54 protein-coding genes (1 of these 54 only partly in view) are annotated in these 57,012 nt (G+C 60.3%); 37 read left to right on the forward strand and 17 right to left on the reverse strand.

Going from position 1 to position 57,012, the window contains the following annotated elements; all coding sequences use genetic code 11:
• A protein-coding gene (locus tag B7Y89_RS02335) for a GntR family transcriptional regulator (protein WP_292935373.1) crosses the window boundary here: on the reverse strand, nt 1-27 show its 5' portion. Its footprint begins 672 nt before the window's first position; 27 of the gene's 699 nt are visible here — the first part of the coding sequence; the start codon lies at nt 25-27; its stop codon lies beyond the left edge, outside the window.
• 243 nt (nt 28-270) lie between these two features.
• Here B7Y89_RS02335 and B7Y89_RS02340 point away from each other — a divergent pair, with 243 nt between their 5' ends.
• From B7Y89_RS02340 to B7Y89_RS02365, 6 genes are all read left to right on the forward strand, one after another.
• Nucleotides 271-1,539 (forward strand): alkyl sulfatase dimerization domain-containing protein, encoded by a 1,269-nt coding sequence (locus tag B7Y89_RS02340; protein ID WP_292935375.1) that lies wholly within the window; start codon nt 271-273, stop codon nt 1,537-1,539.
• A 15-nt stretch (nt 1,540-1,554) separates the two neighbouring features.
• On the forward strand, nt 1,555-2,811 hold the full coding sequence (locus B7Y89_RS02345) for a sulfotransferase (RefSeq protein ID WP_292935377.1): 1,257 nt from the start codon (nt 1,555-1,557) through the stop codon (nt 2,809-2,811).
• 109 nt (nt 2,812-2,920) lie between these two features.
• On the forward strand, nt 2,921-3,685 hold the full coding sequence (locus B7Y89_RS02350; RefSeq protein WP_292935379.1) for an SDR family oxidoreductase: 765 nt from the start codon (nt 2,921-2,923) through the stop codon (nt 3,683-3,685).
• A 16-nt stretch (nt 3,686-3,701) separates the two neighbouring features.
• Nucleotides 3,702-4,883, forward strand: coding sequence for an epoxide hydrolase family protein (locus B7Y89_RS02355; protein ID WP_292935380.1), 1,182 nt, complete (start codon nt 3,702-3,704; stop codon nt 4,881-4,883).
• Between the two features lie 20 nt (nt 4,884-4,903).
• Nucleotides 4,904-5,848, forward strand: coding sequence for a VOC family protein (locus tag B7Y89_RS02360; protein WP_292935382.1), 945 nt, complete (start codon nt 4,904-4,906; stop codon nt 5,846-5,848).
• A gap of 39 nt (nt 5,849-5,887) precedes the next feature.
• Nucleotides 5,888-6,619, forward strand: coding sequence for an alpha/beta hydrolase (locus B7Y89_RS02365; protein ID WP_292935384.1), 732 nt, complete (start codon nt 5,888-5,890; stop codon nt 6,617-6,619).
• A gap of 68 nt (nt 6,620-6,687) precedes the next feature.
• Here B7Y89_RS02365 and B7Y89_RS02370 read toward each other — a convergent pair whose 3' ends face one another.
• The gene (locus B7Y89_RS02370) at nt 6,688-7,041 is read right to left on the reverse strand and encodes a helix-turn-helix domain-containing protein (RefSeq protein WP_292935386.1); all 354 of its coding nucleotides are present in this window, start codon (nt 7,039-7,041) and stop codon (nt 6,688-6,690) included.
• Between the two features lie 188 nt (nt 7,042-7,229).
• On the opposite strand from B7Y89_RS02370, the gene B7Y89_RS02375 reads away from it, so the two are divergent.
• The 4 genes from B7Y89_RS02375 (at nt 7,230) to B7Y89_RS02390 (ending at nt 12,335) form a co-directional block, all read left to right on the forward strand.
• On the forward strand, nt 7,230-8,447 hold the full coding sequence (locus B7Y89_RS02375; protein WP_292935387.1) for a cytochrome P450: 1,218 nt from the start codon (nt 7,230-7,232) through the stop codon (nt 8,445-8,447).
• A gap of 4 nt (nt 8,448-8,451) precedes the next feature.
• Entirely contained in the window at nt 8,452-8,802 is a 351-nt protein-coding gene (locus B7Y89_RS02380) for a DUF4286 family protein (protein ID WP_292935388.1), read from the forward strand.
• Nucleotide 8,803: 1 nt separating this feature from the next.
• On the forward strand, nt 8,804-9,562 hold the full coding sequence (locus tag B7Y89_RS02385; RefSeq protein ID WP_292935390.1) for an SDR family oxidoreductase: 759 nt from the start codon (nt 8,804-8,806) through the stop codon (nt 9,560-9,562).
• Between the two features lie 325 nt (nt 9,563-9,887).
• Entirely contained in the window at nt 9,888-12,335 is a 2,448-nt protein-coding gene (locus B7Y89_RS02390) for a TonB-dependent receptor (RefSeq protein ID WP_292935391.1), read from the forward strand.
• Between the two features lie 80 nt (nt 12,336-12,415).
• On the opposite strand, the gene B7Y89_RS02395 is transcribed toward B7Y89_RS02390, so the two are convergent.
• From B7Y89_RS02395 to B7Y89_RS02410, 4 genes are all read right to left on the reverse strand, one after another.
• A complete protein-coding gene (locus B7Y89_RS02395; protein WP_292935392.1) occupies nt 12,416-13,705 on the reverse strand; it encodes a cytochrome P450 in 1,290 nt (429 codons plus the stop codon).
• A 115-nt stretch (nt 13,706-13,820) separates the two neighbouring features.
• Nucleotides 13,821-14,390 carry a 3-phenylpropionate/cinnamic acid dioxygenase subunit beta gene (locus B7Y89_RS02400; RefSeq protein WP_292935394.1) on the reverse strand — a complete coding sequence of 190 codons (570 nt, stop codon included), beginning with the start codon at nt 14,388-14,390 and terminating at the stop codon, nt 13,821-13,823.
• A 47-nt stretch (nt 14,391-14,437) separates the two neighbouring features.
• Complete coding sequence (locus B7Y89_RS02405) at nt 14,438-15,814, reverse strand: Rieske 2Fe-2S domain-containing protein (protein ID WP_292935396.1); 1,377 nt, start codon at nt 15,812-15,814, stop codon at nt 14,438-14,440.
• A gap of 39 nt (nt 15,815-15,853) precedes the next feature.
• Nucleotides 15,854-17,098, reverse strand: a complete 1,245-nt coding sequence (locus B7Y89_RS02410; protein WP_292935398.1) for an acyl-CoA dehydrogenase family protein — start codon at nt 17,096-17,098, stop codon at nt 15,854-15,856.
• Between the two features lie 397 nt (nt 17,099-17,495).
• On the opposite strand from B7Y89_RS02410, the gene cofH reads away from it, so the two are divergent.
• The 16 genes from cofH (at nt 17,496) to B7Y89_RS02490 (ending at nt 33,114) form a co-directional block, all read left to right on the forward strand.
• Entirely contained in the window at nt 17,496-19,817 is a 2,322-nt protein-coding gene (gene cofH, locus B7Y89_RS02415; protein ID WP_292935400.1) for a 5-amino-6-(D-ribitylamino)uracil--L-tyrosine 4-hydroxyphenyl transferase CofH, read from the forward strand.
• Nucleotides 19,818-19,821: 4 nt separating this feature from the next.
• The gene (locus tag B7Y89_RS02420; RefSeq protein WP_292935402.1) at nt 19,822-20,652 is read left to right on the forward strand and encodes an SDR family oxidoreductase; all 831 of its coding nucleotides are present in this window, start codon (nt 19,822-19,824) and stop codon (nt 20,650-20,652) included.
• Entirely contained in the window at nt 20,649-21,305 is a 657-nt protein-coding gene (gene npdG / locus B7Y89_RS02425) for an NADPH-dependent F420 reductase (RefSeq protein ID WP_292935404.1), read from the forward strand. Before B7Y89_RS02420 ends, npdG begins: the two co-directional genes overlap by 4 nt.
• Before the next feature lie 36 nt (nt 21,306-21,341).
• Nucleotides 21,342-22,085, forward strand: coding sequence for a coenzyme F420-0:L-glutamate ligase (gene cofE, locus B7Y89_RS02430; RefSeq protein WP_292935405.1), 744 nt, complete (start codon nt 21,342-21,344; stop codon nt 22,083-22,085).
• Nucleotides 22,082-23,005, forward strand: a complete 924-nt coding sequence (gene cofD / locus B7Y89_RS02435; protein ID WP_292935407.1) for a 2-phospho-L-lactate transferase — start codon at nt 22,082-22,084, stop codon at nt 23,003-23,005. The genes cofE and cofD overlap by 4 nt, the downstream gene beginning before the upstream one ends.
• Nucleotides 23,002-23,571: a 2-phospho-L-lactate guanylyltransferase gene (gene cofC, locus B7Y89_RS02440; protein ID WP_292935409.1), complete on the forward strand. Its 570-nt coding sequence runs from the start codon at nt 23,002-23,004 to the stop codon at nt 23,569-23,571. The genes cofD and cofC overlap by 4 nt, the downstream gene beginning before the upstream one ends.
• Before the next feature lie 81 nt (nt 23,572-23,652).
• Nucleotides 23,653-24,573, forward strand: coding sequence for a TIGR03619 family F420-dependent LLM class oxidoreductase (locus B7Y89_RS02445; protein WP_292935411.1), 921 nt, complete (start codon nt 23,653-23,655; stop codon nt 24,571-24,573).
• A 73-nt stretch (nt 24,574-24,646) separates the two neighbouring features.
• Complete coding sequence (locus B7Y89_RS02450) at nt 24,647-25,450, forward strand: SDR family NAD(P)-dependent oxidoreductase (protein ID WP_292935413.1); 804 nt, start codon at nt 24,647-24,649, stop codon at nt 25,448-25,450.
• A 4-nt stretch (nt 25,451-25,454) separates the two neighbouring features.
• The gene (locus tag B7Y89_RS02455) at nt 25,455-26,552 is read left to right on the forward strand and encodes a phosphotransferase (protein WP_292935415.1); all 1,098 of its coding nucleotides are present in this window, start codon (nt 25,455-25,457) and stop codon (nt 26,550-26,552) included.
• Nucleotides 26,553-26,567: 15 nt separating this feature from the next.
• Complete coding sequence (locus B7Y89_RS02460; protein ID WP_292935417.1) at nt 26,568-27,602, forward strand: LLM class flavin-dependent oxidoreductase; 1,035 nt, start codon at nt 26,568-26,570, stop codon at nt 27,600-27,602.
• Nucleotides 27,603-27,604: 2 nt separating this feature from the next.
• A complete protein-coding gene (locus tag B7Y89_RS02465) occupies nt 27,605-28,000 on the forward strand; it encodes a nuclear transport factor 2 family protein (protein ID WP_292935419.1) in 396 nt (131 codons plus the stop codon).
• Complete coding sequence (locus B7Y89_RS02470) at nt 28,000-29,370, forward strand: phosphotransferase (protein ID WP_292935421.1); 1,371 nt, start codon at nt 28,000-28,002, stop codon at nt 29,368-29,370. Before B7Y89_RS02465 ends, B7Y89_RS02470 begins: the two co-directional genes overlap by 1 nt.
• A 4-nt stretch (nt 29,371-29,374) precedes the next feature.
• Entirely contained in the window at nt 29,375-30,649 is a 1,275-nt protein-coding gene (locus B7Y89_RS02475) for a cytochrome P450 (protein ID WP_292935422.1), read from the forward strand.
• Nucleotides 30,646-31,422 (forward strand): SDR family oxidoreductase, encoded by a 777-nt coding sequence (locus tag B7Y89_RS02480; protein WP_292935424.1) that lies wholly within the window; start codon nt 30,646-30,648, stop codon nt 31,420-31,422. The genes B7Y89_RS02475 and B7Y89_RS02480 overlap by 4 nt, the downstream gene beginning before the upstream one ends.
• A gap of 145 nt (nt 31,423-31,567) precedes the next feature.
• A complete protein-coding gene (locus B7Y89_RS02485) occupies nt 31,568-32,638 on the forward strand; it encodes a hypothetical protein (protein WP_292935425.1) in 1,071 nt (356 codons plus the stop codon).
• On the forward strand, nt 32,635-33,114 hold the full coding sequence (locus B7Y89_RS02490) for a nuclear transport factor 2 family protein (protein WP_292935427.1): 480 nt from the start codon (nt 32,635-32,637) through the stop codon (nt 33,112-33,114). The genes B7Y89_RS02485 and B7Y89_RS02490 overlap by 4 nt, the downstream gene beginning before the upstream one ends.
• Here the strand turns inward: B7Y89_RS02490 and B7Y89_RS02495 are convergent.
• From B7Y89_RS02495 to B7Y89_RS02510, 4 genes are read right to left on the reverse strand one after another with little or no spacing between them, the layout of a single operon-like run.
• Complete coding sequence (locus B7Y89_RS02495; RefSeq protein ID WP_292935429.1) at nt 33,102-33,728, reverse strand: glutathione S-transferase family protein; 627 nt, start codon at nt 33,726-33,728, stop codon at nt 33,102-33,104. The genes B7Y89_RS02490 and B7Y89_RS02495 overlap by 13 nt on opposite strands.
• 13 nt (nt 33,729-33,741) lie before the next feature.
• Nucleotides 33,742-35,130, reverse strand: a complete 1,389-nt coding sequence (locus B7Y89_RS02500; RefSeq protein WP_292935431.1) for a phosphotransferase — start codon at nt 35,128-35,130, stop codon at nt 33,742-33,744.
• The gene (locus B7Y89_RS02505; RefSeq protein ID WP_292935432.1) at nt 35,127-35,759 is read right to left on the reverse strand and encodes a glutathione S-transferase; all 633 of its coding nucleotides are present in this window, start codon (nt 35,757-35,759) and stop codon (nt 35,127-35,129) included. The genes B7Y89_RS02500 and B7Y89_RS02505 overlap by 4 nt, the downstream gene beginning before the upstream one ends.
• A 3-nt stretch (nt 35,760-35,762) precedes the next feature.
• Nucleotides 35,763-37,427, reverse strand: a complete 1,665-nt coding sequence (locus tag B7Y89_RS02510) for an FAD-dependent oxidoreductase (protein ID WP_292935434.1) — start codon at nt 37,425-37,427, stop codon at nt 35,763-35,765.
• Between the two features lie 196 nt (nt 37,428-37,623).
• Here B7Y89_RS02510 and B7Y89_RS02515 point away from each other — a divergent pair, with 196 nt between their 5' ends.
• The 4 genes from B7Y89_RS02515 to B7Y89_RS02530 all read left to right on the forward strand — a co-directional run bounded on the left by B7Y89_RS02515 (nt 37,624) and on the right by B7Y89_RS02530 (nt 42,778).
• Nucleotides 37,624-38,844, forward strand: a complete 1,221-nt coding sequence (locus B7Y89_RS02515; protein WP_292935436.1) for a cytochrome P450 — start codon at nt 37,624-37,626, stop codon at nt 38,842-38,844.
• A 103-nt stretch (nt 38,845-38,947) separates the two neighbouring features.
• Nucleotides 38,948-39,538 carry a TetR/AcrR family transcriptional regulator gene (locus tag B7Y89_RS02520; protein WP_292935438.1) on the forward strand — a complete coding sequence of 197 codons (591 nt, stop codon included), beginning with the start codon at nt 38,948-38,950 and terminating at the stop codon, nt 39,536-39,538.
• A gap of 133 nt (nt 39,539-39,671) precedes the next feature.
• A complete protein-coding gene (locus tag B7Y89_RS02525; protein WP_292935439.1) occupies nt 39,672-41,282 on the forward strand; it encodes a GMC family oxidoreductase N-terminal domain-containing protein in 1,611 nt (536 codons plus the stop codon).
• 8 nt (nt 41,283-41,290) lie between these two features.
• Nucleotides 41,291-42,778, forward strand: a complete 1,488-nt coding sequence (locus tag B7Y89_RS02530) for an aldehyde dehydrogenase family protein (protein ID WP_292935441.1) — start codon at nt 41,291-41,293, stop codon at nt 42,776-42,778.
• A gap of 1 nt (nt 42,779) precedes the next feature.
• Here the strand turns inward: B7Y89_RS02530 and B7Y89_RS02535 are convergent, their stop codons facing one another.
• Genes B7Y89_RS02535 through B7Y89_RS02560 form a run of 6 tightly spaced genes read right to left on the reverse strand, consistent with a single transcriptional unit; the run spans nt 42,780 to nt 47,516 of the window.
• On the reverse strand, nt 42,780-43,571 hold the full coding sequence (locus B7Y89_RS02535; protein WP_292935443.1) for a tyrosine-protein phosphatase: 792 nt from the start codon (nt 43,569-43,571) through the stop codon (nt 42,780-42,782).
• Between the two features lie 3 nt (nt 43,572-43,574).
• Nucleotides 43,575-44,489, reverse strand: coding sequence for an NADP-dependent oxidoreductase (locus tag B7Y89_RS02540; RefSeq protein ID WP_292935444.1), 915 nt, complete (start codon nt 44,487-44,489; stop codon nt 43,575-43,577).
• 23 nt (nt 44,490-44,512) lie between these two features.
• Nucleotides 44,513-45,403 carry a TIGR03619 family F420-dependent LLM class oxidoreductase gene (locus tag B7Y89_RS02545; RefSeq protein WP_292935446.1) on the reverse strand — a complete coding sequence of 297 codons (891 nt, stop codon included), beginning with the start codon at nt 45,401-45,403 and terminating at the stop codon, nt 44,513-44,515.
• 46 nt (nt 45,404-45,449) lie between these two features.
• Complete coding sequence (locus B7Y89_RS02550; protein ID WP_292935448.1) at nt 45,450-46,247, reverse strand: SDR family NAD(P)-dependent oxidoreductase; 798 nt, start codon at nt 46,245-46,247, stop codon at nt 45,450-45,452.
• Entirely contained in the window at nt 46,244-46,690 is a 447-nt protein-coding gene (locus B7Y89_RS02555; protein WP_292935450.1) for a nuclear transport factor 2 family protein, read from the reverse strand. The genes B7Y89_RS02550 and B7Y89_RS02555 overlap by 4 nt, the downstream gene beginning before the upstream one ends.
• A gap of 16 nt (nt 46,691-46,706) precedes the next feature.
• Nucleotides 46,707-47,516, reverse strand: a complete 810-nt coding sequence (locus B7Y89_RS02560) for an SDR family oxidoreductase (RefSeq protein ID WP_292935452.1) — start codon at nt 47,514-47,516, stop codon at nt 46,707-46,709.
• 123 nt (nt 47,517-47,639) lie between these two features.
• Here B7Y89_RS02560 and B7Y89_RS02565 point away from each other — a divergent pair, with 123 nt between their 5' ends.
• From B7Y89_RS02565 to B7Y89_RS02575, 3 genes are read left to right on the forward strand one after another with little or no spacing between them, the layout of a single operon-like run.
• The gene (locus tag B7Y89_RS02565; RefSeq protein ID WP_292935454.1) at nt 47,640-47,789 is read left to right on the forward strand and encodes a hypothetical protein; all 150 of its coding nucleotides are present in this window, start codon (nt 47,640-47,642) and stop codon (nt 47,787-47,789) included.
• On the forward strand, nt 47,786-50,182 hold the full coding sequence (locus B7Y89_RS02570; RefSeq protein ID WP_292935455.1) for a TonB-dependent receptor: 2,397 nt from the start codon (nt 47,786-47,788) through the stop codon (nt 50,180-50,182). Before B7Y89_RS02565 ends, B7Y89_RS02570 begins: the two co-directional genes overlap by 4 nt.
• 52 nt (nt 50,183-50,234) lie before the next feature.
• Nucleotides 50,235-51,596 (forward strand): phosphotransferase, encoded by a 1,362-nt coding sequence (locus tag B7Y89_RS02575; protein ID WP_292935457.1) that lies wholly within the window; start codon nt 50,235-50,237, stop codon nt 51,594-51,596.
• A gap of 2 nt (nt 51,597-51,598) precedes the next feature.
• On the opposite strand, the gene B7Y89_RS02580 is transcribed toward B7Y89_RS02575, so the two are convergent.
• Nucleotides 51,599-52,279 carry a TetR/AcrR family transcriptional regulator gene (locus B7Y89_RS02580; protein WP_292935459.1) on the reverse strand — a complete coding sequence of 227 codons (681 nt, stop codon included), beginning with the start codon at nt 52,277-52,279 and terminating at the stop codon, nt 51,599-51,601.
• Nucleotides 52,280-52,443: 164 nt separating this feature from the next.
• On the opposite strand from B7Y89_RS02580, the gene B7Y89_RS02585 reads away from it, so the two are divergent.
• The 4 genes from B7Y89_RS02585 (at nt 52,444) to B7Y89_RS02600 (ending at nt 56,997) form a co-directional block, all read left to right on the forward strand.
• Nucleotides 52,444-53,259 (forward strand): SDR family oxidoreductase, encoded by an 816-nt coding sequence (locus tag B7Y89_RS02585; RefSeq protein WP_292935461.1) that lies wholly within the window; start codon nt 52,444-52,446, stop codon nt 53,257-53,259.
• Between the two features lie 16 nt (nt 53,260-53,275).
• Nucleotides 53,276-53,566 carry a DUF1330 domain-containing protein gene (locus B7Y89_RS02590; protein WP_292935463.1) on the forward strand — a complete coding sequence of 97 codons (291 nt, stop codon included), beginning with the start codon at nt 53,276-53,278 and terminating at the stop codon, nt 53,564-53,566.
• Nucleotides 53,567-53,640: 74 nt separating this feature from the next.
• Nucleotides 53,641-55,608: an FAD-dependent oxidoreductase gene (locus tag B7Y89_RS02595; protein WP_292935465.1), complete on the forward strand. Its 1,968-nt coding sequence runs from the start codon at nt 53,641-53,643 to the stop codon at nt 55,606-55,608.
• A 186-nt stretch (nt 55,609-55,794) separates the two neighbouring features.
• Nucleotides 55,795-56,997, forward strand: coding sequence for an acetyl-CoA C-acetyltransferase (locus B7Y89_RS02600; RefSeq protein ID WP_292935467.1), 1,203 nt, complete (start codon nt 55,795-55,797; stop codon nt 56,995-56,997).
• Nucleotides 56,998-57,012 lie beyond the last annotated feature (15 nt).

Raw genomic sequence — 57,012 nt, forward strand, 5'->3', positions numbered from 1 at the left:
CTGGGAACGGACGAGCGAAAGCGACATGGGGGCGGGCGACTCATGCGGAAGGAACCTTGTGGAAACGGCTCTAATCCAAAATCGGAAACAGCACTATACATTCTATAGAATATATTGAAGGACTGATCACCGCTTGGCTTCAGCGCGATAGTCTGGGCGCGCCGCAACTACTGACCGGCCTTGCCACACGCGGCACCTGTCCCGACGATAGGTGGGAGTTGCAGTGGTCGTGATACCACCTGCAAAAATACACGCAGCCAGGAGAGGCGCATGACCCGCTTTCGCACGCTCGACCATCCGATGATCGCCGCCATTGCGTGGAAACCTGATCGTCCGGCAGAATGGATTGGCGATAACATCGCGATGAACCGCGCCACATCGAATGCCTATCTCATTGCCGGCGATGACGGCGATGTGGTGATCAACACCGGTACAGCGGTGCAGGGGGAACAGATCCGGAAAAACTTCGAGGCGTTGATCGGTCGTCCGCTCAAGGTCTCGCAGATTGTCTTCACCCAAAGCCACCCCGATCACACCGGCGGCTGGCAGTTCTTTGCCGATGAAGGCGTACAAACCATCGTCCAGCGCAAATTTGAGCGGATTTGCGCAGAGCGCAAACTTATGGGGCGCTTTTTCACCCGGCGTAATGCCAAAGTTCTCGCCGCGTTGATCCCGCCGGGCGATACCGGATCGTACTGGTTCGAAGCGCGCGATCCCGAACCCCTCACCGTATTTGCCGACGCGCATGACATGACCGTCTCGGGCCGCGAATATCGTCTGCTGTCAATCCCGTCTGGCGAAACGCTCGATGCTCTCGCCGTATGGATGCCGCAGGAAAAGACGCTGTTCTTTGGCAATTGGGCAGGCGCAATCATGGGCGCATCGCCAAACTTCTATACCGCACGCGGTGATCGTGATCGCTCTATCGTGTTCTGGCTGGAAGAATGCCAGATGATGATCGACCTTGGGCCTGAAATGCTGGTCACCGGGCACGACGATCCGATTGTCGGTGCAGCCGCCGTGCGCGCACACCTCACGAAGCTGCGTGATGCGGTGCAATACCTTCATGACACAACCGTCGCCGGCATGAACGAGGGCAAGACCCTGCCCGAACTGATGGCTACAATCGCGCTTCCGCCGCATCTGGTTCTGCGCGATGGGCGCGGACCGGTGAACTGGTATGTCCGCGCGATCTGGGAAGAATATGCAGGCTGGTTCCGGCAGGAACGGACCAGCGAACTTTATGCCACGCCGCCCAGCGCGGTATGGCCCGAAGTGGTTGCGCTGGCGGGCGGGGCAGGCGTACTTGCCGAAAAATCGCGCGCACACCTTTCCGCTGGCGATGTCGAAAAAGCGCTGCACCTGATCGAGATGGCGGTTGTCGCTGCGCCCGACGATCGCGTGATACGCGAAACCGAACTGGCCGTTTACGAAGCCTTGGCCGACCGCACGCAGGGCCGTGTATTCGACGAACTCGGTTGGCTCGAAAGCGCCATCATCGAAACCCGCCGCGCGCTTGACGCCGGAACGGTTGCATAAGGGAGGATCGCCATCATGTCCGACGTTGCCGAAAAGATCCGCATTACCGATCTCGCCCATCCCGTACTGACCGAAGTCCAGGCAGGCGCGCTTGCCTTCAGCCAGGCGAATCCCGTCACACTTGACCCAGAAGTGGTGTTGGCCACGGCGCAAGCGGGGACCGACCTGTCCGATTTCGGCGCACCCGATTTCCGCGAACGCCTCGCCGTATGGATGCGCGCGGGCGAAAACGACACAGAATTGAGCGCAGCCGGGCGCGGCACCTTGTTCAGCGAAGCAGTGCGGCTCGCTTCCAATCGGCTCCAGCTTGAAGATACCGTACGGCGCCATCCCGAAATTCTCGATATTCCGATTGAGCGGCCTTTGATCATCGCAGGGCTGCCGCGTTCAGGCACGACTTACACGCTCCAGTTGATGTCCGCCGATCCGCGCCTGCGCTCTTTGCCCCATTGGGAAGCGGTGCGTCCTATCGCGGCACCGTGGATCAAAGATGGCAAGGACACGCGCTACGATCTGTGCGCTGCCGAATGGGCGCAGACCGACGCTGTCATGCCCTATATCAAGATGATCCACGAATTTTCGCCCGATCACATATCCGAAGACATCGAACTGCAAGGCCTCGATTTCGGCGGGTATTACTTCGAATGGATCGCTCACGTCCCCGAATGGCGCGATTACCAGTTCGCGCATGATGCGACGTCTGTCATGCGCTATGTGCGCAAGGCGATGCAGGTACTCAGCTGGCAGAAAGGCCCGAACCGCTGGGTCACCAAATGCCCGCAACATATGGAGCAATTGCTGGCGGTACGCGGCGCTTTCCCCGATGCCTACATTGTCATCAATCACCGCGATCCGGTCGCCTCGATCCAGTCGGCGATCACCGGCATTGCCTATGGCGCGCGGCTGACCCGCACCCGCGTCGATATGCAGGCCATCGCCGATTACTGGATCGACCGTTACGAAAGGCTGCTGCGCGCCTGCGTGCGTGACCGTGACCAGCTTGATCCGGCGCAATCCTGCGACATCTATTTTCACGAACTGATGGCCGATCCGTTCGGCCAGCTTGAACGGGTATATGCAGGCGCAGGGGTGCCCTTCGACCAGCAGACCCGCGATGCATTCCAGCAGGCAATCGACGCCAACCAACGCGGCAAGCACGGTCAGCTTGTCTACAACTTGCGCGAAGATTTCGGGATTGAACCCGCCGCCATCCGCGAACGGTTCCAGTTCTATTATGACCGATTTCCCGACGTGCGCATCGAGGTGAAGTGAACGGCCCCGCACTACCTGCCAGAAGAAAGGTTGCCAGTTATGCCATGGCAGGCATGAACCTTCCAAACGCGCCTGCGATACAGCCGGGCGCATGGAACGCGGAGCGGAAATGAACGGACTATTGTCGGTTGAAGGCAAGACGGCGTTGGTCACAGGCGGCGGCAGCGGCATCGGCCGGATGATCGCGCAAGTGCTCGTGGCGCAAGGTGTGCGCACCTACATCGTCGGCCGCACCGCCGCGACGCTTGAGGCTACTGCCGCTGAATTGTCCGCCAGCGGCACATGCATCGCGCTGCCGGGCGATCTTTCAAACGTTGCAGGCGGGCGTGCGGTCGCTGCTGCCTTTGCCGCGCTTGAACCCCGGCTCGACCTGCTCGTGAACAATGCCGGCACGATGTACGATGCCCCGCTCGACAGCTTTACCGAGGAAGGTTGGGATCAGGTCGTCGATCTCAATCTGAAGTCCGTGTTCTTCCTGACGCAGGCATTGTTGCCACAATTGCGCGCAGCGGCCTCTGCGGAATCCCACGCCGCTGTGGTCAACATCGGGTCAATCGGCGGCCTGCGTATCGGGCCGAAGGAAAACTATTCGTATCAGGCCGCCAAGGCTGCGCTGCACCACATGTCGGGCGGCCTTGCCAAGCGCCTTGCGGCAGAAAACATTACCGTCAACGCCATCGCACCCGGCTTCTTCCCCTCGGCGTTGACCCCGGTCGACAAGCCCGAAATTGTCGAGATGATGTCTAACATGGTGCCGCGCAAGCGTATCGGCACGCCCGAAGATATCGGCGGCACGGTGGCGTTCCTCGCCAGTCGCGCGGCCAGCTTCATCACCGGAGCGGTCATTCCCCTCGAAGGCGGCATGGCGCTCTGATCGGCAAGGACCAGACGTGAGCGCAACCGTCATCACGCCCTTCGAGGTCGCAATCGAAGCAGACGACATCGCGGACTTGCGCAGCCGGTTGGCGCGCACGCGCTGGACCGACTGGCTGCCGGATAGCGGTTGGGGCTCTGGCATCGACGAAGCCTTTATCAAACGGCTTTGCGCCTATTGGCAGGACGGCTTCGATTTCAGCGCCTTCGCCGCGCGGCTCAACGCCTACCCGCAATTCATCGCCAATACCGACGGCGAACAAATGCATTTCTACCACGCCAAATCCCCTGTCCCGTCCGCACGTCCGCTGGTGCTGGTTCATGGCTGGCCGGGGTCGGTAGTGGAATTCCTCGATCTGATCGGCCCGCTTACCGATCCGCAAGCGCACGGCGGGAATGCCGCCGACGCATTTCACGTGATCGTCCCTTCGCTGCCCGGCTACGGCTTTTCCGGACCAACCCTGAACCCCGGCGTCAATGCGCACAAAGCAGGCGCGATGATCGCCGCCGTAATGGAAGCGCTCGGCTATTCGCGCTATTTCCTGCAAGGCGGGGATTGGGGCGCTATCGTCACCAGCGCGATGGCGCAGAACTACCCTGACCGGGTCGCTGCGTTGCATATCAACATGGCACCGGGCGGTCCCAACAACCCTGCGATCCCGGTTGCAGGTCTGGATGCCGAAGAGGCTGCCGAATACGCGCGCCTTGGCCAGCACATGGCAATCGATTCGGCCTATGCTTTCGTCCAGTCCACCCGCCCGCAGACGCTGGCAGTGGCCATGAACGATTCCCCCGCAGGCCTTGCCGCGTGGATCATCGACAAATTTTATGCATGGACCGATCACGGCGGCGATCTTGAATCCGTATTCGGCCTTGATCACTTGCTGGACAACCTGTCGGTCTACTGGTTCACCGGCACCGCCGGTTCCAGCTTCCGGCTTTATCACGAAAGCAATTTCCGCAGCGCTTACGCCCATGCCGTGGTTGATGTGCCGACCGGTGTCGCGCGGTTTGCGGGCGAGCCGTTTCGCTGGCCACGTTCGCTGGTCGAAGCCACTTACCGCAATGTCGTGGACTGGCAGGAACTGGCGCACGGCGGACACTTCGCCGCGTTCCAGCGCCCGGACGATTTCCTGCGCGTGGTGCGCGGCTTCTTTTCCCGCCAGCAAATCGCCGCGCCCGAATCCAACGCAATCTGACGTACGAGAGGACAATGACAATGGCTAATCCCGAGCCCGCCGGCGGCCCCGCCATTCACTCGCTGGATCATTTCTGCTTAAGCGTGCCTGATCTCGAAACGGCGCGGTCTTTCTACAGCGAATTCGGTCTCGACGTGCGCGATGCAGGTGACAGCCTAGAGCTTTACACCTTCGGCAATCCGCATCGCTGGGCGGTAATCCGTCAGGGTGGCGCACGCAAAAAGCTCGAATATGTCGCGTTCGGCGTGTTCCAGGGCGAACTTGGAGCATTCCGCCAGAAATTTGACAGGCTCGGCATCGAAGTTATCGACACTCCGGCCATGGGTGAAGCCGGCGGCATCTGGTTCCGCAATCCCGATGGCATGCCCATGCAGGTGATCGAGGCGGAAAAGTGTTCGCCCGATACCAAGGCACAGTTCCTGACCAGATCGGTCGGCCCCGGCGAATGCGCTGCAATCGCGCGTAGCCAGGCCCCGCGCGTTCAGCCACGCCGCCTGTCGCACTTCGCAATCTTCAGCAGTGATGTCCTGCGCGACATCGCATTTTACGAAGCCACTTTGGGCTTCAAGCTGTCCGACCGTTCCGAAGATGCGGTGGCATTCATGCACGGGATTCATGGCAGCGACCACCACATGCTGGCGCTGGTTGGATCGACCGGCGCGGGCATGCATCATTGCAGCTGGGATGTCGGTTCCATTCAGGAAGTCGGCGTCGGCGGATCACATATGGCGAGCCTGGGCTTCGAAAAGGGATGGGGCATGGGCCAGCACGTGCTGGGCGCCAACTACTTCCACTACGTACCCGATCCGTGGGGCAGCTATGCCGAATACAGCTGCGACATCGATTTCATTCCGGCAGGGCATGACTGGCCCGCAGATAATCATGCGCCCGAGGACTCGATGTTCCTGTGGGGGCCGATGCCGCCCGAAAACTTCATCACCAATTTCGAACTTCAGGACGCCTGACGCCGGCCCGCTGCATCGATATTCAAGGACAACAGAACGATGGCAAATGTAGTATTTCTCCACGGCGGCGGCATGGGCGGTTGGGTCTGGGCTGAACTGGCCGACACCCTGCGCGCCGAAGGGCACAAAGTGTTTACGCCCACGTTTACCGGCTTTGGCGAACGCGCGCACCTGATCGGACGCGATGTGACGCATGATGTCCACGTGACAGATATCGTCAACGTACTCACGTATGAAGACTTGCGCGATGTTGTGCTGGTCGCGTTCAGCTATGCCGGGACCGTAGCACCAGGCGTCGTCGCCCGCGCAGGTGACCGGATCGCCCGCGTAATCTACTTTGACGGCATCGTGCCGCTGACCGGCAAAAGCGTCGGCGAAGCAGTGGGCTATATGAAGACAGAAGATGCCGCAGGGCTTGATGCTCTGCTCGCCTCGGGCGAAGGCCCGATCGGCACCGGCGTTGACGAAATGCAGCGCAATGGTGCCAAGGAAAAGCCGATGAAGATGTCGGCTGAACGACAGGAATGGCTACTCGCCCATCTCAGCGACATGCCCTTGCGCGGCATGGTCAGCCCGGTCACTCACGGCGCAGAAGCGATCGACAAGCCTGTCGATTATCTCGCCATTCTGGGGGACGTGATGGACCCGGTACAGCACGACCGCGCCCGCGCACTCGGCTGGAATGTCGAGACTGCCGGTCCCGATATCGACCACGCCTTCATCGTCGGTGCGCCCGAACGCGCTCTGGCGTTCTTGCGTCCTCGTCTTTGATACCTGCACCTGCGCGTGTTGGTTTGTCTCCTCAGGGAAGCACGCCAACACCGCGGGGCAGAGAACTGTCAGCTTTTCGCCGGAGTTTCGGGGCGAGCGCGCCCCCCGAATTCGCGCGACCAATGCATCAGCGCCCAGATCGCCGGTTCAAGCGCAATCGTGGCATCTGTCATCGCATATTCAACACGCGGCGGCACTTCGGCAAATACAGTGCGTGTCACCAACCCGTCGGCTTCAAGTTCGCGCAGTTGCCGGGTCAGCATGTGCTGGGTCACCCCGCCAATTGTCCGCAGCAATTCTCCGAAGCGATGTGCCCGGTGATAAAGCAGCCACAGAATCTCAAGCTTCCATTTCCCCGAAATAAGCGTCAGCGCCCTGCGTAATTCGGCATAGTCTTCGGGTTTGACCTCTTGATTCTTCAAGATAGGCTGGTTTTCCGCAATAGGCACATTCATGATACTAACCTGTAAAAATTGATCCTACTTGTTGCAATTCATGCTGTCCGATATTTGGTACGAATGGAAGCCGGAAGTGCAGGTCGTTCACAGCGGAGCGTAATGTTTCCCCTGTGCCCGCAGCCAGAACGGCCCCGCGCAAGGAGAGCATTGCCATGAATTTCCAGTTGCCCGAACCTGTGATCCCGGCCCACGTTCCGGCTGATCTTGTGCGTCCATTCCCGTATATGTTCGGTACAAGCACCCATGCCGATCCGTTCGGCGAATGGGCACCGGCAGTGCATGAAGGCCCGCCGATCTTTTACGCACCCCATGCCTATCCCGGGTTCACTCCGGCCTGGATCGTTCGCCGCGTGGCCGATTTGCGCAAAATCTATATGGATACCGACACTTTTTCGAGCAAGGACTTCTCGCCCTATTCCAAGATGGTCGGTGATACCTGGACCAACCTTCCGGTTGAGTTTGATCCGCCGCAACATGGCAAGTATCGCGCCTTCATCAACCCGCTTTTCACGCCATCTGCCATGGCAAAGTTGGAAGACCGTATCCGCGGCTATGCGGTGGACTATATCGAATCATTCAAAGAGCGCGGCTCGTGCGAATTCATGGCCGATTTCGCGTTCGAATTTCCAATCAAGGTATTCCTTGAACTCATGGATTTCCCGCTCAGCAATACCGCGCAGTTCCTCGAATGGGAAACCGGCCTGCTGCACGAAATGGACATGGCCAAGATGGCCGATGCGACGCGCAATGTCGTGGCGTTTCTGCGCGAACAGATTGCAGAGCGGCGCAAAAATCCCGGCACCGATATTATCAGCTATGCGCTGGGTGTAGACGTTGAAGGGCAGAAGCTGAATGACGATGAACTGGTCGGCTTTGCCTTTAACCTCTTTATCGGCGGGCTGGATACCGTATCGACCAACATGGGCCTGCATTTCTTGCATCTGGCGCGCAATCCCGCCGATCAGCAGTTCCTCAAGGATAACCCGCAGCGCATCCAGCACGCCATCGACGAAATGATGCGTGCCTATGCCGCCGTGACAACTTTCCGCACTTGCACAAAAGAAACCGAATTCGGCGGCGTGAAGATGATGCCGGGTGACAAGGTTGCCATGTCGACCACCCTGGCGGGCCGCGATCCTGAAGAGTTTCCCGAACCTGATGTCGTCCGCTTCGACCGGAACCCGCGGCACGTCTCGTTTGGCTTTGGCCCGCACATGTGCGTTGGCATGCATCTGGCACGCCGCGAGATGCGCATCGCGATCGAGGAATTCCTGAAGCGGATTCCGCAATTCCGCTTGGCGGAAGGGCACACCGCGGAATATCATCTCGGCATGATCCAACCGGTCAAACTGCCGCTTGTCTGGGGTTAATCACATGCCACAATTTGCCTATGTCGTGCACAGCAACCCGGTTCCGGGTCACGAGGATGAATACAACGACTGGTACAGCAATCGCCATCTTGCAGACGTTGTCGCCGTTCCCGGCTTCGTGTCGGCCCAGCGCTTTTGTCTGATGGATTGCGATGCCGAAGGAGCGCCCAGGCAAAAATACATGGCGATCTATACCATGGAGACCGACGCGCCGGACGTGACGCTGGCAAACCTCACGTCGCTGGTCGAAACCGGTGCCATGCATATGAGCGAAGCCTTCTCGATGGAAGGAATGGCCACGCATCTTTATAAAGCGATCACGCCCGTGGTCTGCGCTCCGGCAAAGGGTAACTGATATGACTGCGCAGGAATTCGAAGGCAAAGTGGTGCTGGTAACCGGCGCTGCATCGGGTCTTGGCCGTGCTGCCAGCCTGCGTTTTGCCGCAGAAGGCGCAAAGGTTTGTCTGGCCGATGTCAACGCCCAGGGTCTTGCCGAAACCGCGCGGCGGATTGCCGAAGCTGGCGGGCAAAGCGCGGTCTATGCCGCGGACCTTGGCGATCCTGCCAATTGCGCGCGCGCCGTTGCCATCACCGTAGAGACATTTGGCAAGCTTGATGTGCTTTGCAACATCGCGGGCATTTTGCGGTTCCACGCACTGGCCAAAGTCACCACCGAAGACTGGGCCAAACTGTTTGCAGCCAACGTTACCGCGCCGTTCTTCCTGATGCAGGCCGCAATGCCGCATCTGGTGGAAACCAAGGGCAATGTCGTGAACGTGGTGTCGACGGCAGCCTTCCTCGGCCAGGCTTATACTGCGCCCTATGGCGCAACAAAGGCGGCGCTGCTCAGTCTGACCAAATCCTTGGCGATGGAAATGATGCATTCGCCGGTACGGATCAACGCGCTCGCGCCCGGCGGCATGCTGACTGAAATGGTCACGACGCTGGAATTCCCGCAGGACGCTGACCAAAGCCTGATCGCGCGTTACATTGGCTTGCGCCCGCCCGCGCAGCCTGAAGACATTGTCGAGCCTCTGATGTTCCTTGCGTCAGATCGCGCGCGCTCGGTCCATGGTGCTTGTTACACCGCTGACAGCGGCATAACCGCAGGCTGAATTTACCCGGCAGAGGGGCAGGCCGCAGCGCTGGCCTGCCTTCCTTGACAGCAGACGCAATTCACACACTCCAACCGGAGAACCCTGAGTCGTGTGCGCCTTCAAAGCGGGTGCCGCTCCGCTCGACCGCCAGCAAGTTGCACATTTACAACGCTTTTTTAGAAATCTCGCTCGAATGAGAGCGAAGCGCCAAGACCCTGCCCTTCGATAGGAAGGGAGGGACGAAGCAGTTTTGTAGCGGACATCCAACCAGACGCGATCGCAGGTCGCGCTGTCATGCAAGGTGCCGCGCCTGACCGGGCTGCGGCTTTTGGGAGAATTTCTGATGAGTGCCAAATCCACGCAGCTTCTTTGCGGTTCTGCGCTTGCTGCCCTGCTGTTTGCTGCAGGAACGGCCTATGCCGCACCGGCCGATGTCGCAGCGCAACAGGCAACCGATGCAACGGTTGCGACGCAACCAGACGAAATGCCTTCGGACGCCGACATTGTTGTCACGGCACGCCGCCGCAACGAACGTCTGCAGGACGTCCCGGTCTCGGTCGTAGCATTTTCTGGCGCTGCGCTTGAGCGCAGCAGCGTCCAGACGATTGCCGATATCCGCACAATCTCGCCCGGCCTGACTTTCTCGTCGGAAGGTGGCAAGGACAACACCGCCGTTACCCTGCGCGGCATCGGCCAAATCCCGACCGGCGAAGTAACCCCCGGCGTTGTCACCTATTTCGCCAACGTGCCCATGGCATCGCTTGGCTCTAACGTTCCAACCTATGACATCGGCAGCATTCAGGTGCTCAAGGGTCCGCAAGGCACGCTGTTTGGCCGCAATACGCTGGGCGGCGCTGTGCTGGTCACCCCGCAAGGCCCGAAGCAGGATTTCGGCGGCTATATCCAGGGCACGTACGGTAACTTCGATTACCGCGAAGTGCAGGGCGCACTTAACGTGCCGATTATCCCCGACGTGCTGGCTGTTCGCGTTGCGGGACAGATCCGCCGCGCCGATCCGCTGACATATTCGATCAATGGCGGCCTGGGCTTCAACAATATCCATCAGGACAGCGCCCGCGCCTCAATCCTGTTTACACCCAACGACTGGCTGACCAACACCACCGTGGTCGATTACTTCAAGGCCCGCGAATACGGTTCGGGCTACTACCTTCTGCGCCAGAACTTCAGCTTCACAAACCTGTTTGCGCCGTCGCTTGGCCCGGTGGCTGGCGGCATTGTCGGCGGCGCGCTGGATGCCCAGACCGCTGGCTATCTCACCCAGCAGCAGCAGAATTTCTACGGCGCGTTTACAGACAGTTCGGGTTCGGGTCGGGCCAACCGCCGCAACTTCGGCATTTCGAACGATACTTCGGCAACGTTTGGTGATTTCACGCTGCGCAATATCTTCGGTCTGCGCAAGAACCGCAGTGACCAGCTGATCAACACTGCCGCACTGGGCCCCACGGCCCTGCCGGGCGCATTGTTCGGCAGCCCGGTCGATGTGCCCTTCACCGTCTTCCACGCCGCCGCGTTGATTCAGCGCCAGTACTTGACCAACGAAGTCCAGTTCCTTGGCAGCTTCGACAAGTTCAACTTCATCGTTGGCGGCTTTTACAGCCATGACAAGCCCGACGGTCCTTCAGGATCAACCTTCGAAGCTTTCGTAACGCCCGGCAGCCCTGCTTCGGTAGTGACCGCCAACGTGACCAACACCAATTATGCAGCATTCGGCCAGTTGACCTACAAGCTGACTGACAGCGTCACCGTGAACGCAGGCGCGCGCTACAGCTGGGATCGTGTGTCGGCATGTGGCGGCGCAATCGGCACCACTTATGCTTCGGACGAGGCTTGCCGCGCCATCGCGGCGCGCGGCCTTGCTGATGGCGTAGGCGTTGTCACCAATCGCGGTTCGGCACCAAGCTGGACATTCGGCCTCGATTGGAAGGCAAGCCCGGACTTGCTGCTCTATGCGGTAACCCGTCGGGGCTATCGCGGGGTCAACATCAACACCCCGCTGTTCGAAACCCCGTTCACAACGGGCGGCACCGATCCGTCCTGCGGGTTTGGCAGCGGCCAGTGCGTGGATCTCCGGCCCTTCCAGAAGACCGGCAAGGAAACACTTACCGACATCGAAATCGGGCAAAAGCTGAACTTCGACGTGTCGGGTGCAACCGGGCATCTCAACACGGCGGTTTATTACAGCAAGTACAAGAACGCGTTGCAGTTCCTCAATGCCCAGGCGCTCGTGCCGTCGACCGCGCCGGATAATCCCACCAACGGATCGTTTGGTGTCAACGCGGCTGATCTGTCGATTTACGGGGTGGAACTGGATGCCGCGGTCAACCTGACACGTGACCTGACCTTCACCTTAAACGGGGCCTATACGCATATCAAGGTGGACAAGCTCACGCTGCCGCCAGTTCCCGGCATCTCGTTCACCGCAAGCGACGTCAATCGCTATTCGCCTTCTGTCTCGGGCACGGTCGGTGCCAGCTGGACGCTTCCACTGCACCCGGCAGGTGGCGATCTGGTGCTGAACGGTGACTTGTTCATGACTGACGACTTCGGCGGGCAATATGGCGAAAAGCTGCCAGGCTACAAATTGATCAATATGCGGCTGGACTGGAAGAACATTGCCAGCACCGGGCTCGACATTGGCGTGTTCGCGCGCAACCTGACCAAGGAACGCTACTTTGCTGCACCTGACGTCCTGCTCAAAAGCTTCCCGGTAAACTCCGTCGCAGTGGGCGAACCGCGCACTTACGGCGTAGTCGCCCGACTTAACTTCTAATCTGGCTCTCAAAACAAAGGCCGAAACCGGATCACCCCGGTTTCGGCCTTTTTTCATTACGGCACTGCCAAATCAGGCGGTCAGGCGTCCCACAGCACCGGCACCGCATCCGGCCCGCGCATGTTCAGCCCGCGGATCTGCGGGTGGGGAAACGCAGGATCAAAGCGCAAGTTGGGCAGGTCAAGCAGTGCATCAAGCGCCACTTCCATTTCTGCGATGGCCATGTGCATGCCCATGCACATGTGCGGCCCGAAACCGAAGCTGAGCAGCGGGCGCATCGGGCGCTTAAGCCACAGGCGGTCCGGGTCTTCGTAGACTTCGGGATCGCGATTGGCCGACGCGATCGAGAGCAGGACCGCTGTACCCTTGGCCACGGCTATGCCGCCCACTTCCATGTCTTTGGCGGCAACGCGCGCAACCGCACCTGCGGTGGGGTCGCGCCGCATCGTTTCCATAACGGCCTTGGGCACCAGAGTGCGATCAGCCCGGACCTGCTCCATGACGTCGGGGTTTTCCAGCAATTGCACCATCATGTTGGCAATGCTGCGCGTTGTCGTTTCACCAGCAGCCAACAGCAACATCCGGATGAATGTGGCAATTTGTTCGTCGCTAAAGGTGCGACCATCGTCATTCACCTGCATCATGTGGCCCAGAATATCGGCCTTCATCTCGCCGCGCTGGCGATAGGCCTGCACGATCGGCAGCACCGTGTCATACATGGCCTGCCCTGCGACCATGGATTGCGGTATGGTGATTGCGGCAAGCGCAGGGTCGGTTTGCGGGGCAGCAACCACTTGAATCGCCCAGCTGGCCAGGTTCTGCAACAGTTCCTTGTCATGCGGGAAACCGAAGTACTGGTAAATCGCGCGGATCGGGAAGGGCAGCGCAAGATCGCGCAACAAATCGGCCTTCCCGCGCGGACGCAGTTCACTGATAAATTCCTGCATCAGAACCGGCTTGATCAGGGTGTCGATCAGCTTGCGGATTTCCGAGCGCAGGAATGGCCGCTGCAGCAGCGCGCGAAAATGATCGTGCTCCTTGCCGTCCATTGCGGTGATCAGCATGTTGTCCACAGCAGCGCCAAATCCGTCGCCGACAATGTGGCTCTGCCAGTTTTCCGGGTCCATGAGGACCGCATGAATATCCTTGTAGCGCAACAAGGTAACCGTTGGCCGGCCGGTCATCATATAATCAGCCATGCTTGGCACACTATGCTGTTTGAGCAGATCGCCGTGCATCACCGGGCAGCGGGCGCGCTGTTCTTCGAACATCGGGTAGGGATTGGCAGGCGCCTTTCCGGAATAACCGTTGGTCACCAGCGCATAGTCGGAAACCATGCGATCAAGCGGATCGGCTGTGTTCTGTTCCATTGTCGTTGCAACTCCTCAGGTGCCGCCGCAGGGCGACGCTCATTTTCACCATTGCGCAATTCCCGCCGCCCATGACCCTATCGCTTGAAAGGAAACGGGCGGCGGCAGGGGCCGATCAAAGGAAAATGGCGAAGTTGGGCATGCCCAGCACGACCTGATCTATCATGATAGACCGGCGTGCGATCTTGAAACCGTCTGCGGTCATGCGCAGGCGGTCATTGCGTTCGGCTGAAAGTTGCTTGTAATCCTTGGCCTCGGCCCGGTTGCGCGTCAGCAGCAAGTAGCTGGACACCTCATACTCATCAGGAATGTCGGTTTCCCACACCGAAACGTTGGTGATGAACCGCCGCACGCGCGATGCCGGGTCTTCGGACCATGCATTGGTGGTGGTGGTCAGCCGTGTGATGCGCAGTTGGATCGAATTATAATCATCGTCGAAATGGCCCATCGTGCCGAATTCCTGATCCCACTGCTGGACGCGACGGGTAATCCGGACAGGCGCCTTGTATTCCAGATCTTCGGCCAGCAACGTGGCCCACTCTGCCAGCTCGCGGTGATCAAGCAGGCGGGCCTCGCGGATCAGGAACCCGGTTACAGCATTGTGTACGGGCGAACCATAGGCGACTTCTTCGCGGCGCTGGTCCTTGCGGGTATATGTGACAGATGCAGTGGTAACGGCGGACATGGCAGGAATCCTTTTACAGAACGGGGTTGGGAACCGGTCGGCGAAGATCAGTCAGCGGTCATCAGCCGGTGATAGGCCAGCCACCATTCCCATTGGGCGTCGTCCTTGCCGAACCCTTCATAAACCTTGGCCTTATCAGGCCAGTCGGCAGGGCGGTTTTCGCCAAGGATCGCCTGATACTTCAACGTTTCGGTCCGGCCGATCACGCCACGCGCGGATTCGGTCATGTGCGGCCAAGTGTCGCTATCGTCTTGTTCGATGATGCCCGATGTGCCTGTTCCCTGCGTGGCGGCGGCACGCATCATTGTCTTGATATGTTCAGGCGTGCCCTTTTCGGCAAAGTAATAGGTCGTCCATTCAAACTGGTGGACGCCGCGCGGCATGATCGAATGCAGCACCAATGCTGAACCAAGCGTGCCATCACGCAATGGACTGTAAATAAACAGAATGTTCGCGTTGGGGAACATGCCGCCCACGACTGGTGGTGCCTTGGCCAGAACGTGGAGCTGTTCGGCGCTCATCTTGCGGCGCAGTTCGGGCAGAAGTTCCGGTGTGATGCCGGGCGGTGGAAAGGCTTCAAGCCGTTCATCAGGCGTAAGGTCGCCCTTGCCATGCGCCAGGGCCCAACTGGTATCCGCCGGAATGCAGCGCAGCGAATGGCCGTTGCCAGAAAGGTTGATGCCATACATCGCGGGCGCACTTTCATGCGCGGTATCGTGTTCGCCGCCCATCGCGCCAATATCAATCACCGAGCCGTGCAGCGTCAGGGTGTGGAAACCGTCGCAGGCCGACTGTTCGCCAGCGGTCTTCCAGTTGGCGTCGATTGTCAGCCGCTGCGGGGGGCCAAGCACCTCAAGGCCGCCGTCGGTGCGGTCGAACAGCATGTCATAATAAAACTTCATGTCGCCCAGCCATTCGTCCAGGCTGGGGCCTTCGATGTTCCACGTGGCAAATACGAGACCGCCATAAAGCTGGACCCGTGCCTTTTTAAGGCCGAGCTGGGCTTTGGTCTTGATATTGCCGTGCATCTGTTCGCGTTCGATCGGCGCGCCGATGAAGCTGCCGTCCGGGCGGAAAGCCCAGCCGTGATAGATACACTTGTGCACCCGCGCATTGCCCGAATCCGACAGGCACACATGCATGGCACGGTGCGGGCAGACGTTCAGCGAGACATGGACTTGTCCATCGGCGGCGCGCGCCACAATGACCTGATCCTCGCCCATCAAACGCACGACGTAATCGCCGACATTGGGGATTTCGGTTTCGTGGCCAAGCAGCAACCATGCCTTGGCGAAAATGCGTTCGAGTTCGACTTCGTAGATTTCCTGATCGTGCAGCAGTGCGACCGAAACCTCACGGTTTTCAAGGTCGATCATCTGCGACATGGCTTCGTTGACGATGTGCTTGGCTGGAATCATGCGCATTGCGTGCGTCCTCTCATTATTGTCGTGATGTCGGATTGATCAGATGAAGTCGGCGGGCGAGATATTCGGCTCGACGCTCAACAGAGATTTGCCGAAGATTTCGTAGCCGACGTAGGGCAGGTTCGCGACGTGCCGCATGGCAAACGAGGCGTCGCGGTAGTAACGCTGGATCGGATTGGAATCGGCATAAGCACTTGATCCTGCGAGGAACATCAGCTGCTCAATCGCCTCGTTCAACAAATCGACGGCAAGCGAACCTTCGCCTTTGCTTTGTGCCCGTTCCTGAGGCGTCAGGCGGCGGCGTTCCAGGCCGGCCTGATCGATCATGTCGCAGGTTTTGAGCGTTAGCGCCTCTGCCGCCGCGATCCGTGCGGCAGCTTTGCCCAGTTCAACCTGCATGGTCACACAATCAGCCTGGCGGGCATAAGATGTGTAGACGATGGGCCGCTTGGCGGAAGCATCGCGGACCCGCTCCAGAATGGCCGATGCTGCTCCGGCGACGACCGCGTGCGCAGTGGCCCGCAAAAAGGGCATGAACGGCCAGTAGTCCGATGGTTCGCCGACATGGCGCTTGCCCGCCTCGTGTCCGCCGATGCCCAACTTGGCGACGTGGAAGAACTGGTCACGCGGGATCAGCACGTTTTCGGCCACAATGGTGTTCGAACCGGTGCCCTTCATTCCCATCATGTGCCAGGTGGTGTCGATCGTGTACTGGTCCCGGCGCAGATAGGCGAAGCCGCCGTGCTCCAAAGTTCCATCGGGCTTGCGAATGGCAACACCAAGCTGTGCCCACCCGGCATGGGCCGAACCCGAAGCGTAAGGCCAGCGTCCGTTGACGATATAACCGCCTTCGACCTCATCAAGCGTGCCTGGCGGATTGGCGATGCCGCAGATAACCGGGTGTTGCGCTCCTGCACCAAAGATCGCTTCTTGCAGCGCATCAGGGCCAAGGCTGGCAACCCAGGTGGTGCCGTGCAGCACAGTATAGACCCAGCCTACCGACGGATCACCCTTGGCCAGTTCATAACCGACCAGCGCCATGGCACGCGCGCTGGTGCCAACTCCGCCCCAGCGGCGGGGCGCAGCCATTGCCCAGAAGCCTGCATCGGTCAAAGCGCGGAACACGTCCGGATGAAGAACGCCGTTGTCATCGCCATACCCGGCATTGGCCAAAAGCATGGGCTGAAGCGCGCGGGCCTTGGCAATAAACTCCTTTTCCGCAGCCCGATTGTAATCAGGCATCGCGAAATCGGGTTCAAGGGCATCTTTCAGCATGGTGGCCATGAAAGTTCTCTCCGTTAAAACATCTGATACTGAATGAACAGTTTCTGTATATTGTGTTCATAAAACCATGCGATCGGGCTTTCGTAATTGATCAAGATCAAATCGTGACGATCCAGCGCACAACGCCGCATGTGTTTCATCAACTTTGAATGTCAGGCAGACGTTCAGGTGGCAGGACTCAACATTCCTGCACTATCGCGCGACAACCTATCTTTTGACGGGTCAGCAACGCGAAAGGGTTGTCCAAGCAAAGTCTTCGTTTGCAGCTTCGTCTGGCGACGGGCAGTTACTGGACTGCGGGAGAGAAAAGCATGGTGCACAGATCGGCCAGCGCGGCCGGCAACGCTCGGGAGCTTCGCGGCATGCGCTGTTCCTGCGTCGCGGGAAGGGTGTCGGGATGATGGCCATCTGGCAGGACCGTGCCGCCAAGGCGGACGACATCATCGCAGCGCTTGACGCTTTGCCGCTCGGCACGCTTCTCGACACGGCAGAGGCGCTGACGCTTGATGGCCACGGGGCAATCGTAACTTACTCGCGCAAGGTCTTCATTCCACTGACGAAGCTTTGCCGGGATGTGTGCCATTATTGCACGTTCGCCCATACTCCGGCGCAAGTTGCAGAGGCTTATCTGGACCGGGACGCCGTTTTGGCGATTGCGCGGGCCGGGGCAGCGATGGGGTGCCGCGAGGCTCTTTTCACTTTGGGAGACAAACCCGAAGCACGCTATTCCGCCGCGCGTGAAGCGCTCGGCAAGCTGGGTCATGAAACGACTCTGTCCTATCTGGCCGAAGTCGCCGCCCTGGTCTTTGATGAAACGGGATTGCTGCCACACCTTAATCCCGGCCTGATGGACGCAGCGGACTATGCAGCTTTGCGACCGCATTCCGCATCGATGGGCATCATGCTGGAATCGGCATCGGCGCGCCTTTGCGAAAAGGGCGAGGCCCATTTCGGATCGCCCGACAAAGAGCCTGCACGCAGATTGGCCGCCATCGAAGCGGCGGGCGAAGCGGCGGTTCCGTTTACCACCGGCTTGCTCATCGGCATCGGGGAAACGCGTCTTGAGCGGATCGAGGCACTGCTGGCGATCCGTGCATTGGACGACCGTTATGGCCACATCCAGGAAGTGATCATCCAGAACTTCCGCGCCAAACCCGGCACCAAGATGGCGGACCGCGCAGAGCCGACGCTGGATGACCATGTCTGGACGATCGCTGCGGCGCGCCTGATTCTTGGCGCGCAAATGACCATTCAGGCGCCGCCTAACCTGCATGACCGTTCAGCACTGGGCGATCTGATCCGCGCCGGTGTGAACGACTGGGGCGGGGTGTCGCCGCTGACGCCTGACCACGTCAACCCCGATGCACCGTGGCCACATCTTGAAGTACTGGCCGATGCCACTGCCGATGCTGGGCGCGCATTGCGCCAGCGGCTGGCGATAGGCCCGCGCCATGCCCAGCAAGCGACGCGGTGGTGCGATCCGCGCATCGCGCCTGCAGTGTTGCGGGCGGTGGACGGGCGCGGCCTGCCCAAGGACAGCGACTGGGCAGTCGGCCATGGCGATGCCGTGCCGGAACTGGCGCCAGCGCCTGCCACACCGGCAATTGCAAAGATTCTTGAGCAGGCCAGCTATGGAGAGCGGCTGGACGAAGCAGCAATTGCCAAGCTGTTCACGGCTGACGGCGACGACTTTGACAAGGTGTGCGCGCATGCCGATGGCTTACGCGCCGAAGTGGTGGGCGATACCGTTACTTACGCGGTCAACCGCAACATCAATTACACCAACATCTGTCTTTATCGCTGCGGGTTCTGCGCCTTTTCCAAAGGCAGCACCAAGGCAATGCGCGGACCGGCCTACCGGCTGGACTTTGCAGAAATCGGGCGGCGTGCCGCCGAGGCGGTGGAACGCGGTGCGACCGAGGTTTGTCTGCAAGGGGGCATCCACCCCGATTACGATGGCAATACTTATCTCGACATCGTTGCAGCAGTGAAAGCCGCCGCACCCGGCATCCACATCCATGCGTTTTCGCCCCTGGAAGTGATGCACGGCGCGCGGACGTTGGGGCTTTCACTGGAAGACTTTCTGACGCGCCTGAAACACGCCGGGCTTGCGACGCTTCCAGGGACGGCAGCCGAAATCCTCGATCCCGAAGTCCGCGAAATTCTGTGCCCGGACAAGGTGACTGCGCACGAATGGCTTGAGGTCATGCGCGCGGCGCACAGTGTAGGCCTTCGCACCACGGCGACAATCATGTTCGGCCATGTCGAGCAATACCGCCACTGGGCCCGCCATTTGGCGCAAGTACGCGCTTTGCAGGAAGAAACCGGCGGATTTACCGAATTCGTGCCGCTGCCCTTCGTCCACATGGAAGCGCCGATCTGGCGCAAGGGGCTGGCCCGCTCTGGACCGAGCTACCGCGAGGCGGTGCTGATGCACGCCATTGCGCGGATCGTGCTGCATCCGGTGCTGACCAACATCCAGGTCTCCTGGGTCAAGCTGGGGCCTGAAGCTGCGGCGGCAGTGCTGGCGGCGGGCGCCAATGACCTTGGCGGGACGCTGATGGACGAATCCATCACGCGCGCGGCAGGCGGGGTTAACGGGCAAGAATTCGGACCGCCCGAGATGATCGCACTCGCGCGCAGTGCAGGCCGCCCGGCGCGCCAGCGCACGACGCTTTATGAATTGGTACCGGACTATCGTCCGGCGATGACGGAGTAATGGAATGTTGGATCTGAACCGTCCGCTTGAGGGCAAGGTTGCGATTATTACCGGCGGCGGCAGCGGCATTGGCCGGGCAACGGCCAAGATGTTTGCTGCGCGCGGAGCCAAAGTGGCGATCACGGGGCGGACCGAATCAAAGCTTGCGGGCGTCGTCGCCGAAATCGAGGCGCTAGGTAGCCAAGGTCTGGCCATCGGTATGGACGTGACTGACGAGGCATCGATTGCGGCGGGCATTGCGCGCACGGTCGAAACCTTCGGCAAGCTGGATATCCTGCACAGCAACGCGGCGCAGACCGGCGCGATGTTCGAAGATGCCGCGATCACCGATATGACCGTGGAATTCTGGAACAAGGCATTCGCCACGAACCTGACCGGTTCGATGCTGGCGGCAAAGCATGCGATCCCGCATATGATCAAGCAAGGCGCAGGCTCGATCATCTTTACAGGGTCCGGCAAAGGGCTGGCAGGCGATCTTGACTATCCGGCTTACGGCACGACCAAGGCCGGGCTGCTTGGCCTGTCGCGCTATGTCGCTACGCAATATGGCAAGCAGAACATCCGCGCCAACGTGATCGTGGTGGGACTGGTGATGACCGAAGCACTTGACGAAAACCTGCCGCCCGAGGCGCAGGCGCTGATGAAAGAGCACAATCTTGTGCCCTTCCTTGGATCGCCCGACGATATTGCCGAAGTGGCCGCGTTCCTGGCGTCGGACCAGTCGCGCTACATCACCGGCGCGTCGATCGTCGCAGATGGCGGGTTTACAGCACACTCTGGCGTCTATGCCGATATGCAACGCTTCATGGCCCATGCTGCGGCAGGTGCAGCATGAGCGGGCAGATCATTGGCATCATCGGCGGCACCGGCAATCTGGGCGCAGCGATTGCTTGGCGTCTGGCGCGTGCCGGCCGCACGGTCCTGATCGGATCGCGCAAGGCCGAGGCGGCGCAGGAAAAGGCGGCTGAACTGGGCCACGGCCTTGTCGGCATGGCCAATGCCGATGCAGCGGCGCAGGCCGACTTGATCATCGTGACCGTGCCGTTTTCCGCGCAGGAAGCAACATTGGCCGATATCAAGCCTCACGTGACAGGCAAGATCGTGGTGGATACCACCGTGCCGTTAGTGCCGCCCAAGGTAATGCGCGTGCAATTGCCCGCCGAAGGCTCGGCAGCGGTCCGCGCACAGGGCCTGTTGGGCGAAGGCGTGACGATGGTTTCGGGCTTTCACAATGTGGCAGCGCACAAGCTGGCTCAGGATATCGACGTCGGCTGCGATGTGCTGGTGTTTGGCGATGAAAAGGCCGCGCGGGCGCAAGTAATTGAATTGGCCGATGCGATGGGCTTGCGCGGATTGCACGCAGGCGCGCTGGTCAATTCCGCTGCAGCCGAGGCAATGACCTCGATCCTGATTTTCATGAACAAGACCTATAAGGTTGACGGCGCTGGGATTCGCATCACAGGAGAACTGATCCCTCCCGCTGACTGAGCGTGAGGGTTGGAACTCTGAAGGAACGCGCACGACGTGTCTGCAATCGAGATCATTCCGCTGTCCGCCATTGGCGAAGTGGGGGCAGGTGAAGACCTGACCGCAACGCTTGGCCGGGCAGTGGCAAGCGCCGGAACCGCTTTGGGACCGTGCGATATCCTGATTGTAACGCAGAAGATCGTGTCGAAGGCAGAGGGACGTTCGGTTGTATTGGCAGATGTTGTGCCAAGTGCCGAAGCGGTGCGGCTGGCTGAAGTGACGCGCAAAGATGCGCGGCTGGTTGAACTCGTCCTGCAAGAATCGACTGACGTCGTGCGCGCGGTGCCCAACGTCCTGATCGTGCGGCACAAGCTGGGACTGGTCATGGCCAATGCGGGCATCGACCGGTCAAACATCGGAGCAGGGGATGACGCGCGCGCCCTGTTGCTACCGGTCGATCCGGATGCTTCGGCAGAGCGGATTTCGCAAGCCTTGGGGTGTCCGGTGGTCATTTCCGACAGTTTCGGCAGGCCGTGGCGCATGGGCGTGGTGGCGGTGGGCATCGGCGCCGCGGGTCTTCCCGCCATTGATGACCGGCGCGGGCTGCTGGATCGTGACGGGCGCAAACTGGAAGTGACGCAAATTGCCGTTGCCGACTTGCTGGCAAGCGCGGCAGCGCTGGTAATGGGCGAGGGCGGCGAGGGGATCCCTGCTGTGATCGTGCGCGGCTATACCGTGGCCGGTGCGGCGCGTCCGGCGGCCGATCTGACAAGGTCACTGGCCGAGGATTTGTTCCAGTGAAAGTAACGGTGCTGACAGGCGGCGTGGGCGGGGCCAAGCTGGTGCTGGGGCTGTTGCGCGTGTTGCCTGCAGCCGACGTAACGGCCATCGTCAACACTGGCGACGATTTCCGCCATCTTGGCCTGCATGTTTCGCCCGACATAGACACGCTGCTATATACGCTTTCGGGCAAGGCCAATCGCGAACAGGGTTGGGGCCGGGCAGATGAAAGCTGGAGCTTCCTTGAGACGCTTCGCGATCTTGGCGGGCCGGACTGGTTCCAGTTGGGCGACCGCGACTTGGCCTTGCATGTACTGCGCACCACACGGCTGGCAAACGGCGACGGGCTTGACGCAATAACCGCCGATCTTGCGGTCCGCTTCGGGATTGGCGCAACGATCCTGCCGATGGCCAATGCGCTGGTGGCAACGCGGCTTGAAACAGACGAGGGATTGCTGGATTTCCAGCACTATTTCGTAGCGCGCCGTTGTGTTCCGCAAGTAAGCCGCATCAGATTCGACGGCGCGGATACAGCGCTTCCCGCCCCCGGCGTATTGGCAGCGATTGCCAGTGCAGATGCGGTGGTGATTGCCCCGTCCAATCCGTTCCTCAGCATCGATCCATTGCTTGCAGTGCCCGGCATTCGCAGCGCGTTGGCGCTTACAAAAGCGCCGGTGGTGGCAGTATCCCCGATCATTGCCGGAAGGGCCGTGAAAGGACCAACCGCCAAGCTGATGGAAGAATTGGGCATCCGTCTCGCCAATGCCTCGATCGCTGCGCATTATGCCGATTTCATCGACGGACTCGTGATCAATCAAGGCGATGATGCGCCCGATGGCATCGCGATTGCGCAGACGGCCACATTGATGCGCGATGATGATGACAAGGCACGCGTGGCGCAAGCGGCACTGGACCTTGCCACCAGCCTTTCTTGCCAATGAACTGGACCGCTATCGTTCCGCTTAAGGCGGCAGCGGATCGCAAGACCCGTCTAACAGGCGCGCTGGACAGCGGGGCTCAGGCGGCGCTGGCAGAAGGCATGGCGGATCATGTGATGGCCACGCTGGCGAGCGTCCCGGCCATTGCTTCAATCTGGGTACTTTCGCCTGAACCGGGCGATATTCCCGGCACGGTGTGGGAGCCGGACCACGGCAAAGGTTTGAACGCGGAACTTGACCGGGTCTGCGCAGCACTTGCAGGCAAACGCCTTCTGGTCATCCATGCAGACCTGCCGTTGCTTTGCGCTGAAGACATTACTGCGCTGATCATGGCAGCGGACGCTGCGGGGGCTGCGATCGCGACCGACCGGCACGGCACGGGCACCAATGCACTGGCAATGCGCGAGGCTGTGTGTGTCGGCTTTGCTTTTGGACCGGGCAGCCTTGCATTGCACGTGCAACGCCTGCCCCATGCAACCGTAATACGGCGTGAAGGGCTGGCGATCGACATCGATACGGCAGACGATATTGCCGCTGCGCAAAGTGCCCTTCCTTTGGGAAGGTGGTGAGCGCGGGGCCTCTGCGCATGATCCTTTTCGCAAACAGCGCTGCTCCGGTCAGGATCAGTGCGAACCGGCGGAGGACAGACGATGAAGCTCAATATGGGCGTTCCCAATTCCATGCACGTCAAGGCGATGGTGCAGCCTTGGGAATTTGCACTGTCAGGGGCCGACGTTGGCGACCTGATTGCGCAAGGCGATGCACTGGGATTTAACAAGTGCATGTTGGGCGAACATTTCGTGATCCCACCAGAGCATCATGACTTATCCGGCTATCACTATTTCCACGTGGTCGTGGCGCTGGGCTATCTTGGCGGACGCACCAAAAACCTGCGGTTGTCTTCGTCAGTTTCGATCCTGCCGCTGCAAAGCCCGATTGTCCAGGCCAAGGCGTGGTCGACACTCGACTGGCTGACAGGGGGCCGGGCCGAAGCGCTGTTCGGTGTGGGTTGGCTAAAAGACGAATTCGACATGCTGGGCGTCGATTTCCACAAGCGCGGGCGCATGGCGGATGAATATCTCGCCGCCATGATCGAACTGTGGACATCGGACAGTCCGTGCTTTGAAGGTGAATTCGTCAATTTCAAGAATGCAGGGTTTGAACCCAAACCGCTACAGAAACCGCATATTCCGATCTGGCTGGGTGGCGATGCCGAGCCGGTGCTGAAGCGCGTGGCCAAGTTCGGCAATGGCTGGTCGCCGTTCCGGACCCCGCCCGAGACATTTCCTGCCTGTATCGACCTGATCAAATCACAGCCCGAATATGATGGCAGGCCCATCGAGGTATTCTTCGCGCTCGAAATGCTCAACGTTGGCGCTCATCACGAAGTGATGGACGATCCGCGCGCACCGGGCACGCGCGATGCGCAAAAGATTATCGACCAAATCGGCTGGCTGAAAGACCTTGGCATTACCGAAACCATCGTACCGCTGCCGCCTGGCATCACCGACAAGTCGGAATATATCGAGCGACTGCGCTGGGTGGCCGAAGAGATCATGCCAAAGGTCTAGAGCCAGATGAAATTCGGGACGACCACGGCAGAAACAACTGCCGGGCGTCCCCCATGGAAGAGGATCACCATGCATGAACAGGTTTGACGGAAAAGTCGCCTTTGTGACCGGCGGCGCGGGCGGCATCGGCAAGGCCGTGATCGAGCGCCTTATTAACGAAGGTGCGCGCGTTGCCGTGACCGACATTTTTGGTGACGCCGCAAAAGAAGTTGCCGGTGCCTATGGTGACAAGGCGGCGGGCTTTGCGCTGGATATTGGCGACGAAGCGGCGGTCAAGGCTGCTATCGATGCCACAATAGCCGCGTTTGGCCGGCTTGACGTGCTGGTCAACAATGCGGCGCTGACCGACATGGCCACGATGATGGGCGATACAGATGCGGTGACCATTCCCAACGATGTGTGGGAGCGCACCCTGCACATTAATGCCACCGGCTATCTCTATTGCTGCCGCCACGCCATTCCGCATATCGCCGCAGCAGGCGGCGGGGCGATTGTGAACCTTGCATCGGGTTCGGGCATGTTGGGTGATTCGGCGCGCATTGCCTATGGCGCGTCAAAGGCGGCGGTCATTTCCATGACCCGTTACATGGCGACGCAGCATGGCGCGCAGAAAATCCGCTGCAACGCGATTGCACCCGGCCCGATTGTCACACCCCATTCGCGCAAGGTGGCGGGCAAGGAATTTGACATCATCGCCCGGCATATGCCGATGGGCGAGCTTGGCGAACCGGCTGACATTGCAGCGCTGGTAGCGTTCCTTGGGTCAAGTGAATCGCGCTATATCAACGGGCAGGTCATCGTGATCGATGGCGGGATGTCAGCGCACCATGCCCATGTCATGGATATGATGGACTATGCCGCCGGACAGAAGGGCTGATCGGATGAGCACAAGCAAGGGCACGGAGCGTGGTTTCCCGGCGCGGGCGCAAAGGCTTCCAACCGACCTTGCAGCGGTGGATGCAGGTTGGCTGCAAGGTGTTTTGCGCAACCGCTATCCCGGCATCACGATCACCGCGATGGAAGTGGTGGAGATCATCCAGGGCCACACCACCAAAGTGCGCGTGGCCGTGTCCGGACCCGATCCGGCGGTGCTGCCGGGGCAGCTATGCCTGAAATCAAATTGGTCGGGCAGCCCCTTAAGCGGCGAGGCCAATGTCAACGAGGCCCGGTTCTACAAGGACTTGTGCGAGGGGCTGCAATTGCCCGCACCGCACTGCTTTTATGCCGACTGGGATGACGATGCACAAGGCAAGCAGGGCTTGCTGGTGCTGGAAGACATGGAGGGCTGGGACGGCAAGTTCGGCACTTCGGCTGAGCCGATCACCCTTGATCAGGCAATGCGCGGCGTGGCAGCACTCGCCACGCTTCATGCCAGCACTTGGGGCGATCCCCGGCTGGACGAAGCGGGCTGGTTGCAGCGCGCAATGGCGCCCGACCATGCAGGCGATGATTACTGGGCGATGATGGCCGACCACTACGACAAGGTGAACCGCCTGCCCGAACGGGTGGCGATGTTCCCGGCGTGGTTTGCCGATAATCCGCAGAAGCTGCGCGACGCGTGGTTGCAACTTTGCGCGCACGATATGGCCGATACCTCGCCGTTGTGTCTGGTCCACGGCGATGCCCATCTCGGCAACAGTTATGGTCTGGGCGATGGCGGGCGGCTATTCCTGGATTGGCAGATCGTGCGCAAGGGCCATCCGTGGCGCGATTACAGCTACTTCGCGGCAGGGTCGATCACGATTGCCGACCGGCGGGCGGGCGAGCGCGATTTGCTGAAGCATTATCTGGCCGTGCTGGCGACGCACGGCATTGCGATCGATTTTGACACGGCGTGGACCGAATATCGCCGCTGGATGGTGTGGGGGCTGGTCTCGTGGCAGTCCAACATCAATCCCAAGGAAGCGACGCTGCCATCGCTCGAACGGTTCTGCGTTGCGGCCAAAGATCTGAAAATTGATGAACTTTATGACGTTTAGAACTGGGGCCGGGGCATGACTGCAATTGAACACATCTGGGCGCAACTGCCACCAACGCCCGCAAAGCAACTGGCAGCAGCCGTTCAGCATTATGAATCTGCCGGGCTGGATGGCATCTGGTCTTCACAGACCTTCGGCGCACCTTTTCTGCCGCTATCAGCTGCGGCTGCGGTCAGCGAGAACCTCAAGCTTGGCACCGGGATTGCGCTGGCCTTCGTGCGAAGCCCGCTGGAAACCGCGTGCAACATCATGGATCTGGACTTGATCAGCGGCGGGCGCGCGGTTCTGGGGCTTGGCTCCAGCGCGCAGAGCCTGACCGAAGGCGCGTTCGGATCGACCTATGGCAAGCCGCTGGCGCACATGCGCGAAGTGATCGGCATGATCCGCGCTATTGTGGCCAAGGGGCATACCGGCGAACTGGGTGTGCTGGAGGGTGAGTACCACAAACTCGACCTGACGCATTTCCGCACGCTTTCAGCCCCCGTGCGCACCGAAATTCCGATCTTCCTGCCCGCCGTGTTTCAAAACGCCTGTGAAATGGCAGGCGAGATCACCGACGGCCTGCTGGGTCATCCTTTGTGGAATGCACAATGGATCCGCGATGTTGCCGCACCGGCACTGAAGCGGGGCCTCGACAAGGCGGGACGGCCGCGCTCGGCCATCACAGTCAACCTGCAAATGTTCGTGGCCGTGAACCCGGACAAGCGCGAGGCAATTAACGATGCGCGCGCCAACATTGCGTTCTACAGCCAGTCGCCGCAATATCTGCGCTATTTCGATGGCATCGGTATGGGCGATCCGGCCCGCGCCTTGCAGGCCTGCTTTGCCGCTGGCGATCTTGCCGGAATGGTTGCTGCCTGCACCGATGAAATGGTCGAAAGCATCGCGCTGGTCGGCCCCAAGGACGAAGTGCTGCGCCGCTTCCACGAGCGTGTCGAATACGCTGACTCCTGCACTCCGGTGATCCCGCACTACGGACTGGAGCCGGACAAGATCGCCTATTACACGGCCGGCATCGCCGACCTGTTTTACGGAAATGGGAAAGCCTGACAATGACTGACGTCGAAGCGAACAAGAACGTAGCGCGCCGCTATATGCAGGCAGTGGTCGATGGCGATATTGCCACGATCGAAGCTTTGCAGCACCCCGATTGTACGTGGTGGATTTTGGGCTTTGGCGACATGACGCGCCAGGCCTTCATCGATAGCGTGCGTGACGGGCTGTTAACGGCGAACAAGCGCGTCGCCGATATCATCGGAATCACCGCCGAGGGTGACCGGGTGGCGGTCGAAGTGCGCGGGGAAATGACTTTCCCGAACACCGTCTACCGCAACGAGTATCACAACGTGTTGATCGTGCGCGACGGGCTGATCGTTTCAGGCAAAGAATATATGGATACACGCGCTGCGGCGGCTGCGTTCGCGCCTGCTGATAGCGGGGCCGCGTGATGGCTGAACCAACCGGCGTTCCTGAATATGACGATGCCGCAGTCCAGCGCATCCGCGATTTTGTCGAAGCGACGATGGGCGGCAAGATCGTGCGGATGGAGCAGCAAGTGCGCTGGCGTCCGGCGTGGTTTGCCGACGTCGAGGTGGACGGCAAGCTGGTGGAACTGCACTTGCGCGGCGACCGCACCGGCGACGTGGCGATCTTTCCCGACTTGAAGCGCGAGGCGGACATTATCCGCGTATTGCATGCCCAAGGTATTCCGGTGCCGCAAGTGTACGGCTATCTGGCTGAGCCGCCATGCATCGTGATGGAATCGATCAAGGGCACGCGCGATCTGTCTGGTCTTACGCCGGAACAACAGAGCATCGTGGGCCGCGAATACATGACGGCGGTGGCCGCAATGCACGCGCTGCCGGTAGAGGCGTTCGCCGAGGTCGGCGACATGCGTGTGCCGCAGGGCGCCGAAGAAGTCGCGCTTGTCGGCCTCAACACTTATATGCCGCAATATTTACGCACGAAGAAGCGGCCCGAGCCATTGCTGGAATTCGTTATCCAGTGGATCCGCCGCAATGTGCCCAAGCACCGCACCCGCGCGGCCTTCATCCAGTTCGATTCCGGGCAGTTCCTTGTCCACGACCAGCGCATGACGCAGTTGTATGACTTTGAATTCAGCATGATCGGCGATCCGATGGTCGATCTGGCCACGATGGGCATGCGCAACACAATCGAGCCGATGGGCGCGCCGCTGGCCGAGCTTTATGGCTATTACGCCGAAGCCAGCGGCGAACCGGTCGATCATGATGCGGTCCTGTTCCATGTGCTGCAGTTTTCACTACTGGGCACGATGCAGTTTACCGGCACGGTCGCCGATCCGCGCCCCGCCGATCCCCATTCGGTTTATCTCCAGTTCGATCTGGCACTGCGCCGCTCGATCTTGCTGGCGCTGTCAAAGCTGACCGGGGTGGACTTGCCTGAACTGCCACCGCTGGTGGAGCGGACGGGCGACAACAAGACGCTTATCGCCAAACTGACCGACACGCTTTCGGGCATCGTGCCCAAAGATGCGATCGCCGAAGGGCAGAAAGGGCAAGCTGCCGAACTGATCGAATGGGTTGCCCGTGCCGATGCTTATGGCGCGGCCATGGTGGCGCAGAACATCGCCGATGTAAGCGCATTCCTTGGCAAGGACTTTGCGCGCTGGGGCGAAGCCGAAGCGGCGTTGGAGGCCTTCGTGCTGGAAGCCGGGCCTGAACAGGATGCAGGCCTCCTGACCTTGCTGGGAGCCATTGAGGGTCGGCGGCTGCAAGTGTTCGGCCCGACGTCGATCGGCGAGGCGGCACTGCACGTGCGTTTGCCGCAGGGAGTTTGACGCAATGACCGGAAAGCCATCAGAGGTGAGCGAAATCTCCCGCGACTTTGCCGAAGTGAGCAGCGTTTACGGGACCGATACCGAAGACCCGCACGCGGTCTATCGCGAAGCCCGCAAACATGAGCCAATCATGGTCGGCGATATTCTGGCCAAGTGGAACGTGCCCTCGCAAGCGGACTATTCCAACCTTGGCCGGCAAGTGTTCACGCTGTTCCGCTATGACGATGTGCTGCAGGTCCTGCGCGATCCCAAGACATTTACCAGCACGCTGCTGCAGGAGGGACTCGGCCAGTTCCTCGGTGGGTTCCTGCTGACGGGTATGGATGATGCGACGCACAAAGTGGCGCGCAAGCTGCTGGCACCGGCTTTTTCACCCAAGGCGATTGCCGGGTGGAAGGCGCTGCTGACGCCGGTGGTGGCAGATGCCGTTGCGAAGCTTGCGCCGCGCGGCAAGGCGGAACTGATGGAAGACCTGCTGCTTCCGCTGCCGGTACGGCTTATTTATGAAATCATCGGTTTCCCCAAGGACGAGGCCAAGACACAGGAATTTGCAGCGCGCGGCATGCGCATTCTGGTTGGGCCACAACGCGATCCCGAAAAGGCCAAGGCCAGCATGGCCGCAGCCTTTGCCGCTGCGCAGGAATTGTATGACGATACGCTGGATGTGGTGCGCCAGCGCCGCGCTGAAGGATCGGTGGGTGAGGATCTGATCGGCTATCTGCTACGTGCCGAGGCCGATGGCGAAATGCTGGACGATGCGCATATTACCGAACTAATCCGGCAAATGCTGCCTGCCGCCGCCGAAACCACGACGCGCTCGTTCGGCAGCATGCTGGTCGCGCTGCTGGAACGCCCGGCGCTGCTTGAGCGTATTCGCGATGATCGATCACTTGTGGCCAAGGCAGTGAACGAAGGCATGCGCTGGGAAACCGCGTCGCAGTTCCTTGCGCGGCAAGCCGCCGTCGATGTGGAGTTCCACGGCGTGAAAGTGCCCGCAGGGGCGGCGCTTTCGCTCTGTTCGGGATCGGCCAATCGCGACGAGACGGTTTTTGAAAATCCCGACGAATTCGACATCGACCGGCCGCAGAAGGTGAATGTCGGCTTCGGCGCGGGCGTGCACATGTGCCTGGGGATGCCGGTGGCCAAAACCGAGATGGAAGCGATGCTCAACGCCTTGCTCGATCTGCCGAACTTGCGGCTTGATCCGGACCAGCCGCCGCCGATGATTGTCGGCGCGCAGCTGCGCGGCCCGCGCGCCTTGCATGTGGTGTGGGGATGAGCGGGATCTACAGTGACAAGGTTGCGCTGGTCACCGCGGCAGGCGCGGGCATCGGGATGGCAACCGCAGAAGGCTTTGCCCGGCGCGGCGCAAGCGTGATGCTGTCGGATATCAATGCCGCAACGGGTGAGGCCACGACAGAGCGGTTGCGCGCCGAAGGACATGACGTGCGTTTTCTGCGTGCCGACGCCACGAACGAGGATGACGTTGCCGCGCTGGTGCGCGGCACTGTGGCTGCGTTCGGCGGCCTGAACATTGCGGCAAACATCGTGGGCGATGCGCACCGCGATGCATCAGGCGCGGACTTTCATGAACAGAGCCTGGAATCGTGGGAATACACGCAGGCGGTCAGCCTGCGCAGCGTGTTCCTTTCGATGAAGCACGAGATTGCGCACATGATCGAACATGGTGGCGGCGCGATCTGCAATGTGACCTCGCTGGCGGGGCTGCTTTATGTCGGCGCTGCAGGCGCAGCCTATGCCGCATCAAAAGCCGGTGTGGTGCGGCTGACCAAATTTGCCGCGGTATCTTATGCAGGGCGCGGCGTGCGCGTGAACTGCATCGCACCCGGCGTGACACCGACCGAGGCCTATAACAAGGCGGGCCCGGAGATGGGGCAGATGGTGATCGACCACCTCCTGCCCAACCAGCCTATCAAGCGGGTGATCGCCACATCCGAACAGGCTGATGCAATTGCGTGGCTGTGCAGCGATCAGGCGGCAATGGTGACGGGCCACGTCCTGCCGGTCGATGGCGGCTGGACCGCGCAATAGCGGTTGGGTGCGAGTGTCGCAGTGCCCACCCCGCTGCGACTAGGTTCGCCTTTGGCTCACTAAGTCTCGCGCCCCTCCCGCAAGCGGGAAGGGCTGGTGATTGGCTTGCAGCGCATGAGTAAAAATCAACGTGGGAGAGAAGTCCATGGCTTTGCGGATCATTCACTGGGCAACGGGCCACACCGGCAAAATGGTGATTCGCGCTACGGCAGAGCGTGCTGACTACCAGATCGTTGGCGGGTTCACTTATAACCCGGACAAGGCAGGGCAGGATATTGGAACTGTGGCGGGGACAGGCCCGGTGGGCGTGGCGCTGACCAATGACCGGGCGACGATAATGGCGCTTGAGGCCGATTGCGTGCTGTTTCTGGCAGGCGCAGAAAACGATGTACCGGGCAGCATTGCCGATATTTGCGCGCTGCTGGAATCGGGCAAGAACGTCGTGACCACGGCGGCGAACTTCATCTATCCCAAATCGCTAGGACCGGATGTTGAAGCAGCGCTGGCCGCTGCTTGCGTGAAGGGGGGCTCCACCTTCCACGGATTGGGGATTATGCCCGGCTTTCTGGCTGAATCGGTGCCGCTCTATCTGGCGCGGCTGTCGCGGCGGGTGGACCGGATGGTGGCTTCCGAAACCCTGATGTATGACAAATATCCCAGCACATATCAGATGTTCGATCTGATGGGCTTTGGCTATGCGCCCGATGATCCCACGCCCGCCTTTGCCAATGTGGACCTTGTGGGCGAAACATGGCGTCATTCAGGCATGCTGGTGGCCGACGTGCTGGGCCTGCCGATCGACCGGATCGAAAACTTCCGCAATGTGGCGATCACTCCGCGCGATCTGCATGTGGCAGCAGGCACGATCCGGGCCGGGACTGTCGGCGCAATGAACTTTGGTGTGCGGGTTATCTCGGCCGGGCGTGAGCGGATTGTCCTTCAGCACTACACGCGGATGGCCGAAGACCTCGCGCCCGAATGGCCGCAAGGCCACGGCTGGCTGATCGATCTGGAGGGTGAGCCGACGATCAATGCGCGGATCGACATCGGATCGGACAGCGTGATGCCAACCGACGACGCCTGTATGGCGACCGCGATGCACGCGATCCATGCCGTGCCTTATGTGGTGGCAGCTAAGCCCGGCATCATGCTGCTGACAGATGCGCCGCCCATCGCGGGAACCGATGCGTTTCATCAGGCAGCTCCAAAGCCATGAGCCCGGAGGCGGTTGCCAGCGCATGGATTGAGGCGGCAGTGGCCGGAGACGCGGCAGGTTTGCGCGCGCTGTTCGCGCCTGATTGCCGGATATTCGTAGCCGGAGACATGCCGTTCTGCGGGTGGATGGATGTCGATGCGTTCTTTGCGCAGACCGCCGTGCTGCCGCTCGACGGGCCGATCATGTTCGAAATTGGCGAGATGGTGGCGCAAGAAGAACGGGTCTGGTTCGAGGCGCAAAGCGCTGCCAAACTGGTCGGCGGGGCCGATTACCGCAACATCTATATCTTCCAGTTGCAAGTGCAGGATGGCCGGATCACGCAATACAAGGAATTCGGCGATACGCTGCACATCTGGCGTACGATTGACGATCCGCGCGTGCGTGGACCGGCAATTGCGCGCCAGCCGCTGTTGACCAAAGTTACCCGGCGGTTGACAGGCAATGCTATTGCTGGTGGATCAGTTCACGACGCGTAAGCATATTCGCCACCTTTTTCGATTGATGCGCGGAAGGCTGGGCGGGCATGCAGGCGTTGCAGCCATGCCGACATGTTGGGATATGCAGCAATACCGATCAATGCGCGCGCCAGTTCAGCGATGAAGCTGACCTGGATATCGGCAGCGGTGAAGGCATCGCCCACCAGATAGTCATGCCCCTCAAGCGACTGTTCGATGTAATTCAGGACGCCGGTAAATTCGGCATCGGCGCGCTGATCAAATTCGGTGCCCGCAAGGCCGGCAGCCAAGCCATAGACTTTGAGCATGATCGGGGTGGTGCCAATGGACACCGCAATGTTCATCCATTCGAGATAGCGCAGCAAGTGCGGGCTGTCGTTTGCAGGGGCCAGTGCGCCGCCGCCGTGACGGCGCAGGATGAAATCAATGATCGCGCCGGATTCAACGATTGTGCCGTCTTCGGTTTCCAGCGCCGGAGATTTGCCGATGGGATGTGCGGATTTGAGCGCGGGTGGCCCCATCCGGGTTTCGGGATGGCGTGCGTGATGGACCACTTCGAACGGCAGCCCCAATTCTTCAAGGAGCCAGAACACGCGGAACGAACGGCTGTGGTTGAGGTGATGAAGCTTCAGCATCGCAAACGCATCCTTATACGGCAGCCGGACGCGGATAGGCACCCGGGAATACATGGTCCAGCGGCGCCAGGCCGCGCGTGACGATGGGACCGGGGTAATCGCGCAACAATTGCAACCGGCGCATCTGGCGGCGGTGGAAGTAGCGCACAAGCGCAAGATCATGCGCGGGGCTCGCCCGTTCGACAAAAGCGTCAAGTTGCCCTTCGAGCGTTAAGGCATCGGCATCTGCAATTCCGAGGATATTGCGAGCATCGTCCAGTTCGGCCCGTTCGATGGCATCACCGCTTTCGGCTAGCCGCTGAAGATAGAACGCCAGCGATTGCGCAGGGTGCTGGCGGAAAAAGCCTTCGGTTGGCAAGGCACCGCACTGAACCGCCAGATCGCGCCATGCATAACTATCGCGCAAGGGCGCGCTGCTAACAGGTTCTGCCGGATCAAGCGCATAGCCCTGACCCTCGGCAAGGGCTTCAAGCGCGGCGCGACTGGCGCCCATCCCCCATGACAGGTACTCGACATAGGCGGGGTGTGGGGTAACCTTGCGGAAGGTGGCCTTGGTCATCATCGGTACGGCAATGAACAGCAGCACGGTGTAATAAGTCAGCACCGTCCAGTCGATTTCGTTGCCGCTATCGTGCACATAACGCGCGAATACGGCGGCAACATCGCTGATCGGTTCATTGATGTCACGCACCCGGATCGACGCGAGATCGGCCATCGGATCGCCCAGTTTGGCCAATTCCAAATCATAGAACGCTGTCACGCGCTCCCGGTTGTGAAAGAACTGCGGGGCATCGCCGATCAAAACGACATTGCGGTTTCGGTGCAGCGGGAGGTGGCGGCGCAGCCATCCGGTGACGAAGCGCAACAAAGCGTCGGGCTGGTCTTCGGGCTCGTAATGGCTTTCGGACAAGAGCAAATAGTCAAGTGCCACGGCCTCAGGGGTTTCTCCCTGGACAAGGCCCGCTTCCACAAACGGCGCAATATCAAGGGCATGGACAGCGGCGAGATGGCCTGCGTATTCCTCGACCATCCGCTGAACAGCAGGATCGCCATCAAGATCGCCAAGGAACGGGGTATCATCCAGATGCGCCATGACAATAGCTTCGGGATCAGCGATCCAGCCGTAAACATGCGGCACCGGAATGCCGTTCTGTTCGAACAGCTTCAGCACTTCATATTCGCGGCGCAGCGGGCAAATGCCCAGACCGCTTGCGCGGTCGCCACGCACGTGAAGTTGCAGCGTGTCACTGCCACGCTCGACTGTTACCTGCCACGAAGGGCGCCAGCGGGGCAGGCGTTCGACTGCGGTGATCGTGCCGTCAATGTTCCCGGCGATCCAGGCACGGATTTTCGCATCGTCCTGCGCTGCGCCTGTTTCTCCGGGGGTTTCTTCCTGCGTCATGTCTTGCGCTCCCGGTCAACAATGGCGCGGCAGCGTTGGTAGCCGGGACGCGCTTCCATGCGTTCGACATAGGCGGCAATATGCGGATGGCCTTCGACATCAACCGGCACAAACTGGCGCGTCATGGTGAAGGGAAAGGTCATCATGATATCGGCGGCGGTGAACCGGTCACCTGCCACGAACGGTACAGCGGCTAGGCGCGCATCGGTGAAAGCCAGCAATTGTGCAATGCGGGCACGGGCATTGACGCGGAACGGATGATCCGTCTCGATCCCGCCGAACTGGGCCATGATTTCGCCCACCAGCGCGGGCATCAATGTGGATTCTGCGAAATGGAACCAGTAAAGGTATTGGGCATAGTCGGGAGAATCCGGCCCCAGTGCGAGCGCGCCACCGCCTTGTGTGGTGGCCAGATATTCAATCACCGCACCGCTTTCGGCGATCTTGTCGTCGCCAATCCCGAGCACGGGTGACGAACCCAGCGGGTGCAGTGCCTTGAACGCAGGTTCGGCCTGCCATGTCGGTAAACGTTCGAAAAACGCGATGGCATAGGGCGCGCCCAGTTCTTCCATCAACCAGACGGCGCGTTCGGAGCGCGAGCGTTCAAGCTGGTAGATCGTAATGGTCATGGATCAGGCTCCTGCTGTCTTTCGTTCAGGCGTCGCGTGCTGCCCGGTCATGTGCAGCGCCGAGAGGTAGCCGTAAAGCAGCCCGCGCGTGTTCGCGATGCCGCTGTTGTAGCCACCGCCAATGTCGAGCCATGCTGCGGAATTTCCCGCCGCATAAAGGCCGGGGATGGGGGCATCGCTAGCATTCAGCACGCGCCCGTCGATGTCTATCGGCAGACCGGCGGTGGGCACGCCCATCGTGACGCGTTCAATCTTCACTGCATAGAACGGCGCTTTTTCGATGGGGCCAAGGTTGGGATTGAGCAGGCGGGGATCGCCGGTCATGATCCGGCCCCATGGCACGCTGCCGCGCGCGAAGTCCTCATCCATGCCGGTTACGCAGAAACCGTTGAAGCGCTTGACGGTGTTTTCAAGGCCCATCGCGTTCATGCCAATCCGGTTTGCAAGTTCGCCCAGTGTATCTGCGCTGGTCGCCATACCCTCCGACAGGGGCTGGCCGGGCCAGCTTGGCATGAGGCCGTATTTGTCGACCATGTTCTGATCAAACACGATCCACGCAGGCCAGTTGGGCTGTCCCTGTTCCTGTCCGTCGAACCGGCCCACTTTGGTTGCGACATCGGGGTAAAATGCATCGTTGGCAAAGCGGCGGCCATAGCGGTTGACCGCAATGCTGTGCGGCGCGCCCGGCAACCACATACGGTACGAGGGCTGGCCGTAGATTGTCTCGGCGGGAACCTTGTAACCGACAAAGATCGGGCTTTGCGCAGGCGCGCGGGCGGGGATGGCGATGGCACCGGCCTTTGCCGCCATGACGATGTGATCGCCTGTGACAGTGGGCGGGGCCATGCTGCCTGCTTCTGGCAGCGCATCGAAAGCGCTGACGAACGATGGTTTCCAGTCATAGCCGCCGGTGGCCAGCACCACGCCGAGCCGCGCGCGAACGCGCTTGGTGCCGTGTGCATCGCGCAGAACCACGCCGGTGACCTCGCCGTCCTCGACCACAAGGTCGATCACTTCGGTTGACGTGCGCATATCAACGCCGCGCTCGCGTGCTGCGAGCACTTGTGCAGCAGCAAGGCCAGCGCCCGCACAGCGTTCGCCCGCCGCGACATGGCGTTCAAGGCAGGCGCCGACGTGATCGCCACCATCCTGCATGGCAATCCATTCGTTTGACGTGGTGTAGCTATAACCATCGCCATAAGGCGAGGTCAGTACAGTATCGGCAAGATCGCCGAGCCGTTCGGCCTTGAAAGGCAAAACCTCGACATAACGGCCCTGAATTTTCGAACCCGTGACCGACGGGTAATAGTAATCGGGCAGGCCCTTCACCACGGTCATTTCGATACCGATGGTGTCGGTCATGAAGCGCAGCGCCTCACGCCCGCGCTCGATGAAAACCTTGCGCCGGTCAGGCGTGGCATAACCTTGCGACAAGTGCGCAAGGTAGGCATCGGCAGCGGCATCGCTGTCCTCCATCCCGTCTGGTTCCTGCAAGTGATTGGGGCCCAGCCACAATTGCCCGGACGAGAGTGCCGATACGCCGCCAAGCAAGTGGAATTTCTCGGCTACCAGCGCGCTTGCACCGCGCTGCGCTGCGGTCAGAGCAGCGGACATGCCACCCAGCCCCGAGCCCACGCACACCACATCGAAAACCTCATCCCACGGCACTGTTGTTCTCCCGGTATCCCGAAGCGGTGGTGCGCGCCCGGCCCGATATCGGAACCTATCGTTGTCTAGGTCCAGCTGTCCCTAAAGATTGGCTGGCTGGCGACAGCATTTGCGCTGGCGCTATTTCGCGGAGAGGTGCTCATATGTGCATGACCAGCCGGTTCGCAGAATCGGCGGCAAAATGAGGAGAACTGCCGTGGCCACTGCCCCCGCCGCAACGCGGCCCGCCCATGTTCCTGAAGAACTGGTCGTGACCCTGCCCCTTTATGCGCGCAAACGTGTGGACGAATGTCCGCAGGAAACGCTGATACCCCAGTTGCAGGCGACGCTGCCGCCGATTTCCTATGTCACCAACATCTTCCCCGGCGATCAGCCCGGCTGGCTGCTGACCAGCTATGAAGACACGATGACCATGTTGCGCGACCCTGACAATTTCACCAAGAACGGGATGGGCAAATGGGCGCAAAATATCGGCGAAGACTGGCTGGTAATCCCGACCGAGGCTGATCCACCGATCCACACCGCCTATCGCGCTGCGCTCAACCCCAAGTTCGCGCCGCAAAAGATGGCCGCACTGCGTGATGGTGTTCGCGAACGTGCTCGGGTGCTGATCAACCAGTTCAAGGATCGCGGGCATTGCGACTTTGTTGACGAGTTTTCGGAAAAGTACCCGATCAACATCGTCCTTGACCTGCTGGATTTGCCACAAGACCGCATGGCCGAATTCCTTGAGTGGGAAAAGGACATGCTCCATACCAATGACTGGCAAGTGCGCGGCGATGCCGTCAGAAAGGTTAAGGCCTATCTGATGGGAGTGATCGAAGAACGCCAGAAGAACCCCGGCGAAGACTATATCAGCCAGATCTTCGACAACGAGGTTGACGGGCGCAAGTGGAACGTCACCGAAGTGTTCGGCCACTGCTTCAACTTGTACATCGGCGGGCTGGATACGGTGACGTCGTTGCTCGGTAACATCTTCTGCTTCCTGGGTCGTTATCCCGAACGCCAGCGCGAGCTGCGTGAAAAGCCGGGCCTGATCGTGACTGCGGTGGAAGAATTTTTGCGCGCCTATGCTCCGGTTACGGCATTCCGCATCGCGGCCAAGGAAATCGAAATCCGCGGCCAGAAGATCATGCCGGGCGAATATATCTCGGTAGCAACGCCCGTAACCGGTTACGATCCCACGTATTACGATCAACCAGAGCTGGTGCGGTTTGACCGCAAGGCCCCGCACATCTCGCTGGGCGGGGGCATCCACAAGTGCCTGGGCATGCATCTTGCCCGCATGGAACTGCAGATCGCGCTTGAAGAATTCCTGACCACGCTGCCCGAATGGCGCATCAAGGACGGGTTCAAGGTGCAGTACTTCGTGGGCAACATCATGCATGTGCCCGAACTTGAGCTGCAGTGGGACTGAAATTGATCGGGGGCGCTACCCATGCGCCCCCGATTGCCATTATTCCGGCAGGCCGATACGGCAGGTGTGGCCGATTGGGCGATGTAACGGGGTAAAAGGCGCAATGCGTAAGGACGCTGCACGCAATCGGGACCGTTTGATTGCCGTGGCGCGCGAGTGTTTTCGCGCGGGTGCCGCCGACATCTCGCTGGAAGACATTGCAACAAAGGCAAAAGTTGGGCGCAGTACGCTGTTCCGCAACTTTGCCGACCGGCTCGATCTGATCCGCGCGGTGCAGGCGGCAGAGCAGGAAGCGATTGCTGAAGAATGCGCGCAGCTGGGTGACCGGCCCGATGCGCTGTTCGGGCTGATGCGCACGGTGGCCAAGCTGACGTTCATTTACCGGGCGATGGATGACACCCTGCTGTCCAGTCCGGCGGGTAAGGCGATGATGCTTCAGGCATCGCGCGAGACGGCGGAACTGTTCATCGAACCGATTGAACGCGCGCGCGACGCCGGTTTGCTGCGCGCCGATGTGATGCCCGAAGACATCCTGATCGCCTGCAACATGATAGGCAGCGCGCAAGGCAGCGATTTCGAGACCAGCGATGCAGTGTTTGAGCGCGGCTTTGCGCTGATCATGCACGGTATCGGCGGCCCCTGCCGTATGGTGGGTGAGCGCCGCGAACCTATCCTTGACACAGATAGTGCCTGATCATCTTAAATGGGACTTGCAGTTCCACTTATAGATTGCCAATGGTTCTTTATGGTTCAGGCGAATCGTCCCGATGAGGGCGAGTCCCTGGCAAGCGCAGCCAAATGCTGCGTGCCCGAGAGGATGGTTCCAGATGACGAACGCAGCGACGGACACCTATGATTACATTATCGTTGGCGCGGGCTCTTCAGGCTGTGTGCTGGCGAACCGGCTGTCCGCCAATCCTGCAACGCGCGTGCTGGTGGTGGAAAGCGGGCCGGACGATACCAGCCCGCTGATCGCCATGCCGCGCGGCATCGGCAAGCTGCTCGATCCGCGCAATCCGCATGTCTGGTCGTATGACGTATCGCCGGGCGGCAACAAGCCGTCCGAAATGTGGCTTAAGGGCCGCGCAGTGGGCGGATCGAGCGCGGTCAACGGCATGGTGTATATTCGCGGTGCGCCGATGGATTACGATGGCTGGGCAGAATCCGGTTGCACCGGCTGGGGCTGGGACGAGATCGGGCGCTGCTTCGTTGAACTGGAAGACCACGAACTGGGCGAGGCGAAATGGCGCGGGGTCGGTGGGCCGATCCATGTCAGCGTCCATCCCAGCCGCAACGGCTTGTGCGAGGCAGTCCTCACCGCTGCACAAGAAATGGGCGTTGAACGCGTTGTCGATGTCAACGACGTCGATGTCGTGCGCGAAGGCGGCCTTGGCTACCAGACGCGCAATATCGACAAGGGCAAGCGGGTCAGCTCGGCCAAGGGCTTTCTGAAGGAAGCGCGCGAGCGTCCGAACCTTGATCTATTGGTCGAAACCGATGTGCTCAAGGTCGAGATCGAAAACCTTCGCGTGACCGGGGTGACGCTGCGTGACAAGCGCGGCACGCGCTTCGTGGCGGCGCGCGAGGTGATCCTTTCCGCAGGCGCGGTGCATTCCCCCAAGCTACTGCAATTGTCGGGTATCGGGCCGGAGGCAGTGCTCCGCGCGGCAGGAGTGCCAGTGCTCGTCGATTCTCCCGACGTGGGCCGCAACTTGCGCGAACACCGCTATGTCCAGACGGTATACCGCGTGAAGGGCGACAGCATGAACCTGAACTATCAGGGGCTGGGGCTGCTCAAATCGGTGCTGCAATATGGCCTGTTCGCCAAGGGTGCCCTGACACACGGCGCGCACGAGGTGGGTGGTTTCGTGAAGACCCGGCCCGATCTGGACCATGCCGATGCACAGATTGGCGTCAGCCTGTATTCGCTGAACCTGACCGACAAGGGCGTGGTGCCCGACAAGCATCACGGGCTGACGATTCTGGGCTATTTCACCCGGCCTGAAAGCCAGGGCGAACTGCGCATCCAATCGGCCGATCCCGATGCAAAGCCGTTCATCGACGCAAACCATTTTTCCGCCGAGATTGACCGCATTACCGCGGTGTCGCTGTTCAACTGGCTGCGTGCATTAGGCCGGCAACCGGCGCTCAAGCCATGGATCGTCGAAGAGCAGTTTCCCGGGGATATGGTCAAGAACGATGACGATATCCTCCAGAACGCGGTCGCGCTTGGTGGCACAGCCTATCACATCGCAGGTACTTGCCGGATGGGCGCAGACGACCAGTCCGTGTGCGATCCGCAATTGCGCGTGCGCGGCGTAACCGGCTTGCGCGTGTGCGACACCTCGATTTTCCCGACGCTTGTTTCGGGCAATACCAACGCTCCTGCAATGGCCGTCGGCCTGCGCGCCGCCGAAATCATCCTCCAGACCGCTTGAGGCCCCCCATGACCATTCCCTTTACCGATATTGATCGCCTTTACATCGACGGCGAATGGCACGCTGGTGCGGGCACCGAAGCGGTGCTTAACCCCGCCACCGAAGACGTGATCGGCGAAGCGCCGGTGGGCGATGCCACGGCGGCAGAAGCGGCGATTGCTTCGTCGTTCGATGCGTTCGAAAACGGGCCATGGCCGCGCATGGCACAGGCTGAGCGCACCGCGATGATGCAGAAATTTCACGACGCGCTCTATGCCAAGCGCGGACAGTTGGTGGAATTGATCATCAAGGAAGTGGGCTGCGCGCAAGCTGTCACCAGCAACGTGCAGGTCGATGCGCCGCTGGAACACCTGCAATCGGCCATCGATTATTCGCTGCGCGAAGAGCCGCACCAGATTCCGGTGGCGTCGAACGCCAACATGATCAACCCCACCGGGCCGCGCATTCTGGGTGGCGGAACCGTGGTCCGCGAACCCGTCGGCGTGGTCAGCGGGATTACCGGCTACAACTTCCCGTTCCTGCTGAACCTTGCCAAAGTGACGCCCGCGCTGCTGGCGGGCAACAGCCTGATCCTCAAGCCCTCGCCATTCACGCCTTATTCGGCGCTGATGCTGGGACAGATTGCGGACGAGATCGGCCTGCCGCGCGGTGTGCTGAACGTCATTACCGGCGGGCCTGATGTCGGCACGAAGCTGACCACCGATCCGCGCGTAGACATGGTGACGTTCACCGGGTCTGAAGCAGTTGGTGCGGCCATCATGGGGCAAGCTGCACCCACGTTGAAGCGGGTCCATCTGGAACTTGGCGGCAAGTCCGCGATGATCGTGCGCGAAGACGCCGATGTCGAGGCTGCGGCCACCATGGCGATCATGGTGCTTTCGGTAAACGCCGGGCAGGGCTGTGCGATTACCACGCGCTTCCTTGTCCACAATTCGATCCGCGCGCGCTTTGTCGCCACGGCCAAGGCCGTTGCTGCGCACTGGAAGGTCGGCGATCCGTCCGATCCGACGGTCCTGATGGGGCCGCTGATCCGCGAATCCCAACGCGCCAAGGTTGAAAAGCTGATCCAGTCAGGCCGTGACGAAGGCTCAACCCTGGTGGCGGGCGGCACCCGTCCGGCGGGGCTGTCCAAGGGCTTTTTCGTGGACATTACGCTTTTCGACAATGTCGATAACAAGTCGACGCTGGCGCAGGAAGAAGTATTCGGCCCGGTCGGCTGCGTGATCGGATATGACACCGACGACGAGGCCGTGCGGATTGCCAATGAATCACGCTATGGCCTGAATGGCGCGATCATGACCGCCGATTCCGCAAAGGCCTATGAAATGTCCTTGCAGTTGCGCACCGGCAACGTGGCAATCAACGGCGGCATCGGCAAGATGGCTTACGCCCCTTTCGGCGGCTACAAACGGTCGGGCATCGGGCGCGAATACGGGCCAGACTGGTTGCGCGAATTCCAGCAGGAAAAGACCATCACCTACCCAGTCGGACGCTGATCTACGGTTCCACCAAGCGTTCGCGAATGGCGGCGATCTTGGCCTCATCGAGGCCCAGCGCCGCCTGCGCGTAACCGGCAATCGAGCCGTGCCGCTCGGCCACACTATCCAGTGCAGCCTTGAGGTAGGCCGGGTCGGCGCGCATCAGCGCTTCGCGCACGTCGGGCGCCATCTTCTCGAACGGATGTTCGCCATCGGTCAGCCCCATGCGGGCGGCGCGGTGCGTGCGTGTGAAAGCGTAGAGATCGACCGCCGTATCGGTCAGGGCATAATCGGCAAGGATGGTATCTTCATCCACACCGGCAAGGCCAAGAATGACCGCCGCGCAAAAACCGGTCCGGTCCTTGCCCGCTGCGCAATGAAACACCAGCGGCCCCTGATCGTCCAGCAGTGCATCGCACAGGCCGCGCAACGGCTGCACCAGCCAGTCCTGCATGGTGGGATAAGACCCCATCAGCCAAGCGCGAAGTTCAGGGCCGGTGGCCACCTTTTCCCACGCCGCGCCGCGTTGCGACGATGCGATCGATTCATCGAGTTGCCATGACAAGTTGCGGACCGGCTCAGGCCAACGGGTCGGCTCTGCCGCGATCTCGTCATCACGGCGCAGATCGATGATTGTGCGAATGCCGAGTGGCGCGATGGCAACGTGATCCGCTTCCGTCAGATAGGTCAGAACACCTGAACGGTAAATCAGCCCGCGCCGCACCGTTCCGCCGCAGGCCGCGCGATAGCCGCCAAGGTCACGGAAATTGCAGCCGCCGACAAGATCAAGGGTTTGGGATTGCTTTTCCATCGTTCAATACGTCAGCACAATTTTGCCACGCACGTTACCGCCCTCGACCTCGGCCATGGCAGCAACGGCTTGTTCCACCGGATAAGTCCGCTGGACCGTTGGCTTTAACTTACCTGCATCGGCAAGGGCTGCGGCGCGTGCCAGCGCAGCAGCATTGGGCGTGCCGAAGGTCATCGTCGCACGTACGCCGCGACGCGCAGCTTCATCCTGATCGGGCGGGGATACCAGCGATATCAGGATGCCGCCGGGCTTAAGCAGACCCCATGAGCGGGCTTGCGCCGCCGGACCGAACGCGTCCAATACGATGTCGAAATCACCAATGGCCTCTTCGTAAGCCGTTGTGCGGTCAATCACGTGATCAGCCCCCAGACCGCGCACGAATTCCATCGTCGCGGGCGAAGTCAACGCGGTCACTTCAGCGCCCATCGCCTTGGCAAGCTGCACGACGATGCTGCCCACACCGCCCGCTGCGGCATGGACCAGCAGGCGCGTTCCTGGGCCCACCGGTTCGGCATCAAACGCGGCTTGTGCGGTCACGATACCAACCGGCAGAGCAGCGCATTCCACCAACGACAGGCTGGCAGGCGCCTTGGCAACGGCATTGGCATCGACGGCAAGTTCATCGGCAAACACGCCGATTGGGCCGACCGAGCCATAGACCACATCGCCCACTGCAAACTCTGTCACGCCGGTGCCCAATTCGGTAACAGATCCGGCAAATTCGTTGCCGATGGTGAACGGGAACGGGATAGCGAGACCGTCCATATAACCCTCGCGGATTTTCCAGTCGACGGGATTAACCCCCGTTGCAGCCACGGAAACACGCAATTGCCCCGCGCCAAGCACTGGCTTTGGAACGTCATTGATCATGACAACTTCGGGGCCGCCATAAGCGGTGATCTGGACTGCTCTCATCATGGTCTCCGTGTGCGCAGGCGTGCTTAAAGAACGTTCGCCGCGATATTTTCGAGGGCGATGCGTGCGTCTTCGACGCTTGCTATATGGGGCAGGCTGAACGCCAGGCGGTCGGCACCTGCGTCCTCGTAAACATTGCGCAAATCCAAGGCATCATCGCCCGGAGCCAGAATTACACCAATTTCGAAATGCGCGATGTCGCGCCCGGCTTCCTGTGCATGGGCCATGATCTTGATGCGGCCTTGGCGGACATGATCCGGCCCGGTCATATCGGTTTCAGACAGCGACAGCAGCCGCGTTCCGGCATAAGCGGGAACCCAGCCCTGACAATGCTTGCCCACCCGTTCAAGCACAGCATCGCTATAGCCGCCGAGCAGGATCGGGGTATGCGGTTTGCGCGCCGGGCGGGGATACATCTGGACTTCGGGAAACTGGAAAAACTCACCATCAAAAGCAAAAGAATCCTGTGTCCATAGACCCTTCATTACGGCGACGCTTTCCATCGTATAGGCCCAGCGGCGCTCGAAACTGCCGCCGCTCGCCTCAATCTCGATCCGGCTTGCGCCGCCCGTGCCAAGGCCAAGCATGAAGCGGCCATTGCTATAGGCGTCGATACAAGCAACTTGCTTGGCAACATCGACGGGGTGCTTCATCGGCATGATCAACACGCCGGTCGATACCTCAAGCCGGGTGGTCATCGCAGTAGCCCGCGCGGCACCAATCAACGGGTCCTGATAGAACGGCACACCATGGGTGTGCGGACCTTTGATCTCTTCGCGCAGGGGCCGGACCGTATGATGGCCCGATGTCAGCCAATCGAAACCGATCTGTTCAGCCATACGCCCGATTTCGCCCATGTCGACGTCGTTGATGGGCACACCGGGATCGGCGAACGGCCTGCTGATGCCAATTTTCATCGATGTTCTCTCCAAAGGCTTATGACCGGGCGGTTGATGGCCGCATTTATCCGTAAAAGAACTTGAGCAACTCGCTCTTGGTGACGACGCGTTCACGGCGGGCGGCATTGGACGTCACCGGATCTTCGGGCGAAACTTCGTCCGGATTGTAAATCGGGCCGGAACCCAGCGCCGCAATCGTGCCGCGCGCCAGCATCGCGGTGTCAGATGCGCCGGTGGCTTCGACCGGAATGCCGCGCTTGGCCAGCGTTTCGCGCAGCATCGGGGTATCGGCGATCTTGAACAACAAGGTGACCACATCAACCCCACGCGGCGTGAGCTCTGCCCAAAGCGCTTCGCACAAGTTCAATGCAAAGCCCTTGGTCGCGGTATAAATGCCCGAAAGCGCCGCGCCGCCGAAGGCCGCTTCAGAGCCGACCACGATCAGCCCGCCGCCGCCGCTTTGTACCAGGCGCTGCCCGAAATGGTGCAGAGCTTCGGTGAGGAAAAGGACGTTGCGCTGGATCGTGGCGGCCCATGTCGCATAGGGCAGATCGACGAACTGCGTGCCCGAAGCTTCGGCACCTGCATTGAACACGGCAAGCGTGAGAGGGATGTCGGCGGTGGCAGCCGCGATCTGCGCAACAGCATCGGGGGCAGCCAGATCAAGCGACAGGGTGCGCGCTTCGACGCCCAATGCGCGCACGGCCGCGGCAGCCGCAGCAAGCTTTTCTTCCTGCCGTGCGATCAGCAGGCAGTTCATGCCGTGTCCTGCCAATTCAGTCGCAAAGGCAAGACCGAGCCCATCGGATCCGCCCGTGATGAACGCCCATTTTCCAGGCGCGATAGCCGCCGCCAGCGTCATGGTGCCACAGGTTCCGGGTTCCCGGCCGGGTTGTTTTCACCGGTCACACCCATTTTGCGGTTCAGATCGTCCATGTCGAGATATTCGCGCCATTTGACGATCAGGCCCGCGTCGTTGAATTCATAAATCGCGACCATCTGGTGTGGGCAGGGGCGGCCCATGATGATCGCTGTGTCTGACCGTTCCTGCATCACCATGCGGTCGTTCGACACGATGTTGACTTCGTTGCATTTGTTGTTGGTGGCAAAAGTCATCTGGTTCAGGATTTCGGCGCGCAACGCCTCCTTGCCCCTGATCACCGGGCCACCTGGAACCCACAATTGCCATTCGGCATCGTCAGCAAAGAACGACAGGATTTTCTCGACATCAGGCCGCACCTCGTCGCTGCCGTCGCCCCAGGCGTCGTGCATCGTGCGGACCTTGTTTTCCAGTTCGATACCCATGGTTTTTCCTTAGAAGTCAGTTGCCTGCAGAAAGCGCGCGGGTGACGCTGATAAACGGCACGGTGCAGCTTTGCCCGCCATCGACGGGATAAAGCATCCCGTTGACGTAGCGCGATTCATCTGACGCCAGGAACAGCGCCATTGCCGCGATGTCTTCAGGTTCGCCGATAAAGGGCGTGTTCAGCACATCGAGAAACAGGCGGTCCATTTCAGGCGTGGTCCACTGGATCTTGGCCGGGGTCTGCGTGGGACCGGGCAGGATTGCGTTGCTGCGGATACCGCGCTTGCCATAAGTGGCGGCAATCGCCTGAACGAACCAGTTGAGCGCCGCCTTGGACGAGCCGTAGCTGTAAGCGGTAATGTCTCCGCCCATCGAACTGCCCGACGAGGTGGCAATGATTGAACCGCGCCCCCGTTCGAGCATATGCGGGATTGCGAGTTTGCTCGCAATTACCGCGCCGAGCACGTTGACGCGCAAATTGGCAAAGAAGATTTCGGGATCGAACGCGAGGAAATCCATGTCGCGCATGGCGTGTTCGGTATTGGTGTAAAGCGCATTGTTGAACAACACGTCGATCTGGCCGAAATCGGCGATGGTGGTGTCGATCATCCGGGCAAGATCGGCCTCGTTGCTCACATCCACGGTGATTGCGCGCGCTTTGCCTCCAGCATCTACCACAGCCTGCGCCACGGACTCGGCGGGCTCGGCGCGGATATCGGCAACGATCACGGTTGCCCCTTCGCGGGCGAACATCTGCGCGCTGGCGCGGCCAATGCCGCTGCCACTGCCGGTAATGATGCAGACCTTGTCCGCCAGCCTCGCCATGGTTCCATGCTCCTTGTCGCCTTGATGGCGCTTGTCCGTGATAGAGGCGCGAATTGGGCCTGAGGTTACCTGCCGAAAGGTTGGCAGCTTTGCGCAAGTGAGGCGTTGCCCGAGCCAACGAGGGTGGATGAACTTCGTGATGCTGCTGCGTTCGCCGGTGATGCTACCCTTTCCGGCGGCAGGTTTATTGGCGGTTCTGAGGTCGCACCGAACGGCGCGATCGAACCGCCAAAGGACGAAAACGTCCGATTCACCCGGGAGGAAGACAGATGATTTCCAACGTCCGCATGAAGAGCCTTGTCGCGTTGCTGATGGTCAGCACGGCCACTCCGGCGCTTGCCCAGCAGACCACTACCGACACTGATCAACCCGCAGGGCAAAGCGATGGCGACATTATCGTCACCGCGCGTCGCACGTCGGAAAACATCCAGTCTACCCCGGTTTCGGTGACCGCTTTCGGCACGGAATCGCTGCGCCAGGCACAAGTCCGCGATACGCAGGACCTGCTGTTCAAAACGCCGGGCGTGTTCCTTGCAGGCAGTGGCGGGCGCGAGAATTCCAACTTCTCGATCCGTGGCCAGTCCAAGGCCCTTGCCGGGAACAGCGCGCCTGGCGTGATCAGCTATTTCGCGGATGTACCCGCACCAACGCTCGGCTCCAGTATCCCGACATACGACCTTGCATCGGTGCAGGTGCTGAAAGGTCCGCAGGGCACATTGTTCGGCCGCAACACCACCGGCGGCGCGATCCTCTATTACCCCACCGCACCGGACTATGAACTTGGCGGTTATGTACAGGCCTCCTACGGCAGCTATGATGCCTTGATCGCAGAAGCGGCGATCAACCTGCCACTCGTCGACCAGAAGGTGGCGCTGCGCATTTCGGGCCAATACCAAAAGCGCGATGGCTGGACAAAGAACATCGGCATCGGCAACGACGCAGACGACCTCAATTCTCGCGCGATCCGGGGTTCGCTGCTGATCGAACCGGTCGAAGGGCTAAAGAACACCACCATCGTCGACTATTACCGCAACCGTTCAACCGGCGGCGCATCGGTTCTTGTCAATGTGTTCGCCGGGCCCAACGCGCTGACCGCGACAGGGACCTTGGCCGCGGCCCAAACGCAACTTGCGCTGCAACGCGCACGCGGGGTTCGCGTGATCAATTCGGATATCGATGCGTTCGAACGCGCCGAACGTTTGGGCGTGACCAACCGCACCGAAGCCACACTTTCCGACGCGATCCAACTGGTCAACATCTTTGGCTATCGCCACACCAAGGTCGATTATTTCTCCAGCGTCGACGGATTGCCAACGCTGATTTCCGATGGCTCCGGTGCGATCCCCAGGGGTCTGCCGGTAATGGTCGTCGGTGGACGCCAGACATCCGATGTGGAACAATTCACCGAAGAACTGCAACTTCGCGGCAAAGCTGCGGATGACAAACTGGAATGGCTGGTCGGCGGGTTCTACCTGAAGAGCAAGCCCAAGGGCCCGACCGGCACGTACATTCCGATCTTCATCCTGCCCGGCTTCACCAACGCGCCGTTCAATTACGGCTTCTTCACCGAAACCAGCAAGGCGCTGTTCGGCAATGTTACCTACAAGCTTGATGGCATTGCCGACGGTTTGCGCTTCAGCGCAGGCTTCCGCCACACTTGGGATGAAATCACCGCTTGCGTCGGAGGCGGCACATCGCCCGATCCGGTTCTGTCGCCCGCCGATTGCAACAATGCCGTGCCTGCGATCCGCAACAGCAGCATCAACAAAACCTCGTCCAAGGCGCCAACCTGGACCGTAGGTCTTGATTGGCAGGCATCGGACGAGGTGTTCCTCTATGCGGTAACCCGCCATGGCTACCGGGCAGGTGGCATCAACAGCCCGACGCTGGCCGGTCGCCTTGCCAAATTCCAGTCCTTCCGGCCTGAAAAGGTTGACGACATCGAAGTCGGCATCCGTTCGGACCTGAAGGCAGGCGATGTGGCCATCCGCTTCAATGCATCTCCGTTTGTAGGCTGGTATAGCAATGTTCAGGTGCCGGTTTCAGGCCTGAACACACAGGCAACCTGCAGCACGGTTACGCCGGGCGGCACCGACTCACCAAGATCACCAGATGGCGATTGCAATGCCAACAATGATCCGAGCGGCGGCACCCTGCTGGTCAATGCCGGATCGACCCGCGTGGCAGGCATCGACCTTTCCGCACGGATCGCACCGACGTCTACACTGGCGTTCGAGGCTGGTGCCACGTTCCTCGATCTGAAGACCCGCGCGCTGACGGTGCCGGGTGAGCTTCAATCCTACCTTCGTGTGCTTGAAGTGCCTTTCAATCTTGTTGCCAAGCAGACGATCACAGCAGGCGTGCGCTGGACATTGCCGGTACCCGAAAGCATCGGGCAGGCCGTTTTCATTGGCGATTTCTATCATTCAAGCAGTGTCCAGTCTTCGGACGCGATCCTGCCCGCCTACAGCATCGTCAACGCACGGCTTGATATCAATGATATCGGTGGATCGAATGTCGATGCCAGCGTGTTCGTGCGCAACGTATTCGACAAGGAATACCTTGCATCAAGCAATGTCGGATCGAACCTTCTGGGCGTGCAAAGCGGCTTCATCGGTGCACCGCGCACCATCGGCGTCGAACTGCGCTATCGTTTCGGCAGCTGAACCGGATACAATTCTGACGGCACAACCGGCGCGGTCGGTGGGGAGAGCACGAATGGTCTCGCAAGCAGTACAGCCTCCCACCGACCCGACCGACGCCAAGGTTTACGACTGGCTGACCAGCAATATCGGGCCAGTCACTGCGTTTGAGAGGCAGCCGAGGTGGCGACCGGGATGGAACGTGGTGGCAAATGGTGCGCCGCTTTATGTGCGCGGCCCGCGCGGCGACACTTATGCCTCGCCGGTGGACATGTTCCAGGAAGCGGAAATCCATCACGTATTCGAACGGCACGGCATCCCCGCCCCGCGAGTTCACGGGATGATCCCCGATCCGCTGTGCATCGTCATGGAAATGCTGCCCGGACGGATCAACAGCGGATCGATTGCCAATCCAGATATTCAGGCAAAAGTGCGCGAGCAGTTCATCGGCATCGTCGCCGACGTCCATCGCCTGCCGGTCGAGGCGTTCGCCCCCGCCAAATTGCCGGTTCCGCGCACGCCCAAAGAGATCGCGCTCAATCTCTATGCGCCCTCGCACGAGATATTCCGTGAACGCATAGCAGGGCGCCCGTGGCCGCTTATGGAATTTGCCTGGGGCTGGCTTAATCGCAACATTCCGCAAGACCGTACCCGCGCAACTTTTGTGAATTACGATGGCGGACAGTTCCTGTTTGATGACAACGGGGCGGTAACCGGCCTGATAGATTTCGAAGTGTCCTCGCTCGGCGATCCTGCGGCAGAGCTTTCTGGCATGCGCTTGCGCGATTCGTCAGAGCCGCTGGGTGATCTGACCGCTCTGGTCGCGCGGTACGAGGAACTGACCGGTGACCGCATTTCCCGCCAGTTGATCGAATTCCACACCGCCGGTTTCTGTGCGGTCAACGGCTTCCTGATGTGGCCGCTGATGTTTGACAGCGCGCCCGAACAGGACTTCATCGCCTATCTCAACTATTGCGTGGGCACGAGCCGCTGGATGATCCGCGCCATCGCCGATCATATGGGCGTGGCGCTGATCGATCCGCCAGAGCCGCAAGCGCAACCGCTGGGCTTTGAACAAGCATCGCGCCATCTGGTGCGTCATATCGAAGCCTTCGCCGATGGCACTCCGGCAGAAAACTATGCGCGCGATTCCGCCGCACATCAGGCGTTCTATATGGGGCGGCTCAATACCTATGGGCTGTCTGTGCGGGCCGCCGATCTGGCCGACGTTGCTGCGCTAACCGGGGTGCAGCATAACACGTGGGAACAGGCGCAAACCGGGCTGTCCGACTGGGTGGCAAAAGCCGGCGCAGAGGCCGACGCGGCGCTGGTTCAGCATTTCCACCGTTGGTTGCAACGTCAGGCGTTTATGTTACGCGATTGCGGTCCTGCAGCGTTCCTGCCTACAGTAGATCTCCAGCCGATCCGCGAACGCTAGGTTCAGGGCACCTTACGCATGCGGACTGCAGCCAAAACGAATTCGCTGCTGCTGTCCTGCCATGCCTCGGCATCCATATCAGCCCCGGTGCGCGCGCGCGTGACGAGCGAAATCATGGGCGAATGCGCAAACCACGTGGTGACGAGGCTGTGGATCGCCCAGAACAACTGGTCCGCATCACAATCAGCGCGAAACACACCTTCCGCACATCCGCGAATTACAATAGGTCGCAGCACGTCATCGATCAGGGTTCTGAGCACCGCTGTCAACGGGCTGGCTTTGCCGACGTGGACAAAAGCGTGCTGCGCCTCGTCAATGGTCATCCGGACGATTTGCGGGCGTTCGACAAATTCGCGGAACATGTTCTTGACGAACTGTTTCAGCGCATCTTCGGGGGCAAGAGCAGCATATTCGGTGCACCCGATGAAAGCCGCCGTCTTCTCGGCGGCTTCCTTCAGAATGATCGTGTAAAGATCGGACTTGCTTCCGAAATAATAGTACAAAAGCTGCTTTGATACTTTTGCACGGCGACAGATTGAATCCACGGTCGTGCCGTCGAAACCATGGGCAGTGAACTCTTCCTTGGCGGCGTTGACGATATCGGCAATAGTGGTGGCATTGGACGTGCGTCGCCCCCGGATCGAGGCCGTTTCAGCAGGCTGGTATTCGCCGCAGTTTGGCATTTCTTACACTCTCCCGAACGGGAATCCGCACCCTGACCAAGCGTTGAATTATTGCCTTATGCGATAACCGCCGCGCGACCTAAACACAACGCCTGCGCCGCAGCGACTTACCGCCTGTACCGCGCCAATATTCCGACAAAACGAAAAACCTTGAGAGGATGTAAATGGTGTTTGGAAATTTGAACGAACGCGTGGCGATCGTAACCGGATCGGGTGCCAATATTGGTGAGGCTTGCGCCAAGGCACTTGCCGGGGCCGGAGCGCATGTCGTGGTTGCCGATATCAATATTGGCGCAGCACAGACGGTTGCTGCGGAAATCGTGGCGTCCGGTGGCAGCGCCATGGCCCACTTTCTCGATCTTGCCGAAGAACAAAGTATCATCGACCTTGTCGCTGCAACCGTGGCGCAATATGGCCGCATCGATATTCTGCACAATAACGCCGCTGACACGCGGCCCGATTTCATGGCGCAGGACAAGTCGATCCCCGACATGACCACCGAGGTGTGGGACCGCACTTTTGCCATCAACACGCGCGGGCCAATGCTGATGATCAAACATGTTGCGCCGCACATGATTGCAGGCGGCGGCGGTTCGATCATCAACACCGGTTCCGGCTCGGCCGTTCTGGGGGACGTTTTCCACCCAGCCTATTCAACCTCGAAAGGCGCGCTGCATACCCTGACGCGCAATGTCGCAGCGCAGCTTGGCCGCTACAACATCCGCTGCAACGCGGTGCTGCCGGGTCTTGTGCTGAGCAAGGGCGCGCGTGAGATCATGTCTGCAGGCGAGATCGATTTTATCCAGCGCCACGTGCTTTTGCCCCGCCAGAGCAAGCCCGAAGATATCGCTGGCCCGGTGCTGTTCCTGGCATCTGACGCAGGAAGCTTCGTCACAGCACAAGTGTTCAGCGCCGATGGCGGGATTGTCCACCACGCGCCCTATTTTGCCGATGTAATGGCAATGAACCAGAACGCATAACGAGGGAGTTGAACAGATGGCTTCTTATGTCATGAGCATGATGAACAAGCACGACCTTGCCAAATATGGCGAGTATTCGGCGCAAGGCTTCGTTTCGCTGCAAGGCCTGCCGTTCGAGGTGATCGTGGGCGAAAATCTGGACGTACTGGAGGGCAACGCGCCTGGAACCAGTGTCGTCGTCATGAAATTTCCCGACAATGACGCGGCGATGGCTTGGTACAATTCCGAGGCCTATCAAAAGGCGATACCCATCCGCCATGCTGCTGCCGAAACGATCTTCGCGGTGCACTTTACTGACGACCAGTAGGTCTTCCGGCCAATCCAACAATCAAGATGCTGCGATTTTCGCACATGCGCAGCGCATAAACCGAGGGGATTCCTGTGAGCAAGTATCCAACAATGTTCAGTCCGTTCAAGCTTGGCCGGCTGGAGATCAAGAACCGCGTTTTCATGTCACCGCACGGTATGGTCGGTCTGGGTATCGGCACCGATCAGCAGGTCGGCTATTTCGAAGCGCGCGCCAAGGGTGGCGCGGGCATGATGGTCATTGCCAGTTGTCAGGTTGTGCCAGCGCCTCTGGTGCCACCGGGCTGGTTCATCGAAGCCTATAATCCCGACCATATTCCCGCCATCGGCCGCATCGTTGATGCGGCACACAGGCATGGTGCCAAAATTGCGGTGCAGGGCGTGTGGATGATGGCCGATCCGAACACGGCGCAGCCATCGGGCATCGCTCCGCACACCGTGCTTTCTGATTCCCAACCGCGGTCAATGACCACTGCCGAGGTTGAACAACTGGTTGAGGCCCATGCCATTGCTGCCGTGCATGCACAGGAAGCAGGCGCTGATGGTTTCGAATTTCCGATTAGCGGTGGTGCAGGCCTTGGATCGTTCACGTCCGAATTCTACAACCAACGCACCGACAAGTATGGCGGCAGTCTGGAAAACCGGATGCGCGCGATTGTTGAAATCGTCGAAGCGATCCGCGAGCGTGTGCGGCCCGATTTTGCGATTGGCATCGCGGTGAATGCCGATGAATCCACTCTGGGTGCGGCCGGAATTGATGATGGCATCGCCCAATGCAAGATCCTTGAAGCCACAGGGATGGTTGATTGGCTGCGCATAACCGCGCGCGGCCAGAAACCGCAGATGACGCAGTATCACTACCCGTCGTCATATATGGCCCAGGAAGGTACACACCTTGCCGCCGCAGAAGCGGTCAAGAAAGCTGTCAATCTGCCTGTGGTCAGCGGCGGCCGTATCCTGACGCCTGCATTTGCCGATCAGGCCATTGCCGATGGCCGCTGTGACATGGTGTTCGTGGCCAGATCCGTGATTGCCGATCCCGAATGGCCCAACAAGTGCCGCGATGACCAAACCGCCGAAATCCGCGCGTGCATTGGTGATCTGGAAGGCTGCTTCCTGCGCTCGTGTTTCGGGCAGGCCGTTGGCTGTACGGTCAATCCAGACATCGGGTTCGAGCATGAAGGGCCGGTGCCCCGCGCGCAAACCAGCAAAAACGTCGTCATCGTTGGTGCAGGGCCTGCCGGAATGCAGGCGGCGCTTACCGCTTCAAAGCGCGGCCACAAGGTCACACTGCTCGAAAAATCAGACCGTATCGGCGGGCATGTTACCATGCAGGCAATGTTGCCCGGCCTTGAAGACCGCGCCGAACTGATCCGCTGGCTCAAGCTGCAATTGGACAAGGCCGGGGTGACAATCCAGACCGGGACCGAAGCCACGGCAGAGGCAGTAAAGGCGCTATCGCCCGACGCGGTGATCATTGCCACAGGCGCGCGTTATTCCACGACTGGTGCAAGCAAGGCGCAGTTGACCGGCGTGCCCGGCGCGCATTTGCCGCATGTGCTGACGCCCGAAGACCTGCTCCTTGATCACGCCCGCGTTGGAAAACGCATCGTGGTCTATGACAACACGTCCTACGAAGTCGGCCCCGGTATTGCCGAACACCTCGCCAATCAAGGCAAGGACGTGTTTCTTGTCACGATCGATTCTGCGATGGCAATGTCGGTGACCGAACTCGGACTCAACAAAGTCATCGCGCGGCGTCTCCTGCCCAAAGTGACGTTCATGCCATCGACCGAGATCACCCGCATCGACGAAGCTGACATCCATGTGCGGGGTTCCCTTTCGGGCGAGACGGGCATTCTTAGCGGGATCGACAACACCATTCTGGTCACGTCAAAGCCACCGCAGGAAGACCTCTACCATGCGCTGATTGCGGATCTGCCCGCGGTACATATCATCGGCGACGCGCGCGAGGCACGCTGGAGCGTCTTTGCCACAGATGAGGCAATCAAGGACGGGAGACGGGTCGGACTGGCAGTCTGATCCGTTGGGGCATCGTGGTCATGAGGGTCACGATGCCCCACACCCCCAAGCCGACTGGCCGCACCATGTGGCAGACAGGTATTCAGCCCTTCCAGCGTCCTTCCGTTAGATAGGTGTTATACGGTCGGTGCCAGCACAGTTGCCCTGTACTTACTTGGTCTCATCCATTTTTGCAGGGCAGTATTCATGGAAGCCTATATCTACGATCATGTTCGGACCCCGCGCGGTAAGGGCCGCCCTGATGGTGCGCTGCATGAGGTAACCTCGGTCGAAATGGCCAGCCAGTTGCTGCAGGCCCTGCGCGACCGCAACGACCTCGATACCGCGCTGCTCGACGATGTGATCCTGGGCATGGCCCAGCCGGTTGGCGAACAAGGTGGTGTGCTGGCGCGCGCAGCCGTTCTGCAAGCAGGTTATGCGCAGACCGTTGCGGGCCAGCAGGTCCACCGCTTCTGCGCATCAGGCCTTGATGCTGTCAGCCTGATTGCGGCGCAAGTCCATTCGGGTATGATTCAGGCCGGAATCGGCGGCGGCGTTGAATCGATGAGCCGGACGGTCATGGGTTATGATTCCGGCGCATGGACATCTGATCCGGCGGTAGCCTTCCACAATTACTATGCCCCGCAAGGCATCGGCGCTGACATCATCGCAACGCTTGACGGCTTCAGCCGCGAAGACGTCGATAGCTTTGCTGTCGAAAGCCAGCGCAAGGCCGCCCATGCGTGGAAAAACGGCTATTTCAAGAACTCGATCGTTCCGGTGAAGGACATTCTTGGCGAAGTCCTGCTCGACCATGACGAACATATGCGCCCCGGCACGACCGTGGAAAGCCTCGCCAAGCTCAAGCCCGCGTTCGCAGGTTATGGCAAGGGCGGGTTTGAAGCCGTTGCCAAGGCCAAATATCCGCAGATCGAGGAACTCAACTACGTCCACCATGGCGGCAACAGCTCGGGCATAGTTGATGGCTCCGGCATGGTGCTGGTCGGTTCAAAGGAATTCGGTGAGCGCGCCGGACTGAAGCCGCGCGCCCGCATCCGCGCCTATGCCAACATCGGTTCGGAACCCACAATCATGCTGACCGCACCGGGCGCGTGTTCGGAAAAGGCGCTGAAGAACGCGGGGATGAACCGGGGCGATATTGACCTGTGGGAACTGAACGAGGCCTTCGCCAGCGTTGTCATGCGCTTCCAACGCGAAATGGGCGTGCCCGACGACAAGATCAACGTGAACGGCGGCGCAATCGCCATGGGGCACCCGTTGGGAGCCACTGGCGCGATGATCCTTGGCACTGTGCTTGATGAACTGGAACGGCGCGATTTGCAGACCGGCCTGATCACGCTGTGTGCTGCCAACGGGCTTGGCACGGCCTCGATCATCGAACGCGTCTGACGCTAACTCCACGTC

The sequence above is a fragment of the Novosphingobium sp. 32-60-15 genome (assembly GCF_002280675.1).
Lineage (GTDB): Bacteria > Pseudomonadota > Alphaproteobacteria > Sphingomonadales > Sphingomonadaceae > Novosphingobium.

Excerpts from the sequence above, each read along its gene's own strand:
- B7Y89_RS02340 (WP_292935375.1), top strand. The coding sequence starts at position 271 with ATGACCCGCTTTCGCACGCTCGACCATCCGATGATCGCCGCCATTGCG.
- B7Y89_RS02345 (WP_292935377.1), top strand. The coding sequence starts at position 1,555 with ATGTCCGACGTTGCCGAAAAGATCCGCATTACCGATCTCGCCCATCCC.
- B7Y89_RS02350 (WP_292935379.1), top strand. The coding sequence starts at position 2,921 with ATGAACGGACTATTGTCGGTTGAAGGCAAGACGGCGTTGGTCACAGGC.
- B7Y89_RS02360 (WP_292935382.1), top strand. The coding sequence starts at position 4,904 with ATGGCTAATCCCGAGCCCGCCGGCGGCCCCGCCATTCACTCGCTGGAT.
- B7Y89_RS02365 (WP_292935384.1), top strand. The coding sequence starts at position 5,888 with ATGGCAAATGTAGTATTTCTCCACGGCGGCGGCATGGGCGGTTGGGTC.
- B7Y89_RS02375 (WP_292935387.1), top strand. The coding sequence starts at position 7,230 with ATGAATTTCCAGTTGCCCGAACCTGTGATCCCGGCCCACGTTCCGGCT.
- B7Y89_RS02380 (WP_292935388.1), top strand. The coding sequence starts at position 8,452 with ATGCCACAATTTGCCTATGTCGTGCACAGCAACCCGGTTCCGGGTCAC.
- B7Y89_RS02385 (WP_292935390.1), top strand. The coding sequence starts at position 8,804 with ATGACTGCGCAGGAATTCGAAGGCAAAGTGGTGCTGGTAACCGGCGCT.
- B7Y89_RS02390 (WP_292935391.1), top strand. The coding sequence starts at position 9,888 with ATGAGTGCCAAATCCACGCAGCTTCTTTGCGGTTCTGCGCTTGCTGCC.
- B7Y89_RS02395 (WP_292935392.1), bottom strand. The coding sequence starts at position 13,705 with ATGGAACAGAACACAGCCGATCCGCTTGATCGCATGGTTTCCGACTAT.
- B7Y89_RS02400 (WP_292935394.1), bottom strand. The coding sequence starts at position 14,390 with ATGTCCGCCGTTACCACTGCATCTGTCACATATACCCGCAAGGACCAG.
- B7Y89_RS02405 (WP_292935396.1), bottom strand. The coding sequence starts at position 15,814 with ATGCGCATGATTCCAGCCAAGCACATCGTCAACGAAGCCATGTCGCAG.
- B7Y89_RS02410 (WP_292935398.1), bottom strand. The coding sequence starts at position 17,098 with ATGGCCACCATGCTGAAAGATGCCCTTGAACCCGATTTCGCGATGCCT.
- cofH (WP_292935400.1), top strand. The coding sequence starts at position 17,496 with ATGATGGCCATCTGGCAGGACCGTGCCGCCAAGGCGGACGACATCATC.
- B7Y89_RS02420 (WP_292935402.1), top strand. The coding sequence starts at position 19,822 with ATGTTGGATCTGAACCGTCCGCTTGAGGGCAAGGTTGCGATTATTACC.
- npdG (WP_292935404.1), top strand. The coding sequence starts at position 20,649 with ATGAGCGGGCAGATCATTGGCATCATCGGCGGCACCGGCAATCTGGGC.
- cofC (WP_292935409.1), top strand. The coding sequence starts at position 23,002 with ATGAACTGGACCGCTATCGTTCCGCTTAAGGCGGCAGCGGATCGCAAG.
- B7Y89_RS02445 (WP_292935411.1), top strand. The coding sequence starts at position 23,653 with ATGAAGCTCAATATGGGCGTTCCCAATTCCATGCACGTCAAGGCGATG.
- B7Y89_RS02450 (WP_292935413.1), top strand. The coding sequence starts at position 24,647 with ATGAACAGGTTTGACGGAAAAGTCGCCTTTGTGACCGGCGGCGCGGGC.
- B7Y89_RS02455 (WP_292935415.1), top strand. The coding sequence starts at position 25,455 with ATGAGCACAAGCAAGGGCACGGAGCGTGGTTTCCCGGCGCGGGCGCAA.
- B7Y89_RS02460 (WP_292935417.1), top strand. The coding sequence starts at position 26,568 with ATGACTGCAATTGAACACATCTGGGCGCAACTGCCACCAACGCCCGCA.
- B7Y89_RS02465 (WP_292935419.1), top strand. The coding sequence starts at position 27,605 with ATGACTGACGTCGAAGCGAACAAGAACGTAGCGCGCCGCTATATGCAG.
- B7Y89_RS02470 (WP_292935421.1), top strand. The coding sequence starts at position 28,000 with ATGGCTGAACCAACCGGCGTTCCTGAATATGACGATGCCGCAGTCCAG.
- B7Y89_RS02475 (WP_292935422.1), top strand. The coding sequence starts at position 29,375 with ATGACCGGAAAGCCATCAGAGGTGAGCGAAATCTCCCGCGACTTTGCC.
- B7Y89_RS02480 (WP_292935424.1), top strand. The coding sequence starts at position 30,646 with ATGAGCGGGATCTACAGTGACAAGGTTGCGCTGGTCACCGCGGCAGGC.
- B7Y89_RS02485 (WP_292935425.1), top strand. The coding sequence starts at position 31,568 with ATGGCTTTGCGGATCATTCACTGGGCAACGGGCCACACCGGCAAAATG.
- B7Y89_RS02490 (WP_292935427.1), top strand. The coding sequence starts at position 32,635 with ATGAGCCCGGAGGCGGTTGCCAGCGCATGGATTGAGGCGGCAGTGGCC.
- B7Y89_RS02495 (WP_292935429.1), bottom strand. The coding sequence starts at position 33,728 with ATGCTGAAGCTTCATCACCTCAACCACAGCCGTTCGTTCCGCGTGTTC.
- B7Y89_RS02500 (WP_292935431.1), bottom strand. The coding sequence starts at position 35,130 with ATGACGCAGGAAGAAACCCCCGGAGAAACAGGCGCAGCGCAGGACGAT.
- B7Y89_RS02505 (WP_292935432.1), bottom strand. The coding sequence starts at position 35,759 with ATGACCATTACGATCTACCAGCTTGAACGCTCGCGCTCCGAACGCGCC.
- B7Y89_RS02520 (WP_292935438.1), top strand. The coding sequence starts at position 38,948 with ATGCGTAAGGACGCTGCACGCAATCGGGACCGTTTGATTGCCGTGGCG.
- B7Y89_RS02525 (WP_292935439.1), top strand. The coding sequence starts at position 39,672 with ATGACGAACGCAGCGACGGACACCTATGATTACATTATCGTTGGCGCG.
- B7Y89_RS02530 (WP_292935441.1), top strand. The coding sequence starts at position 41,291 with ATGACCATTCCCTTTACCGATATTGATCGCCTTTACATCGACGGCGAA.
- B7Y89_RS02535 (WP_292935443.1), bottom strand. The coding sequence starts at position 43,571 with ATGGAAAAGCAATCCCAAACCCTTGATCTTGTCGGCGGCTGCAATTTC.
- B7Y89_RS02540 (WP_292935444.1), bottom strand. The coding sequence starts at position 44,489 with ATGATGAGAGCAGTCCAGATCACCGCTTATGGCGGCCCCGAAGTTGTC.
- B7Y89_RS02545 (WP_292935446.1), bottom strand. The coding sequence starts at position 45,403 with ATGAAAATTGGCATCAGCAGGCCGTTCGCCGATCCCGGTGTGCCCATC.
- B7Y89_RS02550 (WP_292935448.1), bottom strand. The coding sequence starts at position 46,247 with ATGACGCTGGCGGCGGCTATCGCGCCTGGAAAATGGGCGTTCATCACG.
- B7Y89_RS02555 (WP_292935450.1), bottom strand. The coding sequence starts at position 46,690 with ATGGGTATCGAACTGGAAAACAAGGTCCGCACGATGCACGACGCCTGG.
- B7Y89_RS02560 (WP_292935452.1), bottom strand. The coding sequence starts at position 47,516 with ATGGCGAGGCTGGCGGACAAGGTCTGCATCATTACCGGCAGTGGCAGC.
- B7Y89_RS02570 (WP_292935455.1), top strand. The coding sequence starts at position 47,786 with ATGATTTCCAACGTCCGCATGAAGAGCCTTGTCGCGTTGCTGATGGTC.
- B7Y89_RS02575 (WP_292935457.1), top strand. The coding sequence starts at position 50,235 with ATGGTCTCGCAAGCAGTACAGCCTCCCACCGACCCGACCGACGCCAAG.
- B7Y89_RS02580 (WP_292935459.1), bottom strand. The coding sequence starts at position 52,279 with ATGCCAAACTGCGGCGAATACCAGCCTGCTGAAACGGCCTCGATCCGG.
- B7Y89_RS02585 (WP_292935461.1), top strand. The coding sequence starts at position 52,444 with ATGGTGTTTGGAAATTTGAACGAACGCGTGGCGATCGTAACCGGATCG.
- B7Y89_RS02590 (WP_292935463.1), top strand. The coding sequence starts at position 53,276 with ATGGCTTCTTATGTCATGAGCATGATGAACAAGCACGACCTTGCCAAA.
- B7Y89_RS02600 (WP_292935467.1), top strand. The coding sequence starts at position 55,795 with ATGGAAGCCTATATCTACGATCATGTTCGGACCCCGCGCGGTAAGGGC.